We start from the raw sequence: 50831 nt of genomic DNA on the forward strand, positions 1-50831 counted from the left end.
CCCAGACCCCCAGCACCACAAACATCAGCAACGAAAAAATCACGATCCGACGCGCGCCGGTGTAGCCGCTTTCGGAGTCGAGGGCGTTATCCAGATCGTCCATTGCCGCAACGTCACGCTGACTGATTTTCATTTTTCCACTCCCTTGCGGCGGCTGCCTGCTGTTGTTGCATGCGACTGTTGTTCAGCGCCTGCGCTTTCGGGGCATCCATCACCAGCATGCCATCCTTGAGCACGACCACCCGCTCGACCAGCTCCAGCACCGGTACGCGATGGGTGGCGACGATCAGGGTGCGGTTGCCGAGCCAGTCGCCCAGCCGCTGGATAAACTCCCGCTCGGTGTGCTCGTCCAGCGACGCGGTGGGTTCATCCATCAGCACGATATTCGGGTCGCGCAGCAGCATACGCGCCAGCAGAATCGACTGGCGCTGCCCGCCGGAGAGTCCCACGCCGTTTTCCATGATCGGGTAGTCGAGACCCTTCGGCAGCTTCTGCACAAAGCCCGCCGCGCCGGTCAGCTCCAGCGCCTCGAAAATCTCTTCATCGGTGGCGCGCGGCATGCCGAGGGTGATGTTTTCACGCAGGGTGCCGTAAAACAGCCGCGCGTTCTGGGTCATAAAGCCGACGTTGCGCCGCACGTCGGCGACGTCGAGATGCGGCAGGCTGAAGTTGTCGAGTCGCAGTTCGCCGGCCGCCAGATCCATTCCGCCCGCCATCGCCTGCAGCAGGGTCGATTTCCCGGCGCCGTTGCGACCGAGGATCGCCACTTTTTCGCCCGGTTTGATCTCCAGACGGTTGATGCGTAGCGCCATGCGCGGATCCTCCGGGTGATAGCGGAACTGCGCCTGTTCAAAGAGATAGTGCCCGCGCAGCACGTCCTGACGGATTGGCGTCTCTTCGCGCTGGTTCTCGGTGGGAAGCTGCATGATACTGTCCAGCCCCTCTTTTGCTGCTTTGACCTGCTGCCAGCGGGCCAGCACGCCGCACAGTGTCGCCATGGGGGCAATCATCCGCGAGGCCAGCATTGAGGCGGCCACCACCGAACCGGTGGTCAGGGTGCCGTCGATCACCATCGGCGCGCCGACCACGATCACGGCGGCGTAAACCAGGCTCTGGATAGTCATTCCCCAGCTGATCAGGTTCTGCGTCAGCTCGCGGGTGCGCAGGCCGGATTCCGCGGTGATCTGGATATAGCTGTTCCACTGCTGCAAAAAGCGGTTTTCCGCCTGCATCAGCTTGATGTCCTCCAGCCCCTGCACGCTCTCCACCAGCACCGCGTTGCGCAGGGTCGATTCATGTGCCGACTGCTTCGCCAGCGCCGCCAGCTTCTTCTGCAGCAGCAGGCCGGGCAAAACCATGATCACCGCGGCAACCGGTGCGATCCACGCCAGCTGCGGGGCGATGATCGCCAGCACGACAACAAACAGCAGGAAGAAGGGCAGATCGACAATGGTGGAGATGGTGGAGGAGGTCACCATCTCGCGGATCTGCTCCAGCTCGCGCAGCTGTGAGATAAAGCTGCCGGTGGAGCGCGGAATCGCGCTGTTGCGCAGCCGCAGGGCGTGACCGAAAACGCGGTCCGAGACGCGCAGATCCGAGCGTTTGCCCAGCAGATCCATAATGTGCCCGCGCGCCACGCGCAGCACGAAGCCAAACAGGGTGGCAATGAGTACCCCGATGGTCAGGACGTAGAGCGTCGGATAGGACTGGGCGGGGATCACCCGGTCGTATACCTGCATAGAAAAGACAATCCCCGAAAGCGACAGCACGTTGATAAACAGCGCGGCGAGCATCACCCAGCTGTAGGGGCGCAGGTCGCGCATTACCAGCCGGTAGAGCCAGTCCGGTCGGTATTTCGAGATATAGGCGTCCACCCGGCTGTCCTTCAGCGCTGCCAGTGGACGCAGGGCGATAACGTGACGGATGGCGGGCAACATCCCCGTCATCGACAGCCGGTTGGTGTAGGTCTGGTCGTCGAAAAAGCTGACCTCCAGCGTATCGTCGCCGTCGAAGTGTTCGATCACCCCGATCCTGCCGTCGTTCAGCGCCACGACTACCGGCAGACGCCAGCTGTTGAGCGACGCCTTATCGGCTGTGAGCAGCTGAAACGACAGCCCCGCCTCACGGGCAAGCTGAGTAAGAGCGGGTACCATCGGTTTGCCTTTCAGCCACGGCGCGCCCGCCAGCAGGGCGCCTGGGGAGCAGGCAACGCGGTAGCGCGTGGCGACAAAGCCAAAAGCCTGCGCCCACTGGACCAGAGCCTCATCCGTCATGTTTTCACCTTGCGGAATCTCACGCTGCTTCATGGCTGGATCTCCACGGTCTGGATGGTGCGGTTATCAAGGTCAAACGCATGACGCAGCTGCCCGGTGTTGTAGAGGCAGTTGAGCTGCAGCTGGTGCAGCTGGCCGAGGGTCTGCTGCTGGGTGAAACGTGCCTGATAGACCTCCTGCTCGGCGTTGAGCACGTCGAGCAGCGGGCGTGAGCCCAGGTCAAGATACTGCTGCTGGTACAGCTCGCGGGTGCGGGCGCTGAGCGCCTCCTGGCGGCCCTGAATCTGCAGTGTACTGAGCAGGCTCATCACCTGGCTGCGCGCCTCCAGCAGCTTCTGGCGTACCTCAAGCCGGGTGCGCTGGATGGTGGACTGCGCCGCTTCCACCGCGTGTCCGGCGGCGTTACGCCGGGCGGTGAGGCCGCCGCCCTGATAGAGCGGCATCTGCACTTTCACCCACGCGGAGTACTGGGTGCGATCCCGCGTTTCGTTTCCCGCGTAGCGGTCGTTGAGGTAATGGCGCACCTCCGGCTCCAGCGAGACGGTGGGCGTCATCTGCGCGTCGGCATAGTCAAGGTTGGCCTGGGCGACGTTCGCCTGCGCCCATGCCGCTAACACCGCTGGCACCAGACGATCGTCCGGCTCGGCGACGTCGCAGCTGCGGGCCAGCTTTTGCGGAAAATCGTTTCCTACCTCGTTCAGTGAATTCCAGCCGAGAAAACTCATCAGCGTGGCGCGGGCGCTGTCCAGACTGGCCTGGTACTGCATCAACTGGGCGCGGGCCCCTTCGATGCGGGCATCGGTCTGTACCACGTCAGAAAGCGAGGTTGCCCCTTCGTCGTTACGCTGGCGGGTCAGCTTGCCAATCGAGGAGAGGGCGTCGAGCTGCTCTTTGGCGGTGTCGACCATCTGTTGCCAGGTTTGCACCTGCACCATAGCGATGGCGGTATCATGGGCGATGGTGTCGATGCTCACCAGCACGTTCGCCTGCTGCTGGGCCACTCCGGCGCTTTCGGCACGCACCTGGCTTGCCACTTTGCCGAAGTCATACAGCATCTGGGAGAGAGAAAGAACCAGCGACGGGGTAAAGCCGTTATCGTCGCCGTCATGGCTGTAGCCGTTGTCCATTCCGGCATTAATCTGTGGATAGTATTTTGATTTCGCGACGTCCACCTCTTCGCTCTGCTGGTAGAGTTTTCCCACCGCTTCGCTAATCGCCGGGTGCCAGGTCACGGCGCGGTTAACGGCGTCGCTCAGCTGCAGCGTGCCGGGGGCGGCATTGCCCGCGACAGGCGCCACGCGGCCATTCAGTGAGGGGAGTTCCTGCGTTTCGCGAAGTTGTCCGGTATTGATCGTTGCCGCCGGGTTCGCGCAGAGAGCGGGTACAGAGATCAGGCAGCACGAAAGCCACCAGTAAGGCATCTTCATTCCCATGTCATGTCCCTAATAAAATAAGTACAGCTTTATTGTTTATGCCCGGGCGCTGTGCGCCCGGGTCAGGTACTACAGGTGCTATCAGGTAACGATGTGGTGCTGGTTGACTAACTCGTCGTAGGTGGTCTGAACGCCATCAAGCGTAACGAGTGCACTATTAGCGTAGGTGGTTCCTGTCCCATCGCGGTCGATGGAGATCACGGTATTGCCATTACTATTAGTAACATGGAGATAATTACCGAGCGTTGAGGCACTACCGTTCCAGCCCACCAGCAGATCGCCGATGTCGATTTTATCCCCCTGCGCCAGCGAGAAGTTGGTCCAGTGATCGCCGGTGCTGTTCCCCGCCGTGGCGTTGCCTGCGGTGCTGTTCAGCACCTGGTAAATCAGCGTATCGCCGTAGGCCGTACCGGTTATGACGTCGTTATGTTCAGAGCTGATGAACTGCGGCGCCATATTGATGGTCAGCGTGGCGCTGTCCGTTTTCCCGTTGGCATCGGTCAGGGTGTAGTTGAAGGTTTCCTTCGAGGTGATGGATGAGAGCGACACCCCGGTATTGAGGGTGTAGGTGTAGTGGCCGTCCGCGCCAATCGCCAGCGTGCCGTAATGGCCCACCACGTTCACCGTGGTGCTGCCGGTATACGGATCCAGCGTGGTGGTCACGCCGTTGTACCCGGTAATGCTTACGCGGGTGTCCACCGAGTGCAGCTGATCCATCGCCCCGGCAGAATCCGTGCCGTCGAAGATGTTGCCGTCAACCGTGTGGCCACTGGTTGAATCGAACTGGGTCAGCGAGTAGGTGGTGCCGTTGACGCTCGGGGTAATGGTGATGGTGCCCACGCTCAGCCCCGGTACGCTGCCGGTATAGCTCAGCGTATAGGTCCCGGCGCTCAGGTCCAGCCCGGTCAGCGGAACGTCGATATTGCCGCCGAGCAGCGAACCGCCGCTGAAGGAGCCGTTACGGATCACCCCGTTGGCGTCGCTGATCGCCCAGTTCACCGTCAGACCGCCCAGCGCCAGCAGCGAGGAGACGCTAAAGTGCAGCGACGCGTTATGCAGCGCGGTGTTTGGATCCACCACAAAGGTGCCGCTTCCGCTGCCCTGGGTGGACGAGAACAGCGCCGTCGTCCACTGGGCGCTGCCCACGGTGGTATCGGAGTAGGTAGACGTGTGGTGTACCGAGGTCACGTCCATCGCGGCGCTGACGTCATTAACCGCATCCATCGCCCGCGCGGTTGGGGTGATGTTAAGCGTCGCCGTATCCTTCGACCCGTCTGGCGCGGTAATGGTGTAGACAAACGTATCCGGGGTGCTGATATGGTCCGCGCCCATGCCGCTCTTCAGGGTATAGGTGTACTGGCCGGACGAATCGATGGTCAGCGTGCCGTATTCCCCCTGAATGGTGGTGGTGCCACTGCTGTTGACCGCCACGCCGTTCACTTCCGAGACTACCGTCCCTGCCGGAACCGGGTCATTGGTCAGCACGTCGCCCGTGGTTGTCTCGCTGATACTCGCCACGCTGTAGACATGATCCTGCAGAACGCTCAGCGTATAGCCCGTCAGCGCGGTGATCCCCGCCGCGGTATTGAGCAGGAACAGATACTCCCCGGCAGGCAGGTTCAGCGTCAGCTGTGGTGACGTGCCGCCCAGCAGCGGGGCGCGCAGCCAGCCCGATTCAACGCGAACCTGCTCGAAGGTCTGGGTGGCGTTGTTGAACTTATAGACGTACAGATCGAACACCGACGCCAGCGCCACGCCGCCGACGGAGGCCTGGATGGTCATGGTGCGGGTGGTGCCTTCCTCCACGTTGTAGATGATCGGGTTGGTCATGTCGTCCAGCAGGTTCAGCCCGAGCGTGTTGCCGAGATTGATCCCCACCAGAGTAAAGCCGCTTTGCGACGAGGTACCGTTGTCGATGGCGTGTACGCTGGTGTCGAAGGTCAGGGAAGCCGTATCGTCAACGGCGACAATGCCGTTCGTTACGCTGCCCGCGCCGAGCGACAGCACGAGGTTTGCCGACGCGCTGATGCCGTTATGGGTAATGGTGTAGGTGAAGCTCTCCGTGCGGCCTATCACCGCGGCGCTGGTGTCGGTGAGGTTGTAGGTGTAGCTGCCGTCGCGGTTAATGGTCAGCGTACCGTACTGCCCCTGTACGACCGTGCCGTCAGCGTTCACGCTGGTGGTGACCCCCAGCGCGTTGGTGACGGCGGAGACCGTCGTGCCTGCCGGGGCGTTGTCGCTCCCCGCGGTGGGGTCGGTATCGAGGATCACGTTGCCGTTCAGGCTGGTGTCGCCGGTGACGGTGCCCGCGCTGGTCTCTTTCACCGCCACGTCGAGGCTGGTGTACGAGCCGGTGGCCAGCAGGTTGGTGTTATAGCTCAGCACGCGGTAGTCACCGTTCGCCAGCCCGGTGAGGTTCAGCGATACGCCGGTGGCCCCCAGTGTCAGCAGGTCGGCGAACTGCGGCTGGCCGGTATCGACCACCGTGGTCCAGGTGCCATTGACGGTATCGAAACGCTGCACCACCAGCTCAAGGGTGTTGAGCAGAGAGAGCACGGCGCCGGTGGCGTTGGCATTCACCACGATGTCGGCACTGCCGCCGCTGCCTACCGTGAAGTCCACCTGAGCGGTGTCATTCCCCAGCAGCGTCAGGACATTGCCCACCGCACCCACCAGCAGGAAGCCGTAATCGCTGTACTGGCTGTTGGTGACGGTGGCGGTGGTGCTGAGATCCAGCTCTTCGACGTTATTACTGGCGGAGAGCGGCACCACCGGCGCGAGGGCTGAACCCGGCTGCGAGGTATTCCCCGCGGCATCGGTGGCGGTGATCTGCAGCGTCTGGCCTTCCGTCTGCTTGTTGAGGAAGGTGTAGCTGTAGGTCCCGTTGCTTCCCGCGGTGGTGGTCACCGTGGTGCCGTCAGCAAGACGGATGGTGACGGTGCTGCCGGCCTCCGCGTTGCCGGTCAACACGCTGCCGTCGGCGTTGAAGGTGCCCGTCGGCGCCGTTGGGGCGGTGAGATCGACGATCACGGTGGTCGCGCCGGAGACCGGGCTGGTACCGGCGCTGTTACTCGCGGTGGCGGTAAAGGCGTGAGCGCCTTCACTTAACGCCGGAGTGGTGAAGCTCCAGTTGCCCGAACCGTCGGCCACCACGGTGCCCATTGACACGCCGTTGTTATACAGCGTGACGGTGGAGCCCGCCAGGGCCGTCCCGCTCAGGGTTGGCGTGGTGTCATCAGTGGTTTTGCCGTTGGTCAGATTGCCGGTCACGGTGCCCACGTTATCGTTGATGCTGGCGATAACCGGCGCGTTCGGGATCGGCGTAACAGGCGCGGTGACCGAGGCGCTGAGGCTGGCGTTACCGGCCTTGTCGGTGGCGTAGACCAGCAGGGATTCACCGTCGGTCTGTGCCGGGGAGATGGTCGCGTTAAAGTTGCCGCTGCCGTCCGCCGTTGCGGTACCGAGCACCGTGCCGGTGCTGCTGGTGATGGTGACGGTACTGCCCGCTTCGGCGGTACCGGTCACGTGCGTCCCGTTGGTGATGACCGCAAGGCTGCCCGGTGCGCCAGGTGCGGTCAGATCCACCGTTATGGTGGTAGGAGCCGATGCCACGCTGGTGTTGCCCGCCGCATCCGTGGCGGTGGCGGTAAAGGTATGCGAGCCTTCCGCCAGCGTAGTGGTGGTTTGCGGCAGCGTCCAGTTGCCGTTGGCATCGGCGGTGACCGTGCCAACCAGGGTAGCACCGTCGTAGATGCGCACGGTGGCATTGGCTTCCGCGGTACCGTTCAGCGTTGGACGCGCGTCGTTGGTTGGGTTGCCGCCGGTTATCGGTCCGGTGATGCTGCCCACATCATCCACGACCGAGCTGATGACCGGCGCCGCTGGCGCGGTGGCATCGACGTTGATCACATACCCGGTGGTGGGAGTGCTGGCGTTGCCGGCCGCATCCGTGGCGGTGAAGGTCAGGCTGTGCTGGCCGTTCGCGAGCGGTGTGGTTGGCGTAAAGCTCCACGCCCCGCCTGTGGCGGTCACGCTGCCAATCTGCACGCCGTTATCGAAGATTTTCACCGTCGCGCCCGCTTCCGCCGTACCGGTCAGGGTCGGCTGCGCGTCGTTGGTTAATCCGCCGTTGGCGATCGGCGTGGCGGCATTACCGACGTCATCCACAATGCTGCTCAGCGAAGGCTGCGCAGGCGGTGTGGTGTCGATAGTCAGGCTGAAGGTCGCTGACGGAACGCTGGTGTTGCCTGCCGCATCCGTCGCGCGGGCCGTGAAGCTGTGCGCGCCCGTCGCCAGGGTGGTGTTAAGCAGAATACTCCAGCTTCCGCTGGCGTCCGCGGTGCCGGTTCCCACAAGTGTTGCACCTTCATAGATATTGACGGTGGCAAACGGCTCGCTGGTTCCGACAAGGCGCGGCACGGTGTCGTCGGTGGTCTGCCCGGAGCTGAGTGCGCCGGTGATACTGCCCACATCGTCAATCGCCTGGCTGATAACCGGCGCGTTTGGCGGGGTAGTATCCACCACCAGGGTGAAGCCAGAGGAGGCCGGGCTGACGTTGCCCGCCGCATCGGTGGCCGTGGCGGTCCAGGTGTGGCTGCCATTCGCCAGCGGTGTGGACGGCGTAAAGCTCCATGCGCCGCTGCCGTTCGCCGTGGCGGTGCCGACCGGCTGACCATTCTCGTAAATCGTAATGGTGGCATTGGCCGCCGCCGTGCCCGTCAGCGTTGGCGTGGTGTCATCGGTGCTCTGGCCGGAGGTGAGCGGGGCCTGCACGCTGCCGGCATTGTCCGCCGCGGTGGAGATCACCGGTGCTGACGGCGCGACAGTGTCCACCGTCAGGTTAAACGGTGCCGTGGTGGCGCCCGTGTTGCCTGCGGCGTCGGTGGCGTTGAAGGTGATGGCGTGTGCCCCCTCGCCGAGCGCGGTGCCCGGAGTAAACGTCCAGTTCCCCTGAGCGTTGACCACCGCGGTACCAATTTCACTTCCGTCCACAATGATATGCACCGTGGAACCGACTTCGCCCGTGCCGTTGAAGGTTGGACGCGCATCGTTGGTGCTGTTACCTGACGTGAGCGTACCGGTCACCGGGCCGACATCGTCAATCACGCTGGTGATCCCCGGCGCGGAAGGGCCCGTAGTATCGACCGTGAAGACGAAGACCGGCGAGTTGGCGGAGACGTTACCGGCGGCATCGCTGGCGTTGATGCGGATGTTATAGCTGCCATCCCCCAGCGCCGGGTCAGGGGTAAAGCTCCAGTTGCCGTTGCTGTCTACCGGGGCGGTGCCAATTTCCACGCCGTTGTTCAGAATGTGGATGGTGCTGCCCGCGGTACCTCTCCCGGTGAGGGTTGGCGTCGCGTCATTGGTGACCTGGCCGGTCGTGAGATTCCCGACAATCCCGCCCGCCGCGTTGTCGCTGACGGTATCCAGCACAGGAACCCCGGGAGCCGTCAGGTCAACCACCACGCCCCAGGTGTTGGAGACCTGGCTGACGTTACCCTGCGGATCGGTGGCGATAACGGTAAAGCTGTGCAGCCCTTCACCGAGGGCGGTTTCAGGGGTAAACGACCATGCGCCGGTGCCATCCGCGGTGACCACGGCAATCTGCGTGCCGCCATCGAAGATCGTCACGACGCTGTTCGCATCTGCCGTACCGGTAATCGTTGGCGTCGCGTCGTTAGTCGGATCGCCGCTGACCACGGTGGTGGGGGCGTTGCCGACATTATCGGTGACGTTGGTGATCACCGGTGTGGTGGAGAGCGTATCAACCACGATGGTAAAGCCCGTCGAATCTCCGCTCTGGTTTCCGGCCGGATCGGTCTCGCGGATGGTCAGGACGTTATTACCCTCCGCCAGCACAGGCGTCGTGTAACTCCAGGTGCCCGTACTGCCAACCTGCGTGGTCCCCAGCAGCACGCCGTTGCTGTAGACGGAAATGGTATCGCCCACCGCGCCGGTGCCGGTAAGGGTCGGCTGGTTGTCGTTGGTGGCCTGGCCGTTGGTCAATGGGCCGGTGCCCGGCGCGACATCATCAATCACCGCGCCTATGGTTGGGGTGTCTGGGGCGGTGAGGTCGATGGTCACCGTGGCGGCCGGGGAACGGCCGCTGGTAAAGGGGAGGACCGTGGTGGTCGCTTCAAAGAAGTGATCGCCTGCGCTCAGCGGTACGAGCAGCTGATAGCTCCATGTGCCGCCTGACCCCGCCGTAATTGTGGTCAGCGGGATCAAACTGCCGTCCAGGTAGAGCGTGACGAGACTGCCGGCAGGGGCCGTTCCGCTGATGACCGGGGCGGTATCGTCCGAGGTTTTACCCAGCACGTTGCCCGTTACGTCCCCGATATTGTCAGTGATGTCGGTGATGATCGGTACTTCCGGCAGGCCCGGCAACGTACCGGTGACGGTATAGCTCGCGCCGGGGCTGCCGTTGCCTGCCTCATCGGTGGCGATCACGGTCAGCGTTTTACCGTCCTGCTGGGCCGGGCTGAGTGCGATGGAGAAGCTGCCGTCAGCGGCGGCGACACCGGTACCAATGACCACATTACCGTCTTTTACGGTGATGGTGGCACCTTCTTCCGCCGTACCCGTCAGTGGCGTGCCCTGCGCGGCCACGTTGATATTGATCGGGTCTGCCGGCGCGAAGGTATCCACCGTTACGCTAAGCGGTGCAGAACTGCCGGAGGCGTTACCCGCCGGGTCAACCGCAGAGACGGTAAAGGTGTGGGGGGTATCCGACAGCGTACTGCCCGCGGTCCAGCTCCAGCTGCCATCCGGCTGTACCGTCACCGTTACAGGTGATGGTACGCCGTCCACGGAGACGATCACCGTACTGTTCGGTTCGCCCGTACCGGTGAGGGTTGGCGTGCTGTCGCGGGTGTAAAGCGTGTCGTTTGCGAACTGGCTGTCTGAGATCGCGTTAATCTGCGGTATTTCAGGCGCAACGGTATCCAGCGTGACGGTAAAGACCGGGCTGGTGGCGCTGACGTTACCCGCCGCGTCAACGCCCGCCACGGTGATGTTCAGCGGACCGTCGGTCTGGGCCGGCAGGGTGAAGGACCATTCGCCATTGGTTACGTCAACACGTCCCACCTCGACGCCGTTGTTATAGACGATCACCGTCTCGCCGTTGACGCCGGTTCCGCCAACGGTAGGCGTGGCGTCCGTGATCGTACTGCCATTTGCTCCGCCGCCGACGGCACCAATGACCGGAACGTCCGGTGCCACGGTATCAACGGTAATCGTAATGCCGGGTGAGGTGGCCGAAACGTTGCCCGCCTCATCTGTCGCCGTGGCGGTAAACTGGTGGCTTCCCTCGTCAATATCGCTCTCAGGACGCCAGCTCCAGTTGCCATTGCTGTCTACGGTGACGCGACCCACTTCGGTGGCAGGCTGATTATTAATGCTGTCATAAATAATAATCACGTCGTTTGCCGTACCGGTGCCGCTGAGTACCGGACGCGGATCGTTCGTGGTTTCGCCATCGGCAACCGGGCCGGTTATCTGGCTCACGCTGTCGGTCACGGTAGGGGCATCAGGCGTGGCCGGTGCGTCGGTATCAATGGTGATGGTCACCGGCTGGGACGGGGCGCTTTCATTGCCCGCGCCATCCTTGTTGGTGACGGTGAGGGTGATGTCATAGGTGCCGTTATCCAGCGGGGTCGTTGGCGTCCAGCTCCAGTTGCCGTCGCTGCCTACCGGGACCTCATCAACTTTGACGCCGCCGATATAGATAGCGACGGTATCACCCGCCTCTCCGGTGCCGCTCAGCGTTGGGGTGGTATCGCGGGTCACTTCTCCCGGGTTCAGCGGCGTTGGCGTTGTGTCATCCGGATTAACGGTGACGGCCGGGGTGTCCGGCGTGGCAGGGGCGACGGTGTCCACTACCAGCTCGAACGGATCGGAGACGGTGGTGTTCCCGGCGGCATCCGTGGCATGGACGGTGATCGAATGCGGGCCATCGGTGAGCGGAGTCGTTGGTGTAAAGCTCCAGCCGCCGTTGCCGTCGAGGTCAGCGGTACCGAGCAGGGTATCGCCGTCATAGACGGTGATGATGGTACCCGCTGGCGCGCTGCCCTGCAGCTGCGGCAGGGTGTCATCCGTGGTATCGCCACTGCTGAGCGGGCCCTGCACGTCGCCCACGCTATCGGTCACGGTGGCGATGGTCGCCGCAGGCGGCGGCGTGATATCGACGGTAAAGGTAAAGCCGCCGGAAGGTGAACTGCTGTTACCTGCCGCATCGGTCGCGACGACGGTTAAGGTATGTGAGCCATTGTTAATCGGGGTGGCGGGGGTAAAGCTCCATGCGCCGTTGCTGTCGGCGACCGCCGTGCCAATGCTGTTACCGTCCAGACGAATGGTGACCGTCGCGCCCGGTTCAGCGGTGCCGTTGAGCGTCGGGGTCGGGTCGTTGGTGGTTTCACCCACGTCAAGCGCACCGGTGCGGCCTTCAACATTGTCCACCACCTGCGTGATGACCGGCGTGCCAGGGGCGACGCTGTCGACCGTGATACTCCAGGTGTTAGACGTCCCACTGGCGTTGCCTGCCGCGTCGATGGCCGTCGCGCTCAGCACATGGCCGCCTTCATGCAGATGCACGGTCGGGGTAAAGCTCCACTGGCCGGAAGAGGGGATAATCAGCGTGCCGATTTGATCGCTGCCGCTGTAGATATAGAGCCGCGTGCCCGCCTCGCCGGTGCCGCTGATGGTTGGCGTTGCATCGTTGGTCAGCCCACCCTGAGCGATGGTGCCCGTGGTGCCCGGGACGTCATCGACAACCGAGACAATCACCGGGGTTTGCGCCGGGGTAATGTCCGGCGCGAGAGCCGGCGTGGTTGGCCCGGTATTACCGGCAGGGTCGGTTGCATCTGCGGTCAGGGCTTCACCGTTGGCTTTTGGCGGATTCAGCGTCACGCTAAAGTTGCCCTGGTCGTCGGTAACGGCCTGGCCGACAATGACATCCCCCTGGCGAATGGTTACGGTGCTGCCCGCTTCTGCGGTCCCGGTAACGGTGGTGCCATCGCCGGAAACCACCACGTTGTCCGGTGCCAGAGGAGCAGTGTTATCGGGTGCCGTGGCCGTGTTCGGCAGGCTGGCATTGCCGGCGCCGTCGGTCGCGATGACGGTCAGCACCTCACCGTTGGTCTGGGCCGGGCTGATCGGTGTGCTGAAGGTGCCATCATCATTGGCGGTGGTTGTGCCGATAACCGTGCCGTCCGGCCCTTTAATGGTCACGGTGCTGCCAGCTTCCGCCGTGCCGCTGACGCTTTGTCCGTCCTCCGAGACCTGCAGGTTGCCAGGTGCCTGAGGCGGGGTGGTGTCTGTGGCGGTGACGGTGGCGGCCGGGCTCTGGTTACCTGCGGCGTCGGAGGCCACGACAGAGATCTCCTGGCCGTTGGTTTGCGCAGGCGTCAGCGTGGCAACGAAATTACCGTTGCCGTCTGTCTTCGTGCGGCCGATCTCAACGCCGTCGCTGTTGGTGATCACAATGGTGCTGTTAGGCTCGGCGGTGCCGGTGATCTGCGTGCCCTCAGGGTTAAGGGCAATGACAGGCATGGCTGGCGGAGTGGTATCCACAATGAAATTGATCGGCTGCGACATCGCGCTGGTGTTACCGGCCGCGTCGGTGACCTGTACGGTGATCGAGTGGGCTCCCTCTGCAAGCGGGCTGTCTGGCTTGATGCTCCAGGTGCCGTCAGGCTGGACCTTAATTGTGCCCACCAGTACGCCATTATCGTAGAGGGAGATGGTCCCGCCGGGCTCGCCTCGCCCTGCCAGAATCGGTTGAGAGGCATCGGTGAACAGGCCCGAGGTAATCGCCCCTTTAATGAGACCCGTATCATCGTTCAGCACAATCGCAGTCGGGGTGCCAGGCGCGGTGAGATCGACAGTAATGGTGTAGACCGGGGACGCCGGACCGTTGTTACCGGCGGCGTCCGTTGCCCGGGCGGTAAGCTGATGCGTGCTTTCGCTGAGATCCACCGGCGGAGTGAAGGTCCAGACGCCGTTGCTGCCGGTAACCGCCGTGCCAATGGCGACAGAGCCATCATAAATGGTCACCGTGGAGCCCGCCTCTGCGGTGCCGCTGATTTGTGGTCGCCGATCGTTGGTGCTGCCGCCGTTACTGATTGATCCGGTCACCGGATCAACATCGTCCGTTGCGCTGGTGATAACAGGTGCGCCTGGCGCGACCGTATCCACGATAAAGTTAACGGCACCGGATGCCGGGCTGGTATTGCCTGCCGCATCGGTGGCGGTGGTGGTGATGGTGTGGCTGCCGTTGGCGAGATCGCTGGTGGGGGTAAAGCTCCAGCTCCCTTTGGCATCTACTTTGGTGGTGCCAATCTGCTTGCCGTTATCGTAAAGGTGATGGTGCTGCCGGGCTCGCCGATGCCGCTGAAGGTCGGGCGGGCATCATCAGTACGCTGGCCGTTTTCCAGCGGGCCAGCCGTGGCGCCCGCATCGTCGTTCACGATCAGGATATCCGGGGCATCCGGCGCGGTGGTGTCCGGGGCGGTTACCGTCGTGCCTGGACTGGTATTTCCCGACGGATCCGTTGCGGTGGCGGTGATCTGTTCGCCGTTGGTCAGTGGTGTTCCCAGGTCGACGGTGAATTTACCATCGCTGCCGGTTTTGCCGGTGCCGATCACGTTGCCGTTGGCGTCTTTCAGCGTGATGGTGCTGCCAGGTTCGGCGCTACCGGTGACGGTTTTACCGTCCGCAGAGAACTGAAGGCCGGTTGGGGCATTCGGCGGCGTGGTATCCGGATCGGAAGGGTTTGTCGGCGTGCCGGGGTTCGAGTTGTTGTCATCGTCACCTCCACCACCACCGCCTCCGGTGCTTGCCGCCGCCGCGATGCCGCCCGCGGCGACAATGCCACCCAGTACCCATGGCCAGATGGCGGCACCACCGGCATCACTGCCTGACGCCGCAAGCAGGACATCAGTAGAGGCAATGGATTCATAGGTGGCCGCACCGGCGGGATCCTGGACCCACCACAGCACGCCTTCACTGTCCTGCAGAACCAGCTGGCTCGCCCCCTGTGCATCGGTGACGTAGAAATTTTTAAGGGTAATCACCTCGCCGGAGTGGAGCGTGATCACCAGATCGTTACCGCTGCGGGCGAAATCGGCGACATTAGCTCGCTCAACCTTAAGCTCAACGATAGAGGAATGGTTCAGGGTTACCTGAGTGCCTTCCGTGGTGGTTTCCACACCGGTAAGTTTCGATATAACAGAGATTTGGCTCATTTATTTTTGACTCCAGCAGCGTTGTCGTGAACGGCGAGCGAGATGAGCCATCTGCGTGAAGGGTAAAGCGCGCTCCCGGCGGAGTGGCTGTTATAAAGCAGCACTCACCGTTATTTTTAGGGCGCACGATGCCCGCCAGGATTCAGAGTGGCAACATCAGAGCGAATCTAATGACATATGAAAGCGATCAGTTTTAATTCGTGTTTTTCGTCGTATAAAACCCTGTAATTAATAGAGGAATTGGTTTTCGAGGATATAAAAATGATATAGCCAGAAAACTCTGAATCTGCAACTTAAGTGTTGGGAAATAACGAGGTAAAAATCAAAGGTGTATTAATGTATTCATGGTGTTTATAAAACAACATATCTATCTTTATGTTTTTAAAGGTTTTTGCTTGAATGTCAGACGCTGTTAAATTCTTTTTTGATGTAGTGTGATAATTGGTAGGGAGGCGGGGTGAAAATAATTAAAAACGGTACTATTTAATCATGCTTAATGTGCATTTAAGTTAGGGTAACATTTTTGATATAAGATATATTATATCACTTAAAAAATGAAATATATTCTTATGCCCGCTTGAATTTCTGCTATCACGCGAAACGAATAACATTAAGAAGACAAAAATGAATATAACCTGATTCATTTTCACTGCGGCGATAACGTCAGCCTGATGTTAAGACCGTAAAAAAATGAACCGGAAAATGAATAAAAATCATCAGTCGGGCGTTTACTGACGTCACTCTCTTCTGACTCAGGAGCTAAATATGAACACCACCTCGTTTCGTCTTGTCCCGCTGCTGATTTTTTCCCTGCTGTCTCCGCTGGCGCTGGCCATGGGCGATAATAGTACCGAGAGCAAAACGCCTGACTGTCCGTCCGGACAGGTGTATGACAGCTCAACCCAGAAATGCGTGCCGGACAAGAGCAGCAGCCTCAGCGACCAGGACAAAACCCACTATGCGTACCATCTCGCGAAAAAAGGAGAGTACCAGGCGGCGCTGAACCTGCTGGATTCCCTGAAAAACGGCAACACGGCAGAAGCGTGGAACTATCGCGGGTATGCCACCCGTAAGCTTGGCCGCACGGATGAAGGGATTGGTTACTACCAGCGTGCGCTGGCTATCGCCCCGGATTATGCCAAAGCCCGGGAATACCTCGGTGAAGCGTGGATGGTGAAAGGACGGCCTGACCTCGCGAAAGAACAACTGAAGGTGATTGCCGGTATTTGTGGCCACTCCTGCGAGGAGTACCGTGACCTGCAGGCGGCCATTAACGGACATCCGGAATCCTGATTTTCTCGTGGAGGGAAAACCCATCGCTAGCCGTGAGGTTCGTCAACAGCTCGCCGCACACCTGCCGCGCCTCTGGCGCTATGGGCTGGTGTTGTCGCGAAACCGGGATATCGCCGAAGAGCTGGTTCAGTCCACCTGCGTGCGCGCGCTTGAAAGAAGCAGCCAGTATACGCCGGGTACACGCATCGACAGGTGGCTGTTCGCGATCCTGCACTCCATCTGGATCTCCGAGCTCCGGGCGCGGCATGTCCGTCAGGGGCAGGGATTTGTCGCCAGCGACGAGCTTCTGGCACCGGACACCCGTGAGCAGGCTGAAACGCGCCTGCATTACCTGAAAGTGATGCAGCGCGTTAACGCGCTGCCTGAAGCTCAGCGCAATACGGTATTTTTGGTTTATGTCGAAGGCTTTACCTACCAGGAGGCGGCGGACACCCTGGCGGTGCCAGTCGGTACCGTGATGAGCCGGCTGGCCACGGCACGGGCAACGCTTGCCAGGTCCGCCGATGTATTGCCTCCGGTAAAGGAGAAACGCTCTTGAACTCGCACCGTTTTACACCGCCCTATAACGACGAAGCTATCGTGGCATGGATAGATGGCGAGATGTGCCGCGCCGACGCGCAGCAGTTTGAAGAACAGTTGAAGCGTGACGAACGCCTCTCCGGGCGGACTGCCGAGCTGATGAAAAGCAGCGAGGATTACGCCGGAGCGTTTGCCTCTCTGCTGGACGACGCGCCTTTGGCAGAGATGGAGGCGCGTCTGGCGGCACTTCCCGACCCGCAGGCCTCCACACCGCCCGGCGTCAGCAGGCGGGCGCTGATTGCCGCCTCGGTCAGTTTTTTGCTGGTGGGTTCCGGGCTGGGGTATCTGCTGCGTCCTGCTTCCGCCCCTGACGATGAGAACGCCCATATCCGCGACCTCGAAGCACAATATATGTCCCTGTACAGCGTGGAGACCCTGCTGGATATGGACAGCGCAGCGCCGGTCCTGCAGCGCGGGCTGGAACGGGCCGCGCAGGATATCGGTATAAAACTGCAGATGGCGCAGCTAACCCTGCAGGGAGCAGAGCTGAGAATGGTGCGGATGCTGCGCTATGAAACCACCTCGATCGCGCAGGTTGCGTGGATCAACGCCGACTACGGCCCGATGGCGCTCTGTATCTCTCCTGTCGATGAGAAGACAACGGCCTCTTTGCGTCAGGAGCAGCGGCATAGTATGAACCTGGCGTGGTGGCAGGATGCGGGCTACCAGTTTGTCCTGATTGGCCGCAACCCGTCGTCTCACCTGCGGGAAAACGCGGAACAGCTGCAGCGTGCGATCTCAGGATGACGGCACCGTGTTCGTCTGTATCGCAATGGCGATGGCAATCCGATCGTCAACGACCAGCGCAAATTTATCCATCCCGTAGGACGCGCGAGATATCGCGGTGGTGGCATCCAGCGTGAGGGCCAGCGCATGCGGGTCTTTCACTATCGCCTCCAGGATCACCGGGCGGGCGAGGTTGCGTACGGTCAGCGTGCCGAACACCCTGAACCGCCCGGCGCCCCGGGCGACCACCCGGGAGCTGATGAACTCGATAGTCGGGTAGTGCTCTGCATCAAAAAACATATCGCTTTTCAGCTGCCAGGTGAGCAGCTTGTTTGAGGCCACCAGGGTAGCCACGGGTATGGTGACGTGGATATGGTCGTCGAGGTCGTTATCCGGATTGAGCGTTACGGCACCCGTCACGCCGCTGAATGTCGCCCAGGAAAGAATACCGCCGAAGGCATGCCACGAAAGCCGAATGGCGGTGTTTTCGGTATCGATAAGGTAGCTTGTCGGGGCAGCCAACGCCCACGGACAAACCAGAATCAGCAATATCACCAGGCGTCGTAGCATCTCAGGATCTCAGTCAGGGGGGCTGGGAGTAAACGCGTCACCCCCGGGATCTATTCGACTTTTTTTTGCGTTATCAGAGGCGTCTTGTGAGTAGTGTAGACGTTGGGAAGCAAAGCGGCAGGGAATAAAAAAGGCCGCGTGGGCGGCCTTTCGGAGGGATTACTCAGTGACTTTCTTTTCCAGCTCGCTGGCACCTTCTTTGGTTTTGTTCCAGCCTTTCTCAGCGCCTTCTTTGGTGGCATCCCACCCTTTCTCGGTGCCTTCTTTGGTTTTATGCCAGGCTTTCTGGGAATCTTCGCTGACCTTGCTGCCAAAGCTTTCGCTTTTACCTTCCGCAGCGTGTTTCTGCTTCAGCTTCAGCTCTTCACCTTTGTTCTGCTCTTCATGCAGTTTTTGCTTCGCCTCGTTGGCGTTTGCGTTCGCCGCCGCGACGGTATCGTCAGTTGCATGTGTGGTCGCAGCAAATACTGGAGAAGCCAGCAGAACGGCAGATAATGCGATAATTGTTTTTTTCATAATATCCTCATTTAACGTTATCGGTTATGAGCGTGATTCAGCCTGGCACAGACGAAACGGGATGGCTTTAGGAAAAAACTGTAATGAGATCAATGTGCCGTGATGAGCGGTATTTCTCTTGAGGATTATCCAAAGGATAAAACGCCTGTTTCAATGAGGGCGGCAAGGGTCAGGAGAATGAAGAGAATGACGACGATGGGTCTGTACATGGTGAGGTTCCTTCCGGGTTGGGGCGGCTAATCCGTAGCGCTGGGTGGTGTGGATTTTTTATTCTCCACAGGGGAAGGGGAGGTGTCGTTGATGTTGGTCAAAGGGATGGGGGGAGCAATATAAAATACTGGTCAATTGGTCGGTTTTTTTTTGCAAAGGTAACGGTATACTGGCTTTGATTAGAGGGAAGAGGAATGGTATGGCGATAACGGAAGAAACGTTGCTTAGATCGGGTTTCACCAAAGAAGAGCTGCAAAAGCTAAAACGCTATGTGGATACACAAAATACCACATTGGATATTTTGCTTCCGGCACTATCAAACCGTTTTAAAGGTACTTTCATTCTTTCAATCGTGCTCACTGTTCTGTTCATCCTGGCGGTGTGCTTCGCTTCCCGCGAAAATATCATTTCATCAGGTGTTGCTGTACTCTTTATCTTTGGGATCTTCTGTTGGATGACTCCCCTCAAATTAACGTATAAAGCCTGGCGTTTAATAAGAGCGAATTAACCCTCTGTTCATTTAATGAAAAATGACTGTTCCTTCAAAATTTCTGGCCTGAATATAAATCACTCGATATTCTGTAATGCTTTGTCTTTTTTGTGAACAGGAAAAAGTATGCTTAGTACATTACCCGAGTTACACAGAAGTTTTGCAGAGCAACTCAGGCTTACATTTCAGGCTGATTCGCGGATCCACTCCCTTCTCGCTGGCGGCTCGCTTGTTCATGGCGCAGCGCTTTGCGCTCGCCGGAACACTGGGCCATCTGCTCCATGCTTTCACCGGGGAACATGTCGGAGAGCCTCGTCTGCTTATCTGCCTGTTGGGCGGTGCTTGCCATGCTGAAAGCCAGAACGTGACCCTGAAAGGTATCACTCTGGTTCGCCCCCGCGTTCAGATGACGTTTGCGAAAAAATGGTCGTCTGAATTTCGGTTGTGACACTCTGGCGGAATGCTTAGATTCATTTTCAATCTATCGAGAGGATATGAATATGAACTTTGCAGACCTCCACAACCCGCATGATCCCCTTCTTATCGCTAACGTCTGGGATGCTGCCAGTGCTGTCGCAGCGCAAGAAGCAGGTTATCAGGCACTGGGAACGTCCAGCGCAGCAATCGCGTCCACACTGGGATATGAAGACGGGCAGGGAATGCCGTTTGATGAGCTATTTTATATGGTCACCCGTATCCAGGCTGTCAGTAAACTGCCCCTGAGCGTTGACATGGAAGCAGGGTATGGGGATTCAGCCGAAGAGATAGCAGCTAATCTCAGGCGCCTTGCTGAGACAGGCGTAGCAGGCGTTAACCTTGAAGACAGCAGAGTCATAAACGGGGTGCGTCAGCTTGACGATGCCTCTGATTTTTCCCGTATTCTGAGCACAGTATGTGATGCGCTGAGAAGCGAAAATTGTCGCCTGTTTCTGAACATCCGGACTGATACTTACCTGCTCGGGCATAAAGATGCGTTGCAGGAGACAATATCACGGGGTCAGCGCTATAAAGCTGCAGGGGCTGACGGCCTTTTTGTTCCCTGCCTGACGTCAGAGAAAGACATCAGCCTCATTGCAGAGGCAACGGGGCTGCCTCTGAATGTGATGTGCATGCCCGATCTTCCGTCATTCGACAGGCTGAAACGGGCCGGGGTAAGCCGCATTTCAATGGGCAATTTTGTTCATTCGGCCATGCAGTCAACGCTGTTTGACGTCATGCATGCGATCCGATCTCGTCAGACGTTTGAAGGACTTTTTAGTGATGAAAATAACCGATAAGAATTTATGCGATATCTGGTATCAGGCATTACTTGAGCGTGCTTCAGAATATACTGGCGTATTTTTTGTTGGCGTCAAAACCACGGGCGTATTCTGCATTTCGGTATGTCGGGCACGAAAACCCAAACGCGAAAATGTTGAGTTTTATAAAGATGCCAAATCTGCCCTTGCGGCCGGCTTTCGTCCCTGTAAGGTCTGCCGACCCGCTGAAAATGCGCACAGCGCGCCATTATTTGTTGAACAGGCGCTTGCGCTTGTCAGGCGCGATATTAAATCCCGCGTAACCGACGCGGAGCTTCGTCAGCATGGCATCAGTCCGGAGCGGGTAAGGCGCTGGTTCCTGCAACATCACGGCATCACTTTTCAGGCTTTCCAGCGAATGCAGCGGGTCAACATTGCCCTGCAGGAGCTGAAAAGCGGACGCGCGGCGACGGACGTTGCGCTGGACAATGGCTATGAATCCCTGAGCGGGTTTGGTTATACCTACAAGCGGCTTACTGGCGCAGCGCCGACTCAGACAACCCAGGTGATTGTTATTCACCGGTTTACCACCACGCTTGGGCCGATGTTTGTCTGTGCGACAGAGCGGGGAGTCTGCCTGCTGGAGTTTACCGATCGCCGGATGTTAGAAACAGAATTTCGCGATATTCAGCGGTTATTTAACGCCAGAATTGTCACCGGAGAAAACAGCCATACCCGGCAGGCAGTAAAAGAGATTGGCGAGTATTTTGCCGGAACGCGCCGACAGTTTGATCTTTCTTTAGATGCTCCGGGCAGTGATTTTCAACAATCCGTCTGGCAAGAACTGCGTGCAGTTCCCTATGGACAGACCTCACACTATCAGGCCATTTCACTGCGGCTTAATAAGCCAAATGCTGTGCGCGCCGTCGCTGCTGCTAATGGTGCAAACCGGATTGCGATTGTGATCCCTTGTCATAGGATAATTGGAAAAGATGGCGCGATGACGGGTTACGGAGGGGGAATTTCACGCAAAGAATGGCTCATTGAGCATGAGAGGACGAATGTTTAATGGGGTGATGCTTCAGTGTCGCCGGGAAATTTTCTGGGCTTTCAGGTCTTCATCATTCGCTGAGTCTGCATACTTCTCAGGAGCATTTATCCAGCTCAGCGGAAAGCTTTTTCATTCTGTTAAATAGTGACTTCAGCTTACGTTTTCCGACGCCGGTGCGGCAGTTATCGTTATGTACTTTTTCAGACCTGACGCCCGTTTAACACCTTTGGGATCGGAAACAAAAGGAAGCCGCAGACGAGGTGAATCGGATACTTTCAGTGTCCAGATATAATCCCCAATAAACCTGAAATCCACGCTATTGTCAGTAACCTGGAGATCCGCAAACGTTCCTGTCGAGTCTTCATTTCCTAAATGAACAATTTCTTTAAGCCCGTCTTGAACGTCAATAAGTGCTATCGTCAGGGATTCTTCAAAAATAATGTCATCTGTCAGAAACAGGATGTAGCGCTGCTCATTAACCTGGACTGCTGCTTCAAGCACCTTCCCCGGTACAAAAATGCCGGTGCTTTTACCATTGAGCACAACGTCAGATTGAGCCTGGGATACATCGGTAGCTTCGCGAACCTTAACCAGAGATATTGAATTAACCTGTTGCATAATCACTTCCACAAACGTCCTGTTACCCATGCAGCAAAAGCACTGCCGACGAAGCCATCGATAGTTGTGCCAACGCCCCCTATTGAATGATAAGGCCGTCTGGCAATTTCTGGTATCCATTGAAGCCTGAATACGCGCAAAGTTGTTCATGCCGGGAACCTGGTTTGCATCTTTTCCCAACATTTTTTGTCGTGGCATCGTCTGAACCCAAAATTAGGATAACGTTAAGGTGTATGTTCTGGACGGTACCAAAGGCCAGTATTAGGATTTAGTTCGTCAACTTAAACAGGGAAAGGTTATGGATACGACCGAACAGTTAAACGGAACATACTTCTTTGATGGAATGAGCGTCGATAAAGAGGAGCTTCTTCTGGATGAATTTAAAAAGCAGTTTAGAGATGTGATTGACTTGCTGGCAATTGCTTCCATGTTGGTCAGCTTGCCGGTAATCCCTGTTAGCGGGAAACTGGGGGCAGGTGCTGCAAACAGGGGAACAAGCCCGCTTTCTCTTGGGCTTCATACGCTTATCCGACAGCGTTTTAAGCAGGGCCGTAGAACCATCACCTGGGCAAAACGCTTAGGTGGCGAGTGGGCATACACAACCAGTATAGGGGCATACATCGGGAGATGGCTCCGTTGGGTTGGTGCCGTACTGACGGCCTATGATCTTGCTATGATCACCCATAACGTTATTCACCGTTATCAGCTTATCGTTGGGCCAGGAGAAAGGTAATGACAGACAAAGCCGCACTCGTCAGGGAACTCATTAAAAAACACTTCTGGGAAATGGCGGACGATACCTCTGTAAGCACAGGGAAACAAAGTGTACTGCCGGAAGACATGTCTGACTTCCTTGAGGAATATTCAGAAAGTCTGGATGTGGATATGTCTGGCTTCGTCTTTAATCGTTACTTTCCATATGAGGGGTTTCGCTTCCTGCCAAATGCGATATTGCCCCGCTATCTAAGAACCGATCATCATGCGCCCGAGTCGTTGACAGTGAGTATGCTTATTGAATCGGCGAATGCTGGTCGCTGGATTTTTTAACGGTGCCGAATGGCTTTTGAGTAATCAGGGGTAATGCTTTTACTTTTGAGCTGGAGCCTGTTGTTTGCAACAATCGAAAAAATACTGCCTAAAGCTATCTGTTGCTGTTTTTCTGCAACTACAGACACAAAAAAGCCCGCAAGGTTTGCGCCGTGCGGGCTTTCAGGACTTCATCAGTCGACTCTGGTGATCGCTGATGGAGAATTTTGGTGGAGCTGGCGGGAGTTGAACCCGCGTCCGAAATTTCTACATCCTCGGTACTACATGCTTAGTTTGTCTTTACATTCGCACGCCAGCTGCGGACAGACACGCCACTAACGAACTAGCCTGATTAGTTTTAACGCTTCAACCCCAGGCAGGGCTTCCACGCGATCTCTTTTGGGTTTGACCTCTCTTTGATCCCCGTCTTAAGAGCGGAAGCTAGGGAGAGAGGGCTCAGAGCAGGTTATTAAGCTGCTAAAGCGTAGTTTTCGTCGTTTGCGACTATTTTTTTGCGGCTTTTAACGAGGCAAACCGCCCCTCGGCATGCACCTTGGGTTTCGCAAATCCCGTCGAATCCAGAATCAGCCCCAATAGTGTTGAACTAAGTATACCAGATTTCACTTCCTGGATACCAGCCCGGAACGCTAACTTATTGAATAGTACAATAAGTGTGCAGAATCAACGTCCTGCGTTTTTCATGATGCGCGCTTTGTCGAGCTGCCACTCGCGCTCTTTCAGGTCAGTACGTTTGTCGTGCTGTTTTTTACCTTTCGCGACGCCAATTTTCACTTTGCACCAGGCGTTTTTCCAGTACAGCGACAGGGCGACCACGGTGAAACCTTCACGGTTAATGCGCCCGTAAAGGGATTCCAGCTCACGCTTGTTCAGCAGCAGCTTACGGGTGCGTGTTGGGTCGCACACGTAGTGTGAGGAGGCGACGGTCAGCGGCGTAAAGTTCGCACCGAACAGGAAGGCTTCGCCATCTTTCAGGATCACGTAGCTATCGCCGATGTTGGCTTTTCCGGCGCGCAGCGATTTTACTTCCCAGCCCTGCAACGCAAGGCCCGCTTCGAATTCTTCTTCAATGAAATACTCGTGGCGAGCACGCTTGTTGAGCGCAATGGTCGCCGAGCCTGGTTTATGTGCTTTTTTCTTCGTCATAAGTGTCGTAAAGCCGTCGGTAATCTGATTTCAAAAAGTCACCTCATTGCGTCCTGTGAGGTCTAACGCGCTATCTTAGCACGAGATGAGGCTTAGCGTTTTTTTAACAGGTGATAAATGTTATTATTTGTCCGTTGTGTGACCATGGGAAATGCTATGCCTCAGATTAGCCGTACTGCGCTTGTGCCTTACAGCGCGGAACAAATGTATCAGTTAGTGAACGATGTTCAGTCTTATCCAGAGTTTATTCCGGGATGCACCGGGAGCCGCGTTCTGGAGTCCGGCCCGACGCAGATGACGGCGGCAGTGGATGTCTCCAAAGCGGGGATCAGCAAGACGTTCACCACCCGTAATACGCTGACGAGCAATCAGAGTATTTTGATGCATCTGGTGGATGGCCCGTTTAAAAAGCTGATGGGAGGCTGGAAATTTACGCCCCTGAGCGCTGACGCCTGTCGCATTGAGTTCCATCTGGACTTTGAGTTTACCAATAAGCTGATTGAGCTGGCGTTTGGCCGCATCTTTAAAGAGCTGGCCTCGAACATGGTTCAGGCGTTCACCACCCGCGCCAAAGAGGTTTACAGTGTCGCATAAGATTGCGGTAGAAGTGGTGTATGCGTTGCCGGAGAAGCAGTACCTGCAGCGCGTGACGCTGGAAGAGGGGGCGACCGTCGAAGCGGCTATCCGCGCTTCCGGTATCCTTGAGCTTCGCAGCGATATCGACCTGGCGAAAAATAAGGTCGGGATTTACAGCCGTCCGGTGAAGCTCGGCGATGTGCTGAAAGAGGGCGACCGGGTGGAGATTTATCGTCCGCTGATTGCCGACCCGAAAGAGCTGCGTCGCCAGCGTGCGGAGAAATCTGGTAAGTAGCGGTTTCTTCCCCTCACCCTGACCCTCTCCCCAATGGGGCGAGGGGATCAACAGAAAACAAAAAGGTGCTCAATGAGCACCTTTTTGCATTTCTGACACCGTGTTATTTGGTCAGGGCAGGCTTATTGTCGATGTTAGTCAACACACCAGCGCTGCTGAAGGTCAGCGTCAGGGTCTGCTGGGTTGCATCTTCATGGCCCGGCTTCTGACGGAAGACATAGAACCAGGTGTTAGTGCCGAACGGATCGGACATCATCGGGGTTCCCAGTGCATAAGCGACCTGCTGTTGTGTCATCCCCACACGGATTTTAGACACATCGTTAGGGGTAAGGTAGTTCCCCTGGTTGATGTCAGGACGGTAAACCACTTTCTCCAGAGTGGAACAGCCTGCGGTCAACATCAGAAGAACCGCTGCGGCAGCGGTCAGCATTTTACAACGCATAGTGATTTGATTCCTTTTCGGGCCCGAGCAGAACGCGGCTCATATGTAATATGCCGATGATAATAGACCTTGCCCCACTTTGAAACCGGTCTGGCGGCGTTTTTGTTGTTCTGTATGACCCTGAGATCCCGAAAAAGTTTATGCCGCCAGCAGTTCTTTCGCGTTCGCGAGCGTATTACGCGTCACTTCGCTGCCGCCGAGCAGGCGCGCCAGCTCCTGCAGACGTGCACGTTTATCCAGCGGCTCCATGTGCGTTTCGGTCATCTCGCCGTCGGTTTCCTTACTGACGATAAAGTGATGATGTCCACAGCCCGCTACCTGCGGCAGGTGGGTGACACACATCACCTGCGTTGATTCGCCTAACTGGCGCAGCAGTTTACCGACTACCGCCGCCGTCGGGCCGCTGATCCCGACATCCACTTCATCGAAAATCAGCGCCGGGGTTTCCATTTTACGTGCGGTAATCACCTGAATTGCCAGCGCAATACGCGACAGTTCACCGCCGGAGGCCACTTTGGAGATTGCCTGCAGCGGCTGCCCCGGGTTGGTGGTGACGCGGAACTCGATGCGATCCGCACCTTCTGCCGTCAGGTGGTTTTCTTCGAAGCGAACATCAATGGTGAAGATGCCGTGCGGCATCGCCAGCGTGTGCATGCTGTCCGTGATGTGCTGGCTCAGCTCCTGAGCGTAATGCTGACGGATGTCGTGCAGTTTTTGTGCTGTCGCCAGCGCCTGTTCATGGTGCAGGCTCACTGCCAGAGAGAGGGTTTCCAGGGAGTCAGCCTGATCGTCAAGCTGCTGCTGCTCTTCCAGCAGAGACTGATAGTAGCCCGGCAGCTCTTCCGGCGTGACGTGATGCTTGCGTGCAAGCGAGATCTGACGGGAGATACGCTGTTCCAGCTCAAACAGACGGTTCGGGTCGAGATCGAGACGTTCACAGTAATGGCGCAGTTCGTCACCGGCTTCGGAGATCTGAATGGCCGCCTCTTCCAGCATATCCAGGACGCCAGAGAGTTTGCTGTCCATGCCGACCAGTTCGGTAAGCAGCTGACGAACGTTATACAGCTGGCTCTGCAGGTTCACATCTTCGCCATCCGCCAGCAGGTTGAGCGCATTCTGGCTGGTTGAGAGCAGGTGGCCGCTGTTTGCCAGGCGTTTATACTCTTCGTCGATTTGCTCAAACTCACCCGCCTGCGGGTTAAATTCATTCAGCTCTTTCAGCTGGTATTCCAGCAGCTCTGCGCGAGCGGCGCGCTCCTGGCTTTGCTGTTGATGCTGGGCAAGTTCCCGGCAGCTTTGATGCCACTGGCGATAGTGCTCCGCCATCAGTTGAGTAAGCGCGTACTCACCCGCATAGCCATCCAGCAGCGCTTTCTGCTGTTCGGGTTTAACCAATTGCTGATGCGCGTGCTGACCGTGGATCTGGATAAGCAGCTGGCCGAGTTCGCGCAGCTGGGAAAGCGGAACCGCCGTGCCGTTGATAAAGCCACGGGAGCGACCGTCGCTGCTGATCACGCGGCGAAGTAAACACTCACGTCCATCTTCAAGCTGGTTCTGTTCCAGCCAGCGCTGAGCAGCAGGGGTGTCTTTCAGGGAGAAACGGGCGCACAGGTCGGCACGGTTCGCGCTCATGCGCACCATGTCGCCCTCTGCTCGGCCGCCAAGGCACAAGCCGAGGGCATCAATGGCAATGGATTTACCAGCACCGGTTTCCCCGGTGATCGCCGTCATGCCGCTGTGGAAATCGATCTCAAGCTCACGAACAATGGCAAAGTTGCTGATGGTCAGTTGTGCCAGCATAATTGTTTTCCTGTATGAAAAACCATAACTGTGTTTTCATACAGTATAAACTGGTTTTATATACAGTAAAGTGCTGGATGCAAAATCAGAACAATTTTTTTGACCAGCCAAGCTTTGAGCTTAATGTGTTGAAATAGCTGTAATCTTTCGGGTGAATGAGATTCAGATGGTAATCACACCGGCGAATAAGGACGTCTTCCCCCTCCTGGATTGGCAGCGCTATCTGGCTGTCGCAGCTGATCTCCAGGTCGTTACGCCGGTGCGAGAACCGCAGACGTATCGTGCTGTCGCCGTTGATGACCAGCGGCCGGGCAGAGAGCGTGTGCGGGAACATCGGCACCAGGGTAATGGCATCCAGAGACGGGGTCAGGATCGGCCCGCCGGCAGAAAGCGAGTAGGCGGTTGAGCCGGTCGGGGTGGAGATAATCAGCCCGTCAGAACGCTGGGAGAAGGCAAAGATTTCATCGATATAAACCTCGAATTCAATCATGTGCGCCACTTTACCGGGGTGGAGGACCACCTCGTTTATCGCGGTGCTGATGCGTTTCTGGCAGTCCTGCTGGCACACCTGCGCTTCCAGTAAAAAGCGCTTTTCACTGATATAGTGGCCTTCCAGAACGTCGGCCAGCTGCTGCTGCGCATTGTCCGGGTCGAGGTCGGTGAGAAAGCCGAGATTGCCACGGTTGATGCCGATGACCTTGATGTCATACCGCGCCAGCGTGCGGGCCGCGCCGAGCATGTTGCCGTCGCCGCCCACCACTACGGCGAGGTCGGCCTGTTGGCCAATTTCCGCCAGCGTGCCGGTTTTGACGCTCTTCAGCTGCAGCTCCTGGGCAATCTGCTGCTCGACCATCACTTCATAGCCTTTGCTACACAACCAGCGATACAACATTTCATGTGTCGTCAATGCGGTAGGGTGACGCGGATGCCCGACGATCCCAATACACCTGAAATGATTATTCATTTTCTGGAGGTCCTTGTGCCTGATGAATGATGACAATCTGTCTTGTTCCCTTGAATCCCGGAAACTGATCCCCATAATAAGCGAAGTTAGCGAGATGAATGCAGAAAAACGCGGAGAAATTCATGAGTAGTAAAGAACAGAAAACGCCTGAGGGGCAAGCCCCTGAAGAAATTATCACGGAACAGCACGATGAAGTTGAGGCTGTAGAGCCAGACGCATCTGCTGAGCAGGTGGACCCGCGCGATGAAAAAATTGCGAATCTGGAAGCCCAGCTGGTAGAAGCACAGAATCGCGAACGCGACAGTGTTCTGCGCATCAAGGCGGAGATGGAAAACCTGCGTCGTCGTACCGAGCAGGACGTTGAGAAGGCGCACAAGTTTGCGCTGGAGAAATTCGTCAACGAACTGCTGCCGGTGATCGACAGCCTCGATCGCGCGCTGGAAGTCGCTGACAAAGCGAATCCGGACAACGCGGCGATGATCGAAGGCATCGAGCTGACGCTGAAATCCATGCTCGACGTGGTGCGTAAGTTTGGCGTGGAAGTGATTGCCGATACCGACGTACCGCTGGATCCAAACGTTCACCAGGCCATTGCGATGGTGGAATCTGAAGAGATTGAAGCCGGTAAAGTGCTGGGCGTGATGCAGAAAGGCTACACCCTGAACGGCCGTACCATTCGCGCTGCGATGGTAACCGTGGCGAAAGCGAAAGCGTAATTTGCCGCACGCGTAGTGCCGGGTGGCGGCTTCGCTCACCCGGCCTACAACCTTACTCAGCGATACTTTCGCGCAGGGGTTTTACGGGCAGGACCTTCACCTGCTTAATCATATTGTCCTGCACGTCCAGGATATCAATATCGTACTGCTCAATGCGCACTCGCGTGCCTGCCGCCGGGATCTCCTCCAGCGCTTCCAGAATCATCCCGTTAATGGTGCGAGCCTCATCTTCCGGCAGATGCCAGTTAAAGGCTTTGTTGAGTTCGCGAATGTTCGCGCTGCCGTCAATCAGTACCGAGCCGTCATTTTGCGGAGTGACTTCTTCCGCAAGGGAAGGGGACATTGAGGTGGTAAAGTCTCCGACAATCTCTTCCAGAATATCTTCGACCGTCACCAGGCCCTGAATGTCGCCGTACTCATTGACCACAAGGCCAACTTTCTTCTTGTTACGCTGGAATTTCACCAGCTGCGTGCTGAGCGGGGTGCCTTCCGGCACGTAGTAAATCTCGTCGGCGGCGCGCAGCATCACCTCTTTGGTGAACTCTTTTTTCTCGGTCATCAGACGGTAGGCTTCGCGCACGCGCAGCATGCTGATGGCGTCATCCAGCGAGTCGCGATACAGTACAATGCGCCCGTGCGGCGAGTGCGTCAGCTGACGGACGATGGCTTTCCAGTCATCATTGATGTCGATACCGACGATTTCATTACGCGGCACCATGATGTCGTTCACGCTCACTTTTTCCAGATCCAGCACCGAGAGGAGCATGTCCTGGTTACGTCGGGAGATCTGCGAGCGGGATTCGTTCACGATGGTGCGCAGCTCTTCTTTGCTGAGCGCGCTGCTGATGGTGACATCGGCTTTGATCCCCACCATCCGCATCAGGACGCGCGTCACCATGTTCAGCAGCCAGACCAGCGGCATCATCAGGATCTGCAGCGGTGCCAGCAGGAAGCTGCTCGGGTAGGCGACTTTCTCCGGGTAAAGCGCGGCAATGGTTTTCGGCAGCACTTCGGCAAACACCAGCACCACAAACGTCAGCACGCCGGTGGCAATCGCCACCCCGGCGTTGCCGTACAGGCGCATCCCGACGATGGTGCCGAGGGCAGAGGCCAGAATGTTGACGAGGTTGTTGCCGATGAGCACCAGGCTAATCAGGCGATCCGGCTTGCGGAGCAGCTTTTCAACGCGACGTGCGGCACGGTTACCCTGTTTAGCACGATGACGTAACCGGTAGCGGTTTAAGGTCATCATGCCGGTTTCCGAGCCGGAGAAATAGGCGGAGATGACCACCATGACGATCAGGATAACGATCAGCGTGGTGGTAGAGATGTGTTCCAGGGGGAACTCCTTTGTTTCTTAGCCAGCAAATTGCTGTATGAAGCGGCTGCCAAAATAGGCAAGGGTGAGAATACCCGCACCCGCGACGTTGAACCAGACCACGCGGCGACCGCGCCAGCCTTCGTGATAATGGCCCCATAACAGGACAATATAGACAAACCACGCAATGATGGAGAGCACCGCTTTATCGATATTCTCCACGCTGAACAGGTTCTTCATATAAAACAGACCCGTGCAGAGCGTCAGGGTCAGCAGCACCACGCCCACCTGGGTGATGTGGAACATTTTACGCTCAATCACCATCAGCGGTGGCATCTCATGATTAAACGCCAGCTTTTTGTTTTTCAGCTGGTAGTCAATCCAGGCGAGTTGCATGGCGTAGAGCGCGGCGATGATCAGCGTCGCATAGGCAAAGAGTGACAGGCCGATATGCACCAGCATCCCTGGCGTCGCCTCCAGATGCGTAATGAACTCATTAGGCATAAAGGTGGCTAAGGCCAGATTGATCAGCGCGAAGGTATACACAATCGGCAGCAGCAGCCAGCCGCGATTTTTAGAGGCCACGATGGTCATCACCGTACAGATCATCAGGCTGACCAGCGAGCCGACGTTGAGGACGCTCAGGTTTTGCACGCTGCCGTCGCCGGGGATAATACGTGATTCCAGCGCAAACGCGTGGCTAATCAGTGCGATTACCGCCGAAAGAATAGCCATGCGCCGCCAGCCGCTGTTTTTTTGCAGCAGTCCGGGAATGATCAGCGCGAGGCTGACAGAGTAGGCAACAAGGGCGATCAGTGCGAAAACAGGCATATAGGCATCGACAGTTGTCTTAATAAGAAAGAGAAGCAGTATAACGTTACGTGACGCCTGCTCCAACCGTTGCATAACAACAAAGGCGCCTTCATGTTATACTCCGGCAAAATTCTGTGTATGTGTCGCTCATGGCGGCCCAACGTTTCTACTCAGGCGAGAGACAATGTTTGATAATTTAACCGATCGTTTGTCGCGCACGCTGCGCAACATCAGCGGCCGCGGACGCCTTACCGAAGACAACATCAAGGAAACGCTGCGCGAAGTGCGCATGGCGCTGCTGGAAGCAGACGTCGCGTTGCCGGTTGTTCGTGATTTTATCAACCGCGTTAAAGAGAAGGCGGTTGGTCATGAAGTTAACAAGAGCCTGACCCCGGGTCAGGAGTTCGTCAAAATCGTTCGTAACGAACTGGTTTCGGCGATGGGCGAAGAGAACCAGGTCCTGAACCTGGCGGCTCAGCCACCGGCCGTGGTGCTGATGGCAGGCCTGCAGGGTGCGGGTAAAACCACCAGCGTCGGTAAGCTGGGTAAATTCCTGCGTGAGAAGCACAAGAAGAAAGTGCTGGTGGTGTCTGCGGACGTCTACCGCCCGGCGGCGATCAAGCAGCTGGAAACCCTGGCTGAGCAGGTCGGCGTGGATTTCTTCCCGTCAGACGTCGCCCAGAAACCTGTCGATATCGTTAACGCGGCGCTGAAAGAGGCGAAGCTGAAATTCTACGACGTGCTGCTGGTGGATACCGCCGGTCGTCTGCACGTTGACGAAGCGATGATGGACGAGATCAAACAGGTGCATGCCTCTATTAACCCGGTAGAGACTCTGTTTGTTGTTGACGCCATGACCGGTCAGGATGCGGCGAATACCGCAAAAGCGTTTAACGAAGCGCTGCCTTTAACCGGCGTGGTGCTGACCAAAGTGGACGGTGACGCCCGCGGCGGTGCGGCGCTCTCCATTCGTCATATCACCGGTAAGCCGATCAAATTCCTCGGCGTGGGCGAAAAAACCGAAGCGCTGGAGCCGTTCCACCCGGATCGTATTGCCTCCCGTATCCTCGGCATGGGCGACGTGCTGTCGCTGATCGAAGATATTGAGAGCAAGGTTGACCGCGCGCAGGCTGAGAAGCTGGCCAGCAAGCTGAAAAAAGGTGATGGTTTCGATCTGACCGACTTCCTTGAGCAGCTGCGTCAGATGAAAAACATGGGTGGTATGGCAAGCCTGATGGGCAAACTGCCGGGCATGGGCCAGATCCCGGACAACGTGAAAGCGCAGATGGATGACAAGGTGCTGGTGCGGATGGAGGCGATCATCAACTCGATGACCCTCAAGGAACGCGCTAACCCGGATATCATCAAAGGTTCCCGCAAACGCCGTATCGCAGCCGGTTGCGGCATGCAGGTGCAGGACGTTAACCGTCTTCTGAAACAGTTCGACGACATGCAGCGCATGATGAAGAAAATGAAGAAAGGCGGCATGGCGAAGATGATGCGCGGCATGAAAGGTATGATGCCTCCCGGTTTTCCAGGGCGTTAATCGCTTTTGAGATTGCTTTTTGCCCGAAAATGAGTAAAATTTTCGGGCTTTTAATATGACACCCGGGCTCCGTTCCTCGATGGGGCCCGGTTGTTTTATTCACACAAGAGGATGTTATGGTAACTATTCGTTTAGCACGTCACGGCGCTAAAAAGCGTCCGTTCTACCAGGTTGTTGTGACTGACAGCCGTAATGCACGCAACGGTCGCTTCATCGAGCGCGTTGGTTTCTTCAACCCACTGGCCGCTGGCGCAGAAGAAGAAACTCGTCTGGATCTGGATCGTATCGCTCACTGGGTTGGCCAGGGCGCTACTGTTTCCGATCGCGTTGCTACGCTGATCAAAGCAGCAAACAAAGCAGCTTAATCTGTCACGGTGGTCATGATGAGCAATAAAGCACCTGTTGAACCGATTGTATTGGGAAAAATGGGTTCTTGCTACGGTATCCGTGGTTGGCTCAGAGTGTTTTCCTCCACTGAAGACGCTGATAGCATTTTTAATTACCAGCCCTGGTTTATCCAGAAAGGCGGTAAGTGGGAAGAGGTCGAGCTGGAAAGCTGGCGTCACCACAATCAGGACATCATCATCAAGCTGAAAGGCGTTGACGATCGTGATGCCGCGAATGCCCTGACTAATTGTGAAATTGTCGTGGATTCGTCGCAGTTGCCGGAGCTTGAAGAGGGTGACTACTACTGGAAAGACCTTATGGGCTGCCAGGTAGTGACCACTGAAGGCTACAGCCTGGGGAAAGTCATCGACATGATGGAAACCGGGTCAAATGACGTTCTCGTCATTAAGGCAAACCTGAAAGATGCATTTGGCATCAAGGAGCGGTTGGTCCCGTTCCTCGATGGACAGGTTATCAAGAAAGTCGATCTCACTACTCAAACCATTGAAGTAGATTGGGATCCTGGTTTTTAAATTCTCCGGATAAACGGTAAAAGACGGCGCTATGTGGATTGGCATAATTAGCCTGTTTCCTGAAATGTTCCGCGCGATTACCGATTACGGGGTAACTGGCCGGGCAGTAAAGAATGGCCTGCTGAGCATCCAGAGCTGGAGTCCTCGTGACTTTACTCATGACCGGCACCGTACCGTGGACGATCGTCCTTACGGCGGCGGACCGGGGATGTTAATGATGGTGCAACCCTTACGGGACGCCATTCACACAGCAAAAGCCGCGGCAGGTGAAGGCGCAAAGGTGATTTATCTGTCACCTCAGGGACGCAAGCTTGATCAAGCGGGCGTGAGCGAACTGGCGACGAATCAAAAGCTGATTCTGGTCTGTGGTCGCTACGAAGGGATAGATGAGCGCGTAATTCAAACCGAGATTGACGAAGAATGGTCTATCGGCGATTACGTTCTCAGCGGTGGTGAGTTACCCGCAATGACGCTGATTGACTCTGTCGCCCGGTTCATTCCGGGTGTTCTGGGCCATGAAGCTTCGGCAACGGAAGATTCCTTTGCCGATGGATTGCTGGACTGTCCACACTATACTCGTCCTGAAGTGTTAGAAGGGATGGAAGTACCGGCAGTGTTACTGTCTGGAAACCATGCCGAGATACGTCGCTGGCGTTTGAAGCAGTCGCTGGGCCGAACCTGGCTTAGAAGACCTGAACTTCTGGAAAACCTGGCTCTGACTGAAGAGCAAGCAAAGTTGCTGGCCGAGTTCAAAACTGAACACGCGCAACAGCAGCATGAACATGATGGGAATGCGTAATACGCACCCGAATATCAGTTTACCCAGGATAAGAGATTAAATTATGAGCAACATTATTAAGCAACTTGAACAAGAGCAGATGAAGCAGGACGTACCTTCCTTCCGTCCAGGTGACACCGTGGAAGTGAAAGTATGGGTTGTTGAAGGTTCCAAAAAACGTCTGCAGGCATTCGAGGGCGTGGTTATCGCTATTCGTAACCGCGGTCTGCACTCTGCATTCACTGTTCGTAAAATTTCCAACGGCGAAGGCGTTGAGCGTGTCTTCCAGACTCACTCTCCGGTAGTTGACAGCATTGCTGTTAAACGTCGTGGTGCTGTACGTAAAGCTAAACTGTACTACCTGCGTGAGCGTACTGGTAAGTCTGCTCGTATTAAAGAGCGTCTGAACTAAGATTCGCTTAAGCGACATCCTGTTAGAAAGGGCTGGCCGAAAGGCTGGCCCTTTTTTTATCCTATCGCACCTCTCGCGTTAACCCTTTCGTCATAAATCATTTACAATGCTTGCCTCTTGAGGGGAGGGGAAGTGGATAACGTACTGCATCAGCAAAACCGGAAACGCGCAGCGGCCTTGATCGCGCTGTTTGCGATCCTGCTGATCGTGGTGGCGCCGCTGATCTCCGTCTCGTTGCAAAAAGATCCCATGAGCGCCATGCCAGGTATGCATCATGACATGAGTATGATGTCGATGGATGAGCACCACGGCGATGTGTCCCACACGATGCCTGTCGACCATGCTGAAGCGTGCGGCTACTGCGTGCTGTTAGCGCATGTCCCTGGCGTGATGCTGGCGCTGATCGTCCTGCTCAGCGTGGTGCTGCAGAGGCTTCGCGTTAAGCCGCCGCGTCAGGCGGTCAGCCACTGGCACTTTTTCCCCTGGCTTTACCCTGATACCCGCGCGCCACCGCGGCAGTCTGCTTTTTCCCTTTAAAAAATATTGATAACTTTTTGCCTTAAAAAGGAAAAGTATGACGACCTGCACTTCGCGCGCGGCATGGGGAAACCTGCTGCGTCGCCTCCATTTTTACGTTGGGCTGTTTGTCGGCCCGTTTATCTTCTTCGCTGCGCTGACCGGTACGCTGTATGTGGCCACCCCGCAGCTGGAGAATGCGCTGTACCGGCATGCGCTCCACACGGATTCCGTGGGCGAGCCGCAGCCTCTGGCGGAGCAAATCGCCGTGGCGGAAAAAACGGTTGGATCAGATTTACGTTTGCACGCCGTTCGTCCGGGGCTGGTTAAAGGTGAAACCACCCGCGTGATGTTCGCTGACCCGACGCTTGGACCATCTGAACACCGGGCTATTTTTGTCGATCCGGTCAATCTGGCGGTACTGGGGGATATGACGGTATACGGCACCAGCGGGATTTTACCGCTGCGTCAGACTATTGATTATCTGCATACGTCTCTGATGCTGGGCGACATTGGGCGCCTCTACAGCGAGCTGGCGGCCTCCTGGATGTGGGTGGCCGCGCTGGGTGGCATTGCCCTGTGGTGTTATACCCGCCCCAAACGGCGGATCAACAATCGCTTCCAGAACCGACGTCGCGTGCACGTGACGCTGGGCTGGGCTTTGCTGGGCGGAATGCTGTTATTCTCTGCAACCGGCCTGACCTGGTCCCAGTGGGCTGGCGGGAACGTTGATAAGCTGCGGGCAGAGATGAACTGGCTCACCCCTCAGGTGAACACCACACTCTCCGGTGTGCCGGAGAGCGTGGATGAACATAGCGAACACCATGGCCATCACGGCGGAATGATGATGCCGGAGATGGCGATGGATCTGACGGAGTTTGATGGGGTCTTAAGCGCAGCGCGTAAAGCGGGGATTGATGCCAGCAAGCTGGAGATCCGCCCGGCGCAAACGGCAGATCGCGCCTGGACGGTGACGGAAATCGATCGCAGCTGGCCAACCCAGGTGGATGCCGTTGCGGTTGATCCGCATACGATGCAGGTGCTGGACCGAACCCGATTTGAGGATTTCCCGCTAATGGCAAAACTGACCCGCTGGGGAGTCGATTTTCATATGGGGATCTTATTCGGGCTGGTGAATCAACTGCTGCTCGTAGCGTTCGGCCTTGCTCTGTGCGTGCTCATCATCTGGGGATACCGGATGTGGTGGATGCGTCGTCCGGCGCAATCGACAGTGAGTCCGGTACAGACGCTTTGTCAGAGCTGGCTGGCGTTGTCGGGCTGGGGAAGGGGCATTACGGGGTTGATTAGCCTGCTGCTGGGGGTAGCCCTGCCGGTCATGGGCGTGAGTCTTGCGCTGTTTGTTCTGGTGGACTGGCTACGCTGGCGAGCGGCAACAGGGGTGACGCTCGCCGAATCTTCCGCTAAATAACCCTATGGCGTGCTGATAACCACGGCAACCCGGCGGTTTTCAGCACGCCCTTGTGGGGTACTGTTGCTCGCAACCGGGTATTTTTGACCCAATCCCTGCGTGGTGAGATTGCTGCGCGGGATATTCGCTCCCTTCGCCCAGGCGTCGGCCACGGCATTGGCGCGTTTTAACGACAGCGCATTGTTGTAGCTTTCTTCACCGTAATTGTCCGTGTGGCCGTCCATTCGTGCGTGGTTCAGGCCGGTTTCGGCAAGGCGAGAGGCCATGGACTTGATCTGTGTTTCACTTTCCGGTCGCAGCCGGGCGTCATTTTTATCAAACAGGATGGTATCCGACAGGCCAAGTGACCAGTCACCGTTCAGTTCGTTAAAACCGTAAGACTTCATCGCCGCGATTTGCTCAGGAGTGAATTTGCCTTCCGGCGGCGACTGACAGCCTGCCAGAACCATTGAGGCCAGAACTAACGGCGCTAAGTATCGTTTTAACATAGTGTATCCTTTCTAACTTATTGTTTTTGTACGCTGGTTTTTAACCTGGTACATATTGCGGTCAGCCCTCTCCAGTAATGCTTCCATGGAAGCATTTTCCCACGCCAGAGCAAAGCCAATGCTGAGTGACATTGATGCTTTTTGTCCGTTATGGAGATCAAACGGACGAATAAACTGCTGCGAAAGCGCAGCACAAATATGTTGAACCTCAAGCTCAGAGTGCACGCCGTAGAGCACCATGGCAAATTCGTCACCGCCAAGGCGATAGGATTGATGACGTTTGTCGCCAAACTCCATCATCCTGCTCGCCACTTCAATCAGCACACAGTCTCCTGCCGCATGTCCCCAGGTGTCGTTAATAAACTTAAAGTTATCACCGTCGAGGAAGAGCAGGGCCGAGTTGGTTCTGGCTGAAGGATCGTTCATTAAAGCTGCAATGCTGTTACGAAACGCCGCACGGTTGGCAAGGCCGGTGAGCGGGTCGTGCATGGCGGTCCGCAACAGCTGGGCGTTCTTGGCCTGCAGTTTTAGCTGCCACTCTTCCATCTCATCCAGAAGACTGTTGAAGTCTTCACCAAACTGGTGAAACTCTTCGATGCGGCCATCTTTCACCCTGCGGGAGAAGTTGCGGTTAGTGCGGACATCATGTACGACGTCGGTGATGTTTTGCAGGGCCGTCACCATACCGTGATGCAAAGACTGGGTAATGGTGAGTGCGACGACGGTAGCAAAAAGAATGCAGCCGGTAAGCACGGCAAACGACATCCAGATGAAATGACTGATGAGACTGTCTCGCGCGGTAAGTCGAATTTCGCCGACCATTGCGCCGTTATGCATGATGGGCTGCGCAACCGGAACGGGAAAAAGCCAGCGACTGACCAGGGCGCCCAGCGTGTCGTTGTTATCCTCCGGGTTCCAGGACCAGTAAGCAAACCGCTTTTTATGCGCGTTGACCACCTCGGCCACGGCAAACTGCCCCTGTTTACCCAGGGCCGCAAGCGTTTCGTTGGCCGCCAGAGAATCGTTGAACACCAGCGAGGCTTCCAGGCTGTGGCTCATTGTTGCGCCAGTTAATTCCAGGTTCTTTTGCGCGTATTGTTTTAACGTCACAACGGAAGCAAAACAGAGCAACACCCATATTAACGTCATCGTGATGATGACGCTTATCATGCTGTTTCGCCTCAACGTTCTTTTAAACGTCGGACGTGGCGTTGAAGTGAAATCTTTATCCATGCTGCTTATTCCGTGCAAGCATTAATACATCCGGATTGACTCTAACGCCACTGCGCGTCAGCGCATCCAGATTGACGGAGAACCGTACCTGGTCGCGATCGATCATCAGGCAAAACGCGCTGCCAATTACACATTCCGGATTTTGCTCTGAGATTAAAAGTAATGCTCTGCCCTGATATTGACTTATTAATTCAAGTTGTTTGGCCGGTGATTCAGACCCGAAATAAATAGCATCGCACGTCGCGGCCAGGGCTTCCCGATCGTTACGCACAATAACGGGAGTATAAGGTAACTCGCTATGCCCCTCATTGCTGCTGAGTGCGTGAGTATAATGAGAGGTGGCGTAGACGCAGAGTTTAGGCTGTCCGGAAAGTGACGGCCATCGCGTATAGCTCACTATGCCTGAGACAATCGAACGTACCGATTTATCCGTTTCCGTGAGCGTGCCTGCCGTCGCCGGGCCCACCATAAAGAACAGCATTAGCACCAGAGTAAGTCGGAACAAAGAGTTCAAGAATGAATTTCTCACCAGAATCCGCCACAACGCTCCGGAAATAGATGTCCTTAAGAGTTGCGGGCAGAATACCATTGTTTATCAAAGCCGTCATTATGTCAGGAATAGCGTCCGGCCGACCTAAGCTAAATCCTACTGTTGTTTATTTTTCGATGGATAAAAACAGATTTAATTCAGTCTGCTGGAACGCATACTTTCATCCATTCCTTGTTGCCATGCGGTATGCAGTTTTGCGGCATTTTCGACAGTATCGCAACTGGCAGGAAAAGATTTGCCTGCTAAACCCCAGGCGTGAATAAAGCCTTCTTCGCAAATTTTCTTCTGACCATCGGCATAGCCGCGAAGATATTCACTACGATCAACGTGTGGATCGTTAAAACTATCGGCCAGGGTCTGGTTATCTTTAACCGGCAGGCCGTTCATGGCGTCTTCTTTACCTGCATCAAACCAGGATGGACTGGTCCAGTCGGGCTGGAAGGTGTAAGGATTGATCTGGCAGCCCGATAACAACAGCGACAACAGCACAAGAGCAATTGAACGCATAGCCATTCTCCTTTTTTCTTCAGCATAGCCTGGCAAAAGATAGCTCGTATGTAATTTAATCTTTACGTTTTTACCGGCTGATATTGGCAATAAAATGGCTTCTGTAAATTAAAGTGTACGTATTTTGGATTGAAATGTTTACTTTTTATGGTATCGTGGTGTCACCTCATTGAGGAAAACAACTATCGCAAACGAGCTTTACAGGATCGCCATCATGCAAAAAGACGCGCTGAACAACGTACATATCACTGACGAACAGGTTTTAATCACGCCGGATCAACTGAAAGCGGAGTTCCCGCTGAGCGTCGCGCAGGAGGCTCAGATTGAGCACTCGCGCCAGACCATTTCTGACATCATCGCCGGTCGCGATCCGCGCCTGCTGGTGGTATGTGGTCCTTGCTCCATTCACGATCCTGAAACCGCCATTGAGTACGCTCGTCGATTTAAAGCATTAGCGGAGGAGGTCAGCGATAGCCTCTATCTGGTGATGCGCGTCTATTTTGAGAAGCCACGTACGACCGTTGGCTGGAAAGGGTTGATTAACGATCCGCACATGGATGGCTCGTTTGATGTGGAAGCAGGCCTGAAAATTGCGCGTCGCCTGCTGGTGGAGCTGGTCAGTATGGGGCTGCCGCTGGCAACCGAAGCGCTGGATCCAAACAGCCCGCAGTACCTGGGCGATCTGTTCAGTTGGTCCGCCATTGGTGCGCGTACCACGGAATCACAAACCCACCGCGAGATGGCGTCTGGCCTGTCGATGCCGGTTGGCTTTAAAAACGGTACCGATGGTAGCCTGGCGACGGCGATCAACGCCATGCGCGCTGCCGCCATGCCGCACCGCTTTGTCGGTATTAACCAGGCAGGCCAGGTGTGTCTCCTGCAAACCCAGGGCAACCCGGACGGGCATGTGATCCTGCGCGGCGGTAAAGCGCCAAACTACAGCCCGGCAGATGTGGCGCAGTGTGAAAAAGAGATGGAGCAGGCGGGACTGCGTCCGGCACTGATGGTAGATTGCAGTCATGGTAATTCCAATAAAGATTACCGCCGTCAGCCTGCGGTTGCAGAATCCGTGGTCGCGCAGATCAAAGATGGCAACCGTTCGATTATCGGACTGATGATTGAGAGCAACATTCATGAAGGCAATCAATCATCTGAACAACCGCGCAGCGCAATGAAGCACGGCGTATCCGTGACGGATGCCTGCATCAGCTGGGAGACCACCGATGCCCTGCTGCGTGAGATCCATAAAGATTTAAACGGCCAGCTGGCGGCGCGTCTGGCTTAAGAGGTTAGTTATGGTTGCTGAATTGACCGCATTACGCGATCAAATTGATGAAGTGGATAAGGCGCTGCTGGATCTGCTGGCGCGCCGTATGGCGCTGGTAGCCGAAGTCGGTGAGGTAAAAAGTAAATACGGCCTGCCGATTTACGTTCCGGAGCGCGAAGCCTCCATGCTGGCCTCCCGTCGCAAAGAGGCGCAGGCGCTGGGTGTTTCGCCGGATTTGATTGAAGATGTTCTGCGTCGCGTGATGCGGGAATCCTATTCCAGCGAAAACGACAAGGGTTTCAAAACCCTCTGTCCATCACTGCGTCCGGTGGTGATTGTCGGCGGGGCAGGGCAGATGGGGCGTCTGTTTGAAAAAATGCTGACCCTTTCTGGCTATCAGGTACGCATTCTGGAAAAAGAGGACTGGGCACAGGCTCCGGAGCTCATGAAAGATGCCGGGATGGTTATCGTCAGCGTGCCGATCCACGTGACGGAGCAGATCATCGGGAAGCTTCCTCCTTTACCGAAAGACTGCATCCTGGTGGACCTGGCCTCTGTCAAAAATGGTCCGCTGCAGGCAATGCTGGCGGCGCATACCGGGCCGGTCCTGGGGCTGCACCCGATGTTTGGCCCGGACAGCGGCAGCCTGGCTAAGCAGGTGGTGGTCTACTGTGATGGTCGTCAGCCGGAAGCCTATCAGTGGTTCCTGGAACAGATTCAGGTCTGGGGCGCGCGGCTGCACCGCATCAGCGCGGTCGAACACGATCAAAACATGGCTTTCATTCAGGCGCTGCGCCACTTCGCCACGTTTGCCTATGGTCTGCATCTGGCGGAAGAGAACGTTCAGCTTGAACAGCTGCTGGCGCTCTCTTCACCGATCTATCGTCTGGAGCTGGCGATGGTCGGGCGTCTGTTTGCGCAGGATCCGCAACTGTATGCGGACATTATCATGTCCTCCGAAAACAACCTTGCGCTCATCAAGCGTTACTATCAGCGATTTGGGGAAGCCATTACGCTGCTGGAGCACGGAGACAAGCAGGCGTTTATCGACAGTTTCCGCAAGGTCGAACACTGGTTTGGCGACTACGCGCAGCGTTTCCAGAGTGAGAGCCGCACGCTATTGCGCCAGGCAAATGACAGTCGCCAGTAATGCGATGATGTATATACTGAAAGCCAGCATCGCTGGCTTTTTTCATTTTGGGGAACCGTCATGGCCGAACCGCAGTTGCTGTTCAATTACACCGGGCATCTGCCCGAATGCCCGACGTGGAGTGCAGAAGAGCGCGCACTCTACTGGGCGGATATTCTGGAAGGGGAGATCCACCGATACCATCTGCCGACCGCGGAACATACCGTGCTCTCTTTCCATGAGGAGGTGGGCTGTTTCGCACTGCGTGAGCGAGGCGGGTTTATCGTCGCTATGCGCACTGGCATCTGGCTGGCTGACAAGCATGGCCTTCTGCAGCGCAAGGTGTGCGATAACCCCTCTAATCCGCAGTTGGCGCGTTTTAATGATGGAGGAACCGACAGTCAGGGGCGCTTCTATGCGGGGACCTTCTGGGGACCGGGGGATTACAACGGCGCACTGCTGATGCGTATCGACAATGACCTGACGCCGAAAGTGATCCAGTGCGATATTCACGGGCACAACGGTTTAGCGTTTAGCCCGGATAATCAGTGGATGTTTACCTCAGACACGCCAAATGGTGTGATTTACCGTACGCCGCTCGATGCGCAGGGCGAACCGGGCAGGCGCGAGGTGTTTCGTCAGTTTAAAGAGGGCGAGGGGATACCGGACGGCGCGGCAATGGATGTGGAGGGCTGCTACTGGAGCGCGCTATTTGACGGCTGGCGTATTGCGCGTTTTTCTCCACAAGGGGAGCAACTGGAAGAGTATGAAATGCCGGTACGTTGCCCGACGATGGTCTGTTTTGGCGGTGACGACATGAAAACGCTGTTCATCACGACCACGCGGGAAAATATGGACGCGCAGGAGGTGGCGCAGTATCCACTTTCCGGCGCCATCTTCACCCTGCCCGTTAACGTGGCAGGGATGAAGAAAAGCCGCTTTATCGAACGTTAGATGGGATCGACCGGCACGACGTTTTCACTTGGATAGCAGCCCAGCACTTTCATTGAACGGGTAATTTCACCCAGTTCGCGCAGGGCTTTCTGCATGGAAGCAGACTCCAGGTTGGCCTGGATATCAAGGTAGAACATCTCTTCCCACGGGTTCCCGTGGATCGGACGTGATTCCAGTTTCGTCATGATCAGGTTGTGGTTACGCAGCACCAGCAGGGCTTCAACCAGCGCGCCGGCCTGCTGGCCGGTCGCCATCAGCAGCGTGGTTTTGGCCGGGACCTGGTCTGACACATTAATGGCCTTGCGGGCCAGCACCACAAAGCGGGTGATGTTTTGCGTCTGGTTTGCCAGGTTGCGTTCCAGCACCTGTAAACCATACAGCGCGCCGCCCGCTTCGCTACCGAGCGCCGCGACGGCGGGGGAGTTAGCCTGCGCGACTTTTTCCATCGCCGCGGAGGTGCTTTCGGTGTACTCGATTTTCCAGTTAGGGTAGCGGTTCAGAAACTGGCTGCACTGCTGGAACGGCTGCGGGTGGCTGTAGACGGTTTCGATCTTGCTCAGGTCCGTTGAGCCAGAGACCAGCACGCAGTGATCGATAGGGATCGTCAGTTCGCCAACCAGCGACAGGCTGGTGTGCTGCAGCAAATCATAGACGTCGTTGATGGCGCCGGAGCTGGTGTTTTCAATCGGCACGACGGCGTAATCTGCCTGGCCGGTCTCGACCTGATTGAAAATATCGGCAAATTTCGCACAGCCGCTCTCAATAAATTCTTCAAAATGGCGTGCGGCATACTGACGTGCGGCCAGGTGAGAATAAGAGCCCTTCGGTCCGAGGAAGGCGATACGCGCAGAGTGCGGATTGGTTTTGTTCAGGTGCTGCTGGAGTAAAGCTTGCTGGGTCAGAACAGAGTCTTCGATGATGAGCTGGAACAACCGGGTGATGTAATGGGCATCGAGGTGATGCGCTTTACCGAGCTGAATCAGCCGCTCCAGCAGATCGCGCTCGCGGTCAATATCACGGACCGGGCGATGGGAGTCCAGCTTGGCTTTACCTACTTCGATGGCGAGCGCGCGGCGTTCGGCCAGCAGCGCCAGTAATTTTTCATCCAGTGCGCTGATCTTAACTCGCAGATCCAGTAACGGGTTTTCCGGTGTCATAGTGTTGCCTGTCTCATTTTATCGTTATCAATAAAAAAGGCCCCCCGGTGTGGGAGGCCTTGTTGTTCGTCTTCGCATTCTTTATCACACGACGAAACGCCTCCCGTTCAGGGGAAGGTAAAAAAGAATGCGAAGAAGAACGGTGTCAGTTTCATAAGGTCATCCTGTGATTGATATCGTTAAAGTACCCGTACTGTTTTCACCCTGTCAATAAAAAACAAAAAACGCGCCCGAAGGCGCGTTGGCGGTACACTCAATTTAAAGGATTACTCTTCTTCAACTTCTTCCGCGAAGCTGGCGTCTTTCACCGATGTTGTGGCGCGACGGGCTTCACCTTTGTGTTGCACTTTATTGAGCTGCCGTTCCAGCTTGTTGATCAAATCGTTAATTGCGGTGTACATATCCTCATGTTTTGCGCTGGCGACCAGATGGCCGTTTGGAGTATTGATAGTTGCGTCAGCGATGAAACCCTGCGGCTCCTTGGACAGGATGATATGTGGATTAATCAAATGTGTTTGCCATTTATCCAGTTTGGCGAGACGGTCTGCGACGTGCTGGCGAATTGCCGGAGTAATTTCCATTTGTTTACTGGTAATGTTCATTGTCATAAATTTTACCTCTTGTCTTTCCGTCTTGGTGATTCCAGCATACCCGACCCAATGTCAAAATGTGTGATTTAGATCACGTTATTTTGTCGGTTTTTGTCAGGGAATCTTTTTTGTGAGGCAGGGCAGGAAGAGGTGAGATTTACCTTGTGGAAGGCAAAAATTGCGGTCATAGTTGACGGGATGTGTTGAGGCTAAAGCGCTTCAGCGATGCTTAGAAATGAATAAAAAAACGGCAGCCCGAAGGCTGCCGTTTTGCATTGAGGTCATATCAGGTGTTGCTGCTGTTGGCAGCAATGATTTTCGCCACTTTTTCAGCCTGGGCGGTCATCTGCATCTGACGGTACGCATTTTCCATCAGCTTCAGGCCGTCGCGCGTTGCCTGGGTATCCGGGTAATCGCGCAGCATACCTTCTACGCGGTTAACCACGGCAACCCATGCGCCACGGCGGGTATAGTATTCCGCCACAGAGTATTCATATTTCGCCAGACGATCTTTCAGGAACACCAGACGTTTGGTGGCGTCAGTCACGTACTGACTGTTCGGATAGCCGCGCACCAGTTTGGAGAAGTCATTGAAGGCGTCACGCGCATGCTGTGGGTCACGGTCGGAACGATCCACGCCGAAGAAGCCCTGAAGCGCACTGTCATCCAGCGCCATGTTGGTGAGACCGCGCATGTACATGACATAGTCGATGTTAGGATGAGTCGGGTTCAGACGCATGAAACGATCGATGGTTGCCTGTGCCAGCGGCAGATCGGCATTTTTATAGTATGCGTAGATGAGATCTAACTGTACCTGCTGCGAATACGGACCAAATGGATAGCGATTATCCAACGCTTCCAGTTGCGTTATCGCCTGTTTCCAGTTACCGTCCTGCAACTTTTGTTGTGCAGTCGCATAGATTTCATTCGGCGGATTGTCAGGGACCTGTTCATTTGAACCGGAGCAGCCCACCAAAGCCAGGCTCAACGTGGCCGCTGCCACCAGATATTTCATGCGCGTCATGACGTTTTGACTTTCCTCAAATGTTTGTCCGGGAGAAACTCTGTTCCTGCTCCCGATTAAGACCAGCTACAATAGCACACTATATTAAACGGCAAAGCCGTAAAACCCAACGTTAAACGAAGAAGCAGTTTATGGCACAACGAGTAGAACTCACCGCAACAGTCTCCGAAAATCAGCTCGGTCAACGCTTAGATCAGGCTTTGGCCGAATTGTTCCCTGATTATTCGCGTTCACGCATAAAAGAATGGATCCTTGACCAGCGCGTGATGGTAAACGGCAAGATCTGGGACAAACCAAAAGAGAAAGTGTTAGGTGGGGAAGCTGTCGCCATCAATGCTGAAATCGAAGAGGAAATCCGTTTCGAGCCGCAGGATATCCCACTGGACATCGTCTACGAAGATGATGACATCCTGGTGATCAACAAACCGCGCGACCTGGTGGTTCATCCGGGCGCGGGGAACCCTGACGGTACGGTACTTAACGCACTTCTCCATTATTATCCGCCCATCGCGGATGTTCCGCGCGCGGGCATTGTGCACCGTCTGGATAAAGACACGACCGGTCTGATGGTGGTCGCGAAGACTGTTCCTGCGCAGACCCGTCTGGTGGAATCGCTGCAGCTGCGCGAAATTACCCGTGAGTATGAAGCGGTAGCCATTGGGCATATGACCTCTGGCGGTACGGTGGAAGAGCCAATCAGTCGTCACCCAACCAAACGTACTCATATGTCGGTACATCCGATGGGTAAACCTGCGGTAACGCACTACCGCATTATGGAGCACTTCCGCATTCATACGCGCTTGCGTCTGCGTCTGGAAACCGGGCGTACTCACCAGATCCGTGTTCACATGGCACACATTACCCATCCGCTGGTGGGGGATCAGGTTTACGGTGGCCGTCCGCGTCCGCCTAAAGGCGCATCGGATGAGTTCATCAGCGTACTGCGCAAATTCGATCGCCAGGCGCTGCATGCGACCATGCTGCGCCTTTACCATCCAATCACCGGTATTCAGATGGAGTGGCATGCGCCTATCCCACAGGATATGGTGGAACTTATTGACGCGATGCGTGCTGATTTCGAAGAACATAAGGATCAAGTGGACTGGTTATGACCAAACTGATTGTCCCGGAGTGGCCATTGCCTGAAGGCGTGGCTGCCTGCAGTTCAACCCGCACTGGCGGCGTTAGCCAGGGTGCCTGGGAGTCTTTGAACCTCGGTGCGCACTGTGGCGATGATCCTGAACATGTTGAAGAGAACCGCAGACGCCTGTTTGCTGCAGGGAACCTGCCGTCGAAACCGGTCTGGCTTGAACAGGTTCATGGTAAAGCGGTACTGAAGTTGACGGGAGAACCCTACGCTTCTAAACGTGCTGACGCCTCTTACAGTAATACTCCGGGCACCGTTTGTGCCGTAATGACGGCCGATTGCCTGCCGGTTCTGTTTTGTAACCGTGCAGGTACCGAGGTTGCCGCAGCGCATGCTGGCTGGCGTGGTCTGTGTGAAGGCGTGCTGGAGGAGACTGTCGCCTGCTTTAAGGATGACCCCGCCAATATCATGGCCTGGCTTGGCCCGGCCATCGGTCCTCGTGCCTTTGAAGTAGGACCCGAAGTCCGCGACGCTTTTATGGAAAAAGATCCGCAAGCCGTGGACGCCTTCCAACCTTCGGGGAATAAATATCTGGCCGATATTTACCAGCTTGCCCGTCAGCGTCTGAATAATGTTGGTGTGACGCAGATTTTCGGCGGCGATCGCTGCACCTTCACCGAAAAGGGTGATTTTTTCTCTTATCGCCGCGACAAGACCACGGGGCGTATGGCAAGTTTCATTTGGCTGATATAACCTAAAGAATCAAGACGATCCGGCACGTGCTGTTTTCTTTTCACATAATTCAGGTCATTAACCTTGAATAATTGAGGGATGACCTCATTTAATCTCCAGTAGCAAATTTGACCTGTTATGGGAGGAGTTATGCGTCTGGATCGTCTTACTAATAAATTCCAGCTTGCTCTCGCCGATGCCCAGTCCCTCGCACTGGGGCACGACAACCAGTTTATCGAACCTCTTCATTTAATGAGCGCCTTGCTGAATCAGGAAGGGGGATCGGTACGTCCTTTATTAACGTCAGCTGGCATTAATGCTGGCCAGTTGCGCACCGCCATCGATCAGGCGCTGAGCCGTTTACCGCAGGTCGAAGGGACCGGTGGGGACGTGCAGCCGTCGCAGGATCTGGTGCGTGTGCTGAACCTTTGCGACAAGCTGGCGCAAAAACGTGGGGACAACTTTATTTCGTCAGAGTTGTTTGTTCTGGCGGCGCTTGAATCACGCGGTACCTTGACCGACCTGCTGAAATCTGCCGGAGCAACCACCGCCAATGTGACTCAGGCGATTGAGAAAATGCGCGGAGGTGAAAGCGTGAACGATCAGGGAGCCGAAGACCAACGTCAGGCTTTGAAGAAATTTACGGTCGATCTGACCGAACGCGCTGAACAGGGCAAACTTGACCCGGTGATCGGCCGTGACGAAGAGATCCGCCGTACGATTCAGGTACTGCAACGTCGTACCAAGAACAACCCGGTACTGATTGGTGAGCCGGGTGTCGGTAAAACCGCCATTGTGGAAGGGCTGGCGCAGCGTATCGTGAACGGTGAAGTGCCGGAAGGGCTGAAAGGCCGCCGCGTACTGGCGCTGGATATGGGCGCGCTGGTGGCCGGTGCGAAATACCGCGGGGAGTTCGAAGAGCGTCTGAAAGGCGTCCTTAACGATCTCGCGAAACAGGAAGGCAACGTTATCCTGTTTATCGACGAACTGCACACCATGGTCGGTGCCGGTAAGGCGGACGGCGCGATGGATGCCGGGAACATGCTGAAACCTGCGCTGGCGCGCGGTGAACTTCACTGTGTCGGTGCTACTACGCTTGATGAGTACCGTCAGTACATTGAAAAAGATGCTGCGCTGGAACGTCGTTTCCAGAAAGTGTTTGTCGCTGAGCCAAGCGTTGAAGATACCATCGCGATTTTACGTGGTCTCAAAGAGCGCTATGAACTGCACCACCATGTGCAGATCACTGACCCGGCCATCGTAGCGGCTGCGACGCTTTCGCATCGTTACATCGCTGACCGTCAGTTGCCCGATAAGGCCATCGACCTGATTGATGAAGCAGCTTCAAGCATTCGTATGCAGATTGACTCGAAACCGGAAGAGCTGGACAGACTTGACCGACGCATCATTCAGCTCAAGCTGGAACAGCAGGCGCTGAAGAAAGAGTCTGATGAAGCCAGTAAGAAACGCCTGGATATGCTCAATGAAGAACTGGACGATAAAGAGCGCCAGTATTCCGAGCTGGAAGAAGAGTGGAAAGCCGAGAAAGCTTCCCTGTCCGGTACGCAGACCATTAAAGCTGAACTCGAACAGGCAAAAATTGCCATTGAGCAGGCGCGACGCGTGGGCGACCTGGCGCGAATGTCCGAGCTGCAGTACGGCAAAATTCCTGAGCTGGAAAAACAGCTTGAGATTGCGACGCAATCGGAAGGTAAAACGATGCGTCTGTTGCGTAATAAAGTCACGGATGCCGAGATTGCTGAAGTCCTTGCTCGCTGGACCGGCATTCCGGTAGCACGCATGCTTGAAGGTGAGCGTGAAAAACTGCTGCGCATGGAGAACGATCTCCACAATCGGGTGATTGGCCAGAACGAGGCGGTTGAGGCGGTATCGAATGCTATTCGTCGTAGCCGTGCAGGGCTGTCCGACCCGAATCGTCCGATTGGTTCCTTCCTGTTCCTGGGGCCGACCGGTGTCGGTAAGACCGAGCTGTGTAAAGCGCTGGCTAACTTTATGTTCGACAGCGACGATGCAATGGTCCGTATCGACATGTCCGAGTTTATGGAAAAACACGCCGTTTCGCGTCTGGTCGGTGCGCCTCCGGGATACGTTGGTTATGAAGAGGGTGGGTACCTGACAGAAGCGGTGCGTCGTCGCCCTTATTCCGTCATCCTGCTGGATGAGGTGGAAAAAGCGCATCCGGATGTGTTCAACATTCTGCTTCAGGTCCTGGACGATGGTCGTCTGACAGACGGGCAGGGGAGAACGGTCGATTTCCGTAATACGGTTGTCATCATGACCTCGAACCTGGGCTCCGATCTGATTCAGGAACGTTTCGGCGAACTGGACTACAGCCATATGAAGGATCTGGTGCTGGGTGTGGTAAGCCATAACTTCCGTCCGGAGTTCATCAACCGTATTGATGAAGTGGTGGTGTTCCATCCGCTGGGTGAGAAACACATTGCGTCGATTGCGCAGATCCAGTTGCAGCGTCTGTATAAACGTCTGGAAGAACGTGGATATGAAATTCACATCTCCGATGAAGCGCTGAAACTGCTGAGTAAGAATGGTTACGATCCGGTGTACGGTGCGCGTCCATTAAAACGTGCTATCCAGCAGCAGATCGAAAACCCGCTGGCGCAGCAGATCCTCTCCGGGGAGCTGATTCCAGGAAAAGTGATTCGTCTGGAAGCCAACGACGATCGCATTGTGGCAGTGCAGTAGGTCACAAAACGCAAAAACGAGCCGCTTGCGGCTCGTTTTTGTTTAAAAACCAGGCGAGAATTGAGGTCTGGAGTCAGATTTGCCTGGAAAGTGAGCAGTCAGTAAATAATTTTCACTTTATCCTTGCAGGTTCGGAATTACTCCCTATAATGCGCCTCCACTGACACGGAACAACGGCACACACGCCGCCGGGTCAGCAGAGAAAAGCGAAAATAAGCGCTTGACTCTGAAGCGGGAAAGCGTAATATGCACACCCCGCGCCGCAGCGAAAACGAAGCGGCACTGCTCTTTAACAATTTATCAGACAATCTGTGTGGGCACTCAAAGTGACATGGATTCTTAATGTCTTCGGACAATAAATGAATACCAAGTCTCAACGAGTGAACACGTAATTCATTACGAAGTTTAATTCATTGAGCATCAAACTTTTAAAT

At 56.0% G+C, this 50831-nt stretch carries 46 protein-coding genes, 1 other RNA gene, 2 pseudogenes and 1 other annotated feature (1 of these 50 cut by a window edge); of the genes and pseudogenes, 25 read left to right on the forward strand and 24 right to left on the reverse strand.

Annotated elements, in window-relative coordinates:
* The 6 genes and pseudogenes from GM298_RS07000 to GM298_RS23325 form a co-directional block, all read right to left on the reverse strand.
* On the reverse strand, positions 1–103 hold the 5' end (the start) of the coding sequence (locus GM298_RS07000) for an HlyD family efflux transporter periplasmic adaptor subunit (RefSeq protein ID WP_266153852.1). 1067 nt of this gene lie to the left of the window's left edge; 103 of the gene's 1170 nt are visible here — the first part of the coding sequence; it begins with the start codon at positions 101–103; its stop codon lies off the left edge, out of view.
* A 10-nt stretch (positions 104–113) separates the two neighbouring features.
* Positions 114–2306, reverse strand: coding sequence for a type I secretion system permease/ATPase (locus tag GM298_RS07005; protein WP_047959295.1), 2193 nt, complete (start codon positions 2304–2306; stop codon positions 114–116).
* Complete coding sequence (locus tag GM298_RS07010) at positions 2303–3706, reverse strand: TolC family outer membrane protein (protein ID WP_047959294.1); 1404 nt, start codon at positions 3704–3706, stop codon at positions 2303–2305. Before GM298_RS07010 ends, GM298_RS07005 begins: the two co-directional genes overlap by 4 nt.
* Positions 3707–3787: 81 nt before the next feature.
* The gene (locus tag GM298_RS07015) at positions 3788–13900 is read right to left on the reverse strand and encodes a BapA/Bap/LapF family large adhesin (protein ID WP_416347216.1); all 10113 of its coding nucleotides are present in this window, start codon (positions 13898–13900) and stop codon (positions 3788–3790) included.
* Positions 13901–13951: 51 nt separating this feature from the next.
* A pseudogene (locus GM298_RS23320) lies at positions 13952–14044 on the reverse strand (Ig-like domain-containing protein); the annotation flags it as partial.
* A complete protein-coding gene (locus GM298_RS23325) occupies positions 14026–14949 on the reverse strand; it encodes a BapA/Bap/LapF family prefix-like domain-containing protein (RefSeq protein ID WP_416347217.1) in 924 nt (307 codons plus the stop codon). The pseudogene GM298_RS23320 and the gene GM298_RS23325, both read right to left, overlap by 19 nt.
* 765 nt (positions 14950–15714) lie before the next feature.
* On the opposite strand from GM298_RS23325, the gene GM298_RS07020 reads away from it, so the two are divergent.
* Genes GM298_RS07020 through GM298_RS07030 form a run of 3 tightly spaced genes read left to right on the forward strand, consistent with a single transcriptional unit; the run spans position 15715 to position 17568 of the window.
* The gene (locus tag GM298_RS07020; protein WP_126800651.1) at positions 15715–16242 is read left to right on the forward strand and encodes a tetratricopeptide repeat protein; all 528 of its coding nucleotides are present in this window, start codon (positions 15715–15717) and stop codon (positions 16240–16242) included.
* A gap of 7 nt (positions 16243–16249) precedes the next feature.
* Complete coding sequence (locus tag GM298_RS07025) at positions 16250–16780, forward strand: RNA polymerase sigma factor (protein ID WP_262783929.1); 531 nt, start codon at positions 16250–16252, stop codon at positions 16778–16780.
* Positions 16777–17568 carry an anti-sigma factor family protein gene (locus tag GM298_RS07030; protein WP_266153837.1) on the forward strand — a complete coding sequence of 264 codons (792 nt, stop codon included), beginning with the start codon at positions 16777–16779 and terminating at the stop codon, positions 17566–17568. The genes GM298_RS07025 and GM298_RS07030 overlap by 4 nt, the downstream gene beginning before the upstream one ends.
* On the opposite strand, the gene GM298_RS07035 is transcribed toward GM298_RS07030, so the two are convergent.
* Both GM298_RS07035 and GM298_RS07040 read right to left on the reverse strand, forming a co-directional pair.
* Entirely contained in the window at positions 17560–18117 is a 558-nt protein-coding gene (locus tag GM298_RS07035) for a YceI family protein (protein ID WP_266153838.1), read from the reverse strand. The two genes, GM298_RS07030 and GM298_RS07035, sit on opposite strands and share 9 nt — an antisense overlap.
* Before the next feature lie 159 nt (positions 18118–18276).
* Entirely contained in the window at positions 18277–18633 is a 357-nt protein-coding gene (locus GM298_RS07040; protein WP_008502540.1) for a hypothetical protein, read from the reverse strand.
* Positions 18634–19042: 409 nt separating this feature from the next.
* Between GM298_RS07040 and GM298_RS07045 the strand changes: the two genes are divergently transcribed.
* From GM298_RS07045 to GM298_RS07060, 4 genes and pseudogenes are all read left to right on the forward strand, one after another.
* Positions 19043–19351 carry a hypothetical protein gene (locus GM298_RS07045; protein ID WP_266153839.1) on the forward strand — a complete coding sequence of 103 codons (309 nt, stop codon included), beginning with the start codon at positions 19043–19045 and terminating at the stop codon, positions 19349–19351.
* 108 nt (positions 19352–19459) lie between these two features.
* Positions 19460–19718, forward strand: a pseudogene (locus GM298_RS07050) (nucleotidyltransferase domain-containing protein); the annotation flags it as partial.
* Between the two features lie 115 nt (positions 19719–19833).
* Complete coding sequence (locus GM298_RS07055) at positions 19834–20610, forward strand: isocitrate lyase/PEP mutase family protein (RefSeq protein ID WP_266153840.1); 777 nt, start codon at positions 19834–19836, stop codon at positions 20608–20610.
* Complete coding sequence (locus GM298_RS07060; RefSeq protein WP_266153841.1) at positions 20594–21640, forward strand: bifunctional transcriptional activator/DNA repair enzyme AdaA; 1047 nt, start codon at positions 20594–20596, stop codon at positions 21638–21640. The genes GM298_RS07055 and GM298_RS07060 overlap by 17 nt, the downstream gene beginning before the upstream one ends.
* A gap of 132 nt (positions 21641–21772) precedes the next feature.
* On the opposite strand, the gene GM298_RS07065 is transcribed toward GM298_RS07060, so the two are convergent.
* Complete coding sequence (locus tag GM298_RS07065) at positions 21773–22240, reverse strand: hypothetical protein (RefSeq protein ID WP_266153842.1); 468 nt, start codon at positions 22238–22240, stop codon at positions 21773–21775.
* Between the two features lie 298 nt (positions 22241–22538).
* On the opposite strand from GM298_RS07065, the gene GM298_RS07070 reads away from it, so the two are divergent.
* Positions 22539–22973, forward strand: a complete 435-nt coding sequence (locus GM298_RS07070; RefSeq protein ID WP_266153843.1) for a hypothetical protein — start codon at positions 22539–22541, stop codon at positions 22971–22973.
* Complete coding sequence (locus GM298_RS07075) at positions 22973–23287, forward strand: DUF1493 family protein (protein WP_266153844.1); 315 nt, start codon at positions 22973–22975, stop codon at positions 23285–23287. The genes GM298_RS07070 and GM298_RS07075 overlap by 1 nt, the downstream gene beginning before the upstream one ends.
* Positions 23288–23494: 207 nt before the next feature.
* On the opposite strand, the gene ssrA is transcribed toward GM298_RS07075, so the two are convergent.
* Both ssrA and smpB read right to left on the reverse strand, forming a co-directional pair.
* Positions 23495–23858: a transfer-messenger RNA gene (gene ssrA / locus GM298_RS07080) on the reverse strand.
* 89 nt (positions 23859–23947) lie between these two features.
* On the reverse strand, positions 23948–24430 hold the full coding sequence (smpB, locus tag GM298_RS07085; RefSeq protein ID WP_024908331.1) for an SsrA-binding protein SmpB: 483 nt from the start codon (positions 24428–24430) through the stop codon (positions 23948–23950).
* Between the two features lie 156 nt (positions 24431–24586).
* Between smpB and GM298_RS07090 the strand changes: the two genes are divergently transcribed.
* Positions 24587–25024, forward strand: coding sequence for a type II toxin-antitoxin system RatA family toxin (locus tag GM298_RS07090; protein ID WP_003863117.1), 438 nt, complete (start codon positions 24587–24589; stop codon positions 25022–25024).
* Complete coding sequence (locus GM298_RS07095) at positions 25014–25301, forward strand: RnfH family protein (protein ID WP_025759268.1); 288 nt, start codon at positions 25014–25016, stop codon at positions 25299–25301. The genes GM298_RS07090 and GM298_RS07095 overlap by 11 nt, the downstream gene beginning before the upstream one ends.
* 103 nt (positions 25302–25404) lie before the next feature.
* Here GM298_RS07095 and bamE read toward each other — a convergent pair whose 3' ends face one another.
* From bamE to nadK, 3 genes are all read right to left on the reverse strand, one after another.
* A complete protein-coding gene (bamE, locus tag GM298_RS07100; protein WP_008502502.1) occupies positions 25405–25743 on the reverse strand; it encodes an outer membrane protein assembly factor BamE in 339 nt (112 codons plus the stop codon).
* A 138-nt stretch (positions 25744–25881) separates the two neighbouring features.
* Positions 25882–27543, reverse strand: coding sequence for a DNA repair protein RecN (gene recN, locus GM298_RS07105; protein ID WP_266153845.1), 1662 nt, complete (start codon positions 27541–27543; stop codon positions 25882–25884).
* An 85-nt stretch (positions 27544–27628) separates the two neighbouring features.
* The gene (gene nadK / locus GM298_RS07110) at positions 27629–28507 is read right to left on the reverse strand and encodes an NAD(+) kinase (protein ID WP_008502500.1); all 879 of its coding nucleotides are present in this window, start codon (positions 28505–28507) and stop codon (positions 27629–27631) included.
* A gap of 122 nt (positions 28508–28629) precedes the next feature.
* Between nadK and grpE the strand changes: the two genes are divergently transcribed.
* The gene (gene grpE, locus GM298_RS07115; protein WP_008502499.1) at positions 28630–29223 is read left to right on the forward strand and encodes a nucleotide exchange factor GrpE; all 594 of its coding nucleotides are present in this window, start codon (positions 28630–28632) and stop codon (positions 29221–29223) included.
* A 52-nt stretch (positions 29224–29275) separates the two neighbouring features.
* On the opposite strand, the gene GM298_RS07120 is transcribed toward grpE, so the two are convergent.
* Both GM298_RS07120 and GM298_RS07125 read right to left on the reverse strand, forming a co-directional pair.
* Positions 29276–30562, reverse strand: coding sequence for an HlyC/CorC family transporter (locus GM298_RS07120; protein WP_025759264.1), 1287 nt, complete (start codon positions 30560–30562; stop codon positions 29276–29278).
* A gap of 18 nt (positions 30563–30580) precedes the next feature.
* The gene (locus GM298_RS07125; RefSeq protein ID WP_032623031.1) at positions 30581–31372 is read right to left on the reverse strand and encodes a cytochrome C assembly family protein; all 792 of its coding nucleotides are present in this window, start codon (positions 31370–31372) and stop codon (positions 30581–30583) included.
* Between the two features lie 166 nt (positions 31373–31538).
* Between GM298_RS07125 and ffh the strand changes: the two genes are divergently transcribed.
* The 7 genes from ffh to GM298_RS07160 all read left to right on the forward strand — a co-directional run bounded on the left by ffh (position 31539) and on the right by GM298_RS07160 (position 36955).
* Complete coding sequence (gene ffh, locus GM298_RS07130; protein WP_008502496.1) at positions 31539–32900, forward strand: signal recognition particle protein; 1362 nt, start codon at positions 31539–31541, stop codon at positions 32898–32900.
* Between the two features lie 116 nt (positions 32901–33016).
* A complete protein-coding gene (rpsP, locus tag GM298_RS07135) occupies positions 33017–33265 on the forward strand; it encodes a 30S ribosomal protein S16 (RefSeq protein ID WP_003863133.1) in 249 nt (82 codons plus the stop codon).
* Positions 33266–33280: 15 nt separating this feature from the next.
* A complete protein-coding gene (rimM, locus tag GM298_RS07140) occupies positions 33281–33820 on the forward strand; it encodes a ribosome maturation factor RimM (protein WP_032672618.1) in 540 nt (179 codons plus the stop codon).
* Positions 33821–33851: 31 nt separating this feature from the next.
* On the forward strand, positions 33852–34619 hold the full coding sequence (gene trmD, locus GM298_RS07145) for a tRNA (guanosine(37)-N1)-methyltransferase TrmD (protein WP_008502493.1): 768 nt from the start codon (positions 33852–33854) through the stop codon (positions 34617–34619).
* A gap of 43 nt (positions 34620–34662) precedes the next feature.
* Positions 34663–35010: a 50S ribosomal protein L19 gene (rplS, locus tag GM298_RS07150; protein ID WP_002914145.1), complete on the forward strand. Its 348-nt coding sequence runs from the start codon at positions 34663–34665 to the stop codon at positions 35008–35010.
* 132 nt (positions 35011–35142) lie between these two features.
* Positions 35143–35547 (forward strand): DUF2946 domain-containing protein, encoded by a 405-nt coding sequence (locus tag GM298_RS07155; protein WP_025759262.1) that lies wholly within the window; start codon positions 35143–35145, stop codon positions 35545–35547.
* 37 nt (positions 35548–35584) lie between these two features.
* Positions 35585–36955, forward strand: a complete 1371-nt coding sequence (locus GM298_RS07160) for a PepSY-associated TM helix domain-containing protein (protein ID WP_262783902.1) — start codon at positions 35585–35587, stop codon at positions 36953–36955.
* A gap of 2 nt (positions 36956–36957) precedes the next feature.
* On the opposite strand, the gene GM298_RS07165 is transcribed toward GM298_RS07160, so the two are convergent.
* The 4 genes from GM298_RS07165 to GM298_RS07180 all read right to left on the reverse strand — a co-directional run bounded on the left by GM298_RS07165 (position 36958) and on the right by GM298_RS07180 (position 39733).
* Complete coding sequence (locus GM298_RS07165; protein WP_262783901.1) at positions 36958–37443, reverse strand: OmpA family protein; 486 nt, start codon at positions 37441–37443, stop codon at positions 36958–36960.
* 12 nt (positions 37444–37455) lie between these two features.
* A complete protein-coding gene (dgcN, locus tag GM298_RS07170; protein WP_045286631.1) occupies positions 37456–38676 on the reverse strand; it encodes a diguanylate cyclase DgcN in 1221 nt (406 codons plus the stop codon).
* Positions 38669–39157, reverse strand: coding sequence for a YfiR family protein (locus GM298_RS07175; protein ID WP_224753061.1), 489 nt, complete (start codon positions 39155–39157; stop codon positions 38669–38671). The genes dgcN and GM298_RS07175 overlap by 8 nt, the downstream gene beginning before the upstream one ends.
* Before the next feature lie 201 nt (positions 39158–39358).
* Positions 39359–39733, reverse strand: coding sequence for a DUF2799 domain-containing protein (locus GM298_RS07180; RefSeq protein WP_094918821.1), 375 nt, complete (start codon positions 39731–39733; stop codon positions 39359–39361).
* Between the two features lie 214 nt (positions 39734–39947).
* Here GM298_RS07180 and aroF point away from each other — a divergent pair, with 214 nt between their 5' ends.
* Genes aroF through GM298_RS07195 form a run of 3 tightly spaced genes read left to right on the forward strand, consistent with a single transcriptional unit; the run spans position 39948 to position 43083 of the window.
* Positions 39948–41018 (forward strand): 3-deoxy-7-phosphoheptulonate synthase AroF, encoded by a 1071-nt coding sequence (gene aroF / locus GM298_RS07185; RefSeq protein WP_025759254.1) that lies wholly within the window; start codon positions 39948–39950, stop codon positions 41016–41018.
* Between the two features lie 10 nt (positions 41019–41028).
* Complete coding sequence (tyrA, locus tag GM298_RS07190; RefSeq protein WP_025759253.1) at positions 41029–42150, forward strand: bifunctional chorismate mutase/prephenate dehydrogenase; 1122 nt, start codon at positions 41029–41031, stop codon at positions 42148–42150.
* Between the two features lie 60 nt (positions 42151–42210).
* Positions 42211–43083: an SMP-30/gluconolactonase/LRE family protein gene (locus GM298_RS07195; protein WP_025759251.1), complete on the forward strand. Its 873-nt coding sequence runs from the start codon at positions 42211–42213 to the stop codon at positions 43081–43083.
* On the opposite strand, the gene pheA is transcribed toward GM298_RS07195, so the two are convergent.
* The 4 genes from pheA to bamD all read right to left on the reverse strand — a co-directional run bounded on the left by pheA (position 43080) and on the right by bamD (position 45854).
* Positions 43080–44240 carry a bifunctional chorismate mutase/prephenate dehydratase gene (gene pheA, locus GM298_RS07200; RefSeq protein WP_094918818.1) on the reverse strand — a complete coding sequence of 387 codons (1161 nt, stop codon included), beginning with the start codon at positions 44238–44240 and terminating at the stop codon, positions 43080–43082. The two genes, GM298_RS07195 and pheA, sit on opposite strands and share 4 nt — an antisense overlap.
* Positions 44241–44270: 30 nt before the next feature.
* Positions 44271–44396: a sequence feature (Phe leader region), on the reverse strand.
* Positions 44348–44395: a pheA operon leader peptide PheL gene (pheL, locus tag GM298_RS07205; RefSeq protein ID WP_100249759.1), complete on the reverse strand. Its 48-nt coding sequence runs from the start codon at positions 44393–44395 to the stop codon at positions 44348–44350. It overlaps the preceding feature by 48 nt.
* A 110-nt stretch (positions 44397–44506) precedes the next feature.
* Positions 44507–44848, reverse strand: a complete 342-nt coding sequence (raiA, locus tag GM298_RS07210) for a ribosome-associated translation inhibitor RaiA (protein ID WP_008502470.1) — start codon at positions 44846–44848, stop codon at positions 44507–44509.
* Positions 44849–45116: 268 nt separating this feature from the next.
* Positions 45117–45854 carry an outer membrane protein assembly factor BamD gene (gene bamD, locus GM298_RS07215; RefSeq protein ID WP_023308867.1) on the reverse strand — a complete coding sequence of 246 codons (738 nt, stop codon included), beginning with the start codon at positions 45852–45854 and terminating at the stop codon, positions 45117–45119.
* Positions 45855–45985: 131 nt separating this feature from the next.
* Between bamD and rluD the strand changes: the two genes are divergently transcribed.
* The 3 genes from rluD to clpB all read left to right on the forward strand — a co-directional run bounded on the left by rluD (position 45986) and on the right by clpB (position 50397).
* Positions 45986–46966, forward strand: a complete 981-nt coding sequence (gene rluD / locus GM298_RS07220) for a 23S rRNA pseudouridine(1911/1915/1917) synthase RluD (RefSeq protein ID WP_025759248.1) — start codon at positions 45986–45988, stop codon at positions 46964–46966.
* Positions 46963–47694 (forward strand): purine nucleoside phosphorylase YfiH, encoded by a 732-nt coding sequence (yfiH, locus tag GM298_RS07225; RefSeq protein ID WP_025759247.1) that lies wholly within the window; start codon positions 46963–46965, stop codon positions 47692–47694. The genes rluD and yfiH overlap by 4 nt, the downstream gene beginning before the upstream one ends.
* Positions 47695–47823: 129 nt before the next feature.
* The gene (gene clpB, locus GM298_RS07230) at positions 47824–50397 is read left to right on the forward strand and encodes an ATP-dependent chaperone ClpB (protein ID WP_025759246.1); all 2574 of its coding nucleotides are present in this window, start codon (positions 47824–47826) and stop codon (positions 50395–50397) included.
* Positions 50398–50831: the final 434 nt, after the last annotated feature.

Source organism: Enterobacter sp. HSTU-ASh6, assembly GCF_026319105.1.
Taxonomy (GTDB): domain Bacteria; phylum Pseudomonadota; class Gammaproteobacteria; order Enterobacterales; family Enterobacteriaceae; genus Enterobacter; species Enterobacter sichuanensis.

What these genes read in the sequence shown, in the direction of transcription:
- ffh (WP_008502496.1), top strand. Translation starts at nt 31,539, where the DNA reads ATGTTTGATAATTTAACCGATCGTTTGTCGCGCACGCTGCGCAACATC.
- GM298_RS07075 (WP_266153844.1), top strand. Translation starts at nt 22,973, where the DNA reads ATGACAGACAAAGCCGCACTCGTCAGGGAACTCATTAAAAAACACTTC.
- GM298_RS07180 (WP_094918821.1), bottom strand. Translation starts at nt 39,733, where the DNA reads ATGCGTTCAATTGCTCTTGTGCTGTTGTCGCTGTTGTTATCGGGCTGC.
- GM298_RS07160 (WP_262783902.1), top strand. Translation starts at nt 35,585, where the DNA reads ATGACGACCTGCACTTCGCGCGCGGCATGGGGAAACCTGCTGCGTCGC.
- rpsP (WP_003863133.1), top strand. Translation starts at nt 33,017, where the DNA reads ATGGTAACTATTCGTTTAGCACGTCACGGCGCTAAAAAGCGTCCGTTC.
- GM298_RS07070 (WP_266153843.1), top strand. Translation starts at nt 22,539, where the DNA reads ATGGATACGACCGAACAGTTAAACGGAACATACTTCTTTGATGGAATG.
- GM298_RS07010 (WP_047959294.1), bottom strand. Translation starts at nt 3,706, where the DNA reads ATGGGAATGAAGATGCCTTACTGGTGGCTTTCGTGCTGCCTGATCTCT.
- rluD (WP_025759248.1), top strand. Translation starts at nt 45,986, where the DNA reads ATGGCACAACGAGTAGAACTCACCGCAACAGTCTCCGAAAATCAGCTC.
- GM298_RS07055 (WP_266153840.1), top strand. Translation starts at nt 19,834, where the DNA reads ATGAACTTTGCAGACCTCCACAACCCGCATGATCCCCTTCTTATCGCT.
- recN (WP_266153845.1), bottom strand. Translation starts at nt 27,543, where the DNA reads ATGCTGGCACAACTGACCATCAGCAACTTTGCCATTGTTCGTGAGCTT.
- GM298_RS07195 (WP_025759251.1), top strand. Translation starts at nt 42,211, where the DNA reads ATGGCCGAACCGCAGTTGCTGTTCAATTACACCGGGCATCTGCCCGAA.
- GM298_RS07125 (WP_032623031.1), bottom strand. Translation starts at nt 31,372, where the DNA reads ATGCCTGTTTTCGCACTGATCGCCCTTGTTGCCTACTCTGTCAGCCTC.
- GM298_RS23325 (WP_416347217.1), bottom strand. Translation starts at nt 14,949, where the DNA reads ATGAGCCAAATCTCTGTTATATCGAAACTTACCGGTGTGGAAACCACC.
- raiA (WP_008502470.1), bottom strand. Translation starts at nt 44,848, where the DNA reads ATGACAATGAACATTACCAGTAAACAAATGGAAATTACTCCGGCAATT.
- GM298_RS07045 (WP_266153839.1), top strand. Translation starts at nt 19,043, where the DNA reads ATGGCGATAACGGAAGAAACGTTGCTTAGATCGGGTTTCACCAAAGAA.
- aroF (WP_025759254.1), top strand. Translation starts at nt 39,948, where the DNA reads ATGCAAAAAGACGCGCTGAACAACGTACATATCACTGACGAACAGGTT.
- rimM (WP_032672618.1), top strand. Translation starts at nt 33,281, where the DNA reads ATGATGAGCAATAAAGCACCTGTTGAACCGATTGTATTGGGAAAAATG.
- pheA (WP_094918818.1), bottom strand. Translation starts at nt 44,240, where the DNA reads ATGACACCGGAAAACCCGTTACTGGATCTGCGAGTTAAGATCAGCGCA.
- GM298_RS07035 (WP_266153838.1), bottom strand. Translation starts at nt 18,117, where the DNA reads ATGCTACGACGCCTGGTGATATTGCTGATTCTGGTTTGTCCGTGGGCG.
- rplS (WP_002914145.1), top strand. Translation starts at nt 34,663, where the DNA reads ATGAGCAACATTATTAAGCAACTTGAACAAGAGCAGATGAAGCAGGAC.
- bamD (WP_023308867.1), bottom strand. Translation starts at nt 45,854, where the DNA reads ATGACGCGCATGAAATATCTGGTGGCAGCGGCCACGTTGAGCCTGGCT.
- clpB (WP_025759246.1), top strand. Translation starts at nt 47,824, where the DNA reads ATGCGTCTGGATCGTCTTACTAATAAATTCCAGCTTGCTCTCGCCGAT.
- smpB (WP_024908331.1), bottom strand. Translation starts at nt 24,430, where the DNA reads ATGACGAAGAAAAAAGCACATAAACCAGGCTCGGCGACCATTGCGCTC.
- grpE (WP_008502499.1), top strand. Translation starts at nt 28,630, where the DNA reads ATGAGTAGTAAAGAACAGAAAACGCCTGAGGGGCAAGCCCCTGAAGAA.
- GM298_RS07090 (WP_003863117.1), top strand. Translation starts at nt 24,587, where the DNA reads ATGCCTCAGATTAGCCGTACTGCGCTTGTGCCTTACAGCGCGGAACAA.
- dgcN (WP_045286631.1), bottom strand. Translation starts at nt 38,676, where the DNA reads ATGGATAAAGATTTCACTTCAACGCCACGTCCGACGTTTAAAAGAACG.
- GM298_RS07020 (WP_126800651.1), top strand. Translation starts at nt 15,715, where the DNA reads ATGAACACCACCTCGTTTCGTCTTGTCCCGCTGCTGATTTTTTCCCTG.
- GM298_RS07060 (WP_266153841.1), top strand. Translation starts at nt 20,594, where the DNA reads ATGAAAATAACCGATAAGAATTTATGCGATATCTGGTATCAGGCATTA.
- nadK (WP_008502500.1), bottom strand. Translation starts at nt 28,507, where the DNA reads ATGAATAATCATTTCAGGTGTATTGGGATCGTCGGGCATCCGCGTCAC.
- trmD (WP_008502493.1), top strand. Translation starts at nt 33,852, where the DNA reads ATGTGGATTGGCATAATTAGCCTGTTTCCTGAAATGTTCCGCGCGATT.
- GM298_RS07165 (WP_262783901.1), bottom strand. Translation starts at nt 37,443, where the DNA reads ATGTTAAAACGATACTTAGCGCCGTTAGTTCTGGCCTCAATGGTTCTG.
- GM298_RS07005 (WP_047959295.1), bottom strand. Translation starts at nt 2,306, where the DNA reads ATGAAGCAGCGTGAGATTCCGCAAGGTGAAAACATGACGGATGAGGCT.
- tyrA (WP_025759253.1), top strand. Translation starts at nt 41,029, where the DNA reads ATGGTTGCTGAATTGACCGCATTACGCGATCAAATTGATGAAGTGGAT.
- GM298_RS07175 (WP_224753061.1), bottom strand. Translation starts at nt 39,157, where the DNA reads ATGCTGTTCTTTATGGTGGGCCCGGCGACGGCAGGCACGCTCACGGAA.
- bamE (WP_008502502.1), bottom strand. Translation starts at nt 25,743, where the DNA reads ATGCGTTGTAAAATGCTGACCGCTGCCGCAGCGGTTCTTCTGATGTTG.
- yfiH (WP_025759247.1), top strand. Translation starts at nt 46,963, where the DNA reads ATGACCAAACTGATTGTCCCGGAGTGGCCATTGCCTGAAGGCGTGGCT.
- GM298_RS07040 (WP_008502540.1), bottom strand. Translation starts at nt 18,633, where the DNA reads ATGAAAAAAACAATTATCGCATTATCTGCCGTTCTGCTGGCTTCTCCA.
- GM298_RS07065 (WP_266153842.1), bottom strand. Translation starts at nt 22,240, where the DNA reads ATGCAACAGGTTAATTCAATATCTCTGGTTAAGGTTCGCGAAGCTACC.